Genomic DNA, 57,671 nt, shown 5'->3' on the forward strand with positions numbered 1-57,671 from the left:
GCCTCGCGAGGCTCAGCCTTTTTGGCTGACTCATTCAAAGCCTCTATGGCTTCGTGTATATGGCGATACATCCAGGAGACCGAGCCGTACATCCATTTGTCAAAAGTGCCCTTGTCTCCCCAAGAAGAAGGCGGCGGAAGTATCTCCTGATTGGTGGGGTAGCGGTGCAGATAATCTGCGGGAGTGATAAGTTCGGTCTGGTTCTGGTCGTAGTAAAGTTTTTTTAGCAGAAAATAGATGAAAAGGGGCCCTTCAAACCAGTGGTGGCCAAAAAGCTCAGCGTCATAAGTAGCCACGGAAAGCGGTTTTTTCCAGAACCAGCCCCTTATGTATTCAAAACGGAAGTTTCGTCCTTCCATGAAGTGCTGGGCATGACGGGCAGCCTTTTCGCGGGCCCAGTCCGGATTGTAAGGCTCTTTTTGTAGGGAATAGCGGTTAGTTATGCGGCAATATCTGAAAGGCCCGCCTTTTATGTGAAAGTCAAGGTAATCCGGGTCTCCGGGGTAGCCTTCGTCAGCACTCCAGACCTGTTTGCCGGTTTCCGGGTCTCGGCCGAAAACCGCCACTTTTGAACCTCGCACAAATACCGGGGCGTGGACGCCAAATTCTGATGGGCTATCACCATTTAAAACCGTGTGCGTCTCAGAGAAAAAGTAACGCAGGTCGTATTCTTCAAGGTACTTTTCAATTCCCGGCACATAGGCACACTCAGGAAGCCAGATACCTATGGGCCTGCGCCCAAAGACAGCTTCGTAATCTCGCACCGCAGTCTCTATCTGGGCCCTAACCGCCTCTGGATACATGGTGTAAAAGGGCAAAAATCCGTGGGTGGCGGCGCAGGTTGATATTTCAAGCTTGCCGAGATCCTGAAAGCGCTTAAAAGCCCGGGTTAAGTCTTTATCGTAACGCAGGAATATTTCGCGGCTTTCTTCAAAGCGTCTCAAGTGCATCCAGGCTGCGGCCTCAAAGGCCGGGGCTTCTCGGCGTACCCTTTCTATTTCCGCCCGGGCGAGATTAATCAGGCCCTCGAGGTATTTCAGGAATTCTTCCTGAAGCAGCGGGCAGCGCATCATATTAGTAAGGGTAGGGGAGATGTCCATGGAAAGCTTAAAGTCAACGCCTTCGTTTACCAGATCTTCAAAGACTTTGACCAGGGGAATGTAAGTGTCAACCAGGGCTTCGTGAAACCATTCTTCTGGAAAGCCCAGGGGTTGCCAGATACCTGCAGCTCCATAGACAATGCGTCGCCTGATGTAGGGAAGATGGGCATGGAGGTGAAGTATCAAGTAACCGATTGAGTGCTCAGCCGTGCCCATGCGTGATTCAATAGGCCTTATCGTAGGGTGTTCAATAGAAAGCTCGTGGGTGGCGTAGGATACCGGCGCGTCCCCTGGTGCCAGGCGGGCCGTGTGGGCTATATTTGACGGTTCAGTTAATTCGAGGACTTTTCCGTCTTCCCTTACCGCGATGAGTTGCACCCGATAGGCCTTGTCCGGCTCTACCCAGAGATACCAGTTATCAGCCATTGATAAATCAACGGCAACGTCTTTGTCGGGGTGGTGGTAAAGCTTGCCGAAAAAGTCGTGATAGACCTTTATGTAAGCAGTTACATTTTGGCCCGCAGCAAAGCGGCCAAGCTTTTGGGACAGTTCAGCCTGGTCAAGATGCCAGTAGGTGAAAAGACGCCTTTCATCAATAGGCAGGAGCACAATCTTTTCTCTTTTACGCGGGATAAAGAATTCAGGGGAGGCGGCTATCTCTTTTAGGCGCAAGTTTTTCTTGCGGTCATAGAGCACCAGCCTGGCCTGATAAAAATGGCCGTCTGGCACGGCGTTGATTATCCAGTCTTTAGCCACGCCGATATGGCGTCTTTCTTCCGGGCGAAAAATGGCCCATTTTTCATCGTCAGGTGGGCGGTAAAACACTTCAAGTAAAATGTCTGTGTCTTCCCAGGTTAGTTTGCGGGGAGAAAGTTCCTGTTTTTCTAGCTCCTTCCAGAACTTATCGGGGAATTCCCAGTAGGCTTTGAGATTTACCTGATCAGGCTCAATGACCTGGCGGGTGAGAAAAAGGCCTGTCACTTCAGGCACGGAAAAAGGCGTTTCTTCAAGAATACTAATGGTTTCTGGAGGCAAAAGTTCAAGGCTTAAGACTTTCTTGAGGCTCTTTTGGGTTTCTTTTTCACAAACGTGGAGTTCCACACCTTTTAAAGCCCCAAAAATAAGAAAATAGTCTTTAAAATCAGCTCTTTGCCATTCTTCTTCGGGAAAGTTAGTGGCCGGATCTTCATAACGAAGAATACGTAAATAAAGGGAAGTCTCTTCGCCAAAACGGTGGCCAAGGCCAAGCTCAAGGTCTCTTCTTATGTTTTCCCAGTCAATCTCAGTGATGGTAAGGTGGTGGCGCCTTTCGTTTTCGGAGACAAAAACCACTTTTGGCGTGTAGTGAAAGGGTGAGAGCATTTTTAAGAGAGGCCTTTTTTTGCGCAAGAACCTCGCCTGGTAATCACCCGGGGCAAGAAGTTCTTCGGTTTGGTTCAAAAAATTGACCTTGCGGGAAAAAACGCAAGTATTTCCGGCAAAAACCTCAAGATAAAGGTCCTCTTCGGGGTAGTGGACCTGGCGGTGGATGTCATCTCCCCAGGTGAATTTAACCAGTTTTTGGGCTACTTCTATCTTCATAAGGGCTCTCCCAGAAAATTTTTTCTTTTTTAAGGATAACTGATTTTCGGGCCAAAAGGTGTAAAAATTTTTCTTCCCGTGGCGAAAATTTGCCTGTGGTGCGCGGATGTGTGGGCGCAAAAGGGCAGGGTGGCAAGGCCTTTTGTGCTATATCTTCTAGGCCGAACTGGGCCAGTTTTTCGTAAACTTCCTCTTTGGTAAAACCAATTACCGGCCGCAAAACTGGAATTCGGGGCAAAGAAGAAATTAACGAAAGGGCAGGAAGGGTTTGGCTGGCCTGCTCACCTAAAAGGTCTCCTGTAGCCAGGGCAAGAAAGCCTTCTTTTTGGGCTATTTTTTCGGCGAGAAGAAGCATGAGACTCTTGCAGAAAAGACAGGTTTTTCTTTTAGGGGCCTTTTTGGCCAACTCTTCAAGAAAGGGGCGGTAATTGAGGGTGTAGAAGGAAAGGCTTAAATCGGAAGAAAAATAAGCGAGAGCCCTGGTAGCTTGGGTTACCAGATCGTGTCTTCTGGCTTCTTCGTCGTCAAAAAAGAGCAGGGTTATTTTTTGCCCTCGCCTTGAAAGAAGAAAAGTAGAAAGGAGAGAGTCAGGCCCGCCTGAAAAAAGCACGAGAATTTTTTCGCCTGTCCCCATCGGTAAACCGCCAGGGCCTTTTTGGGGATTGGTCAGAAGAAAGAGCTCATGGTCACGGGCTTCTATAAGCCAGTAAATATGCTCTGGTGGGTGATTGTCCCAGCGGGAAAGTCGCAACTGCGCTTCCTCAGCAAGTATTTGCAGGAGTTCTTTTTTAAGAGCCAGGGCCTTTTCGCGCCGGGCATGGTCTTTGGCCTTGACGTAAACTTCGTAAGTAAAGGGACGGTCGGGCAAAAGAGCTTTGAAGTCAAAGTCAGGTTGTATTTGATAAAAGCGAAAAATTTTGCCTGTCCCCACATGCGAAACAAGGGCCTTCTCTAGCTCGGGCTTGCCTTTTACCAAAAGACGCCCGTAAAAGTCTTCTATGGCCGTAGAAAAGCCCAGTTTTTTGAGACGGGCCTCAAGGGTTTTGCGCCAGGCTTCTAAAAAGGCCTTCTTGGTGCCGGGCTTTTTGGTGCCGATCTCTCCTGAAGGGCTTAGCAGGAAATTTACTTCTTTAGCCACAGGCCGTCCTTTACTTTGGGTTTGTCTTTGACAGGGCCTTTGTAAACGTAAACAAAGGCGTGAACAACTTTTCCGTCTTCTAATTTTACGGGAAGTATTTTTCGTTCGTATTCCTGGCCTTCGTCTTCCACTTCGTCAAGAATGAAAAGGGTTTTCAGGTCTATTTCATAAACTTCACCGTAAACTGTGCCCGGGCCTGGCACTATTCCCGGATACCAGCCAAGGTCATACATGTCGTAGCCAGAAAGACAGGCTTTTCCCAGAAATTTGGCGTCTTTAAGATAACGATGGAGTCTAAAGCCTTTTTTAAGCGTGCCGTAAACGAATACGAGATAACGCATCAGTTTTGGTCATCGGCTTTTTCAGCAGGGTATAGGTGGACATCTCTTTGCGGAAAGGGAATAGTGATGCCTTCCTCAGCAAAGCGCTCATGTATGCGTTTTATCAACGCGTGGGTGGCCGGGCCTTTGTGTCGGGGGTGATCTACCCAGCAGAGAAGCTCAAGATCAATAGAAGAGTCACCGAAATTACGATACCGTATCCGTGGTTCAGGGAATTTTTCCACATAAGGGGCGTCTTTTACCAGGTCAAGCAAAACCTTTTCTACCTTTTCAAGGTCAGAACCATAGGCCACGCCTACCGGAAGCCTTAGGCGGAAGCGGGGTTCAGGGGCACTTTCGTTAATTATTTTGGAATTCGCCATGATGGAGTTGGGGATGGTAATAATAATGTCGTCTCTTGTGCGAATTCGGGTTGAGCGAATACCTACATCTACGACCTCGCCACGCTCACCAGAATCAAGAATAATGTAGTCCCCGACTTTGTAAGTGCGGTCTAGAAAAAGAGATATCCCGCCAAAGAAATTGGCCAAGGTTTCGCGAGCGGCAAGAGCCACCGCCACACCCACAATACCTGCCGAGGCCAGAAGCGGCGTGATGTTAATTTGCCAGAGGCTTAGAAGGACTAGAGTTCCAGTTAGAAAAATGATTACGTAGGCGACGTTTTTAAGAAGAATAAGCATGTCCGCCCCAAGGTGGCCGAAACGCTCGGCAAAGTAACTTTTACGCTTAGTTATCCAGCGGACAAGGCGAAAGGCCGTAATCATCCAGATTAAGACGATTATGCTCTTTATGAGGTTTGTGGCGATAAACTCTATTCGGCCACCAGGATTTATTTCATAAATAGCGTGAAGCGGGCCAAGGAGGACAACGTTTAGGACTACCGGCCAGTGAAAGAACTGCAAAAGTTCATCATCAGTGGAAAAAGAGGTTCTTTTAACTAGGCGTCTTAGAACTTTTTTAAAGGTCAAGTCAACTATTTTGGCAATAACAAGATAAGTAAAAATTATGGCGAGAGGGCCAAGCCAGGCGTGCGAGGTAAGTTTAAACCACCAAACTTTGAGAGATTCAGTCATGTCAAAAACTATATCCGAGAGAAAAAAACGTTACAAGAAAGGGACAGGCGAAATTTTTAAGTTCTTCATAATCTAGACCGAAAAAGGATAAGAGGGACGGGCGAAACATTTTTAGGAGGTTTGGCATGCCTAGAATCCCCCGCTTACTTATCAACAGCCCTAAAGCGGCTTATCATATAATCTCGCGCACGGCTTTACCTGGCTACGAGGTTTTAGGAGAGGAAGAAAAAGATCACCTGCTAAATCTTATCCGCTGGTTGTCACAAGTCTATTTCGTCGAAGTTTACGGCTTCGCTATTATGGGCAATCATTTTCATCTCCTTTGCCGTATGCTTTCTGAAGAACAATTCTCCGACGAAGAGGTAAAAAGTCGCATCAAACTTTATTATCAGGATAAACGCAAAGTATTCTTTTACGAGGAGTTAATCACCAAGTGGCGTGACAAGTTAGCGAGCCTTTCTCGCTATGTCCAGGACATAAAGCAGCGCTTCTCTCGCTGGTATAACAAACGACATGAACGAAAAGGTTACTTCTGGGCGGACAGGTTTAAATCCGTAATCATCGAAACCGGTGAAGCTCTGCTCAACTGCCTGGCTTACATAGAACTAAACCCTGTTAGGGCAGGGATTGTAGAAAAGCCAGAGGATTACCGCTGGTGCTCACTTGGTTACAGGACAAGATCAGGGCCAGACAAGACTTTCTTGTCGCTTAACCTCGGTCTTTCCGCTTATACCAACAAGTCCGAAAGAGAACAATTTGATCTATATAGAAATTTTGTGTATGGAAAAGGCGAAATAGGTGAGCCAGACAATTTTGACAAAGCAAAAAGATTTACTTATCGACTACGTCATTTCACAGAAAGTTTGTTAATTGGTTCAAAACATTTTATAGATGAAACGAAAAACGACTTAAAGAAACTTTTCACTAAAAAGCAAAAAAAATTCATATGTGACGAAATATACTCCCTTTGAAAACAACTAAAAGCAGATTTTTATGCCAAATATTCTAAATTTAAAGATTTCACCGGTTTTATAGTGAGAAAAGACTATTTTGACCTACAAGCTTCATTTTCTACCCTGGTATAAACTAAAAATCTTATCAGAAATCCCATCTGCTACCTAATAATGACAAATTTCCTAAGAGTGCTTGAGAAGAATGCTTGAGAAATTGATCATTTCAAAAATTTTTCGCCTGTCCCTATGTTTGTTTAATCTACGTTGCATCTGTATTCGCCTGTCCCTAAACTCAAAAGGGTTTTGCTTCCCTCTTGAGAGCGTGTTAAAAAGAAAAGCGAAGAAAACCGGGAGGCTTTTATGGCTCAAAAGAAAGTTAAAGTCATTGTTACAGCCGGTTACGGTACTAATTGCGAGAGAGAAACAGCCCATGTGTGTCGTGAGGCCGGTGCAGACACAGTAGATATTGTTCACCTAAGTGAACTTATTTACGGAGAGAAGCGCCTTAATGATTATCATCTCCTTTGCCTTCCTGGTGGTTTTCTCGATGGAGACCACCTCGGGGCCGCTAAGGCTGGAGCGCACCGCTTTCGTTATGCCAGAGTAAAAGGCCAAGAGGAACGCCTTCTTGACCAAATCTTCAACCTTATAGAAAAAGGCGGCCTCATCATAGGTATTTGTAATGGTTTTCAGCTGCTAGTTAAGCTAGGGCTCTTACCTGGTTTTGACGGAGACTACACTCAGAGGCTTGCAAGTCTTACCTACAACGATTCTGGCCGTTTTGAAGATCGCTGGGTTAAACTAATCATTAATCAGGCCTCACCTTGTGTTTTTACCAAAGGTTTAAAAGAAATGTTTTTACCCATAAGACATGGGGAAGGGAAATTCATTGTAAAAGATGACGAAGTTCTCAAAAGGCTTAAAGCCCAGAACCAAATAGTATGCCAATATATTCATCCAGAAACTGGTGATCCAACCATGGAATACCCTTTTAACCCCAACGGCTCAATTTTAGGCATTGCTGGTATTTGCGACGAAACCGGCCGTATTTTTGGGCTGATGCCCCATCCAGAGGCATACAACCACGAAACCAATCACCCTCGCTGGCGTCGTGAAAAAATAAAAGACCCTTTGGGAACTACTATTTTCAAAAACGCCATAAATTACATTCGTGAGTATTAACTATAGATGACTGCCACTCAACCTGAAGAACCTTACAAGCTAGCGTTAACAGCGCTAGAAAAAGTGCGCCGTAAATTAATTTTCGGAGCGGTAAGTTTATTACTGTTGACAGTTAGTTTCTATATAATTTCGCCTCGTATTATTACTCTTCTACAGCGCCACTTAAATCAGGAGCTTGCTTTTTTTGGTGTGTTTGAACCGTTTCTTGCCTTAGTAAAGGTGGCCATTGTTTGCAGTATTTTAGTTTTGCTTCCCTATATTTTATGGCTTATCTGGCTTGTTTTTTGTGAAGTTTTTGGTTTTAGGCGCCGTACAGGTTTTCTATTCATTCTGGTGGGTATGTTTCTCTTTTACGGTGGAGTCTGTTTTTGCTATTTTATTACCTTACCTTACGGCGTAAAATTTTTACTATCCTTCCAGAAAGAAAATATTGTACCCGCTATTTCAGTAGGGCATTTTGTTAACTTTTGTGGTATGTTTTTGCTGGCTTTTGGAACTATTTTTGAGCTTCCTCTTATCATGGTGTTATTGAGCAAGGCAGGAATAATTAATCCTCACACTGTAGGGCGGTTCAGGCGACATGCCATTTTGATAATAGCCATTCTGGCCGCAGTGCTTACCCCCACCCCTGATGCCTTTAACATGGCTCTAATGGCTGTGCCTCTTTACCTTCTTTTTGAGATAGGGCTTATCTGCAGTAAAATAGCGGTAAGAGAAAAAGTACAATAACGAAGTAAGACCCATCCCATTCATAAATTAAGCGTAAATTATCATCTATTTTAATCTATACAATCTAGATATGAGTTCAGCATGAATCTATCACTAGAGTAATTTAAAGTTTTTTATCTACGATTGCTTCGCTTCGCTCGTAATGACTCAATTGTCGCCTATTTAGTGACACAATTAATATAAGGCTTATTGATGAAAAGGCATCTTCAGAAGAGCTTTTTAAAGTATTACAAGAAACGATAACCCCCTTACTTAAGAAAGTAATAACACATCTCAAAAACTTAAGAAAAACTTTAGAATTGGGTTAAATAAGACAGGGCCCGGTGTCCCGGGCCTTTTCATTAAACTACCTTAAAAACACCAGCCCGTCTTTCGTCAGCTGCACCCTCAAAGTGGTCATCAACCAAGTGAACTCCACCAAAATATAAGTCTTTTTCTGGCCAGACGTTTACCGGGCAAGAAAGCTCAGCCAGAATTTCTTCAGATACGCCCGGTTCAACTTGAAGTACTTCGCCATCATAGTGCAATCGCGGGTCAGAAACAGCCTTTTCTGGTGACAAATGAAAATAGGCCAGGTTAACGATAACCTCAAAGATGGCCGAACGAATGCGTTTACTTCCGCCACTTCCAAGGGCTATTCCCCGGCCATCCAGAAAACAAATACTTGGGGCCATCATGGAAGATATGCGTAGTCCTGGCGGATCAGCAAAAAAACCGCGAGGGTGAAGGTCATCTTCACCCATAATGTTATTTAGCACAATGCCTGTTCCAGGAGCAAGAAAACCTGAGGCCTCGCCAAAAGTCATGGTAAGAGAAGCCAGGTTTCCGGCCCTATCAGCTACGCTCATGTGAGTGGTGCCACGGGTGGCCAGAGGCCGTTTTAACAGTTCAATGGCGCGATTAGGATCCTCTTTTACTATTTTTTCTCTAAAATCGTGAACCAGAATCAAAGTTTCAGCCAAGGCTTTTATGTGTTCTTTGCTTAAGAAATCTCCTCCTTCAAATAGTTCTTCAAATATTTTGAGAGACAAACTAACCATAGGTCCGCCAAACGATGGTGGTGGATTGGTGATAAGCTTTCCTTTTTTGAATTCGAACTCAAGGGGTTTGCGCCTGATTACCTGGTAGCTTTTGAGATCTTCCAAGGTCAGAAGACCTCCTTCTTCAGCCATCATGTTCGCAATTTTTTGAGCGATCTCACCCTGATAAAACTCTTCAAGGCTTTCAGGTAAATTTTCTAAAAAGTTTGCCAGGGCAGGATTTTTAATGATTTCGCCAGGCTCAGGGGGCCTACCCTGGGGAAAAAATATACTTTTCATATCTTCGGTAGCGGTAAAAATTGGTGTAAGAAGCTTAAAACAATAGGCCTGAAAAGAATCTATCTCAAAGCCTTCTCGAGCAAAGCGTACGGCGGGAGCTACTACTTCTTTTAAAGGTAAGGAACCAAGATCCTGATGCAAACTTACCAGTCCTTTTAAAGTTCCTGGTACAGCCACAGAGGCAAGCCCTATGTGAAAGTCCTGTGAAGAACCAATAAAATTTATAGTAACGGTTCTAAAATCAAGGTTTTCTGGTTTTTGCTTAAGCCCTTTTCCAGGAGTATCAACAAAAAAGTCATAAATCAGAATATTTTTATCCTGGGCCTGGTAAACCGTAGCAAAGCCACCTCCGCCGAGGCTTGTTAGGCCGGCCTCGGTCACCCCTGAGGCAAAAGCCGCCGCACAAATGGCATCAAAGGCGTTCCCTCCGGCCTTTAAGATCTCACATGCTGCTAAGGCTGTATAACGGTTTCCACAGGCAATGGCTCCTTTCATTCCCAGAACTCCTTTTGCATAACCGAAATGATTTCGGGAAAGTTAGCGCCCTTTTCAAAAAGCGCAAGCATTTTAAAAGAAGCAGGTTTTTCTTCAAGGATGGTCTCAATGTGGGTAAGATACTTGGTCGTCTTTAACCTTTCAGCCAAAGGGATAAGTTCTTCTAAAAGTTCATGGGCAATGGCAACAAAACTTGTCTTGCGAAGAGTAACGGGATCAACCATCTGGCCGAAAAGTCCATGCCGGGCAGCCTGCCATTTACCAAAGGCAATAGCCTCTTGAGGGAGGCCTGGTGGGTTTTCTCCATCGAGAAACTTCGCGGCAAGTGCCTGTATAAAAGTTACTATAGCCAAAAGATCCTTTAAACGGCCGGGAACATCACAGGCTCTTATTTCTATAGTGCCAAGGGTTGGCTGAATTCTTATATCCCACCAAAGATCTCTAAATCCTTCTACAATTTTTAGTTCCGTCAAAATATTTATAACAGTTTCAAATTCCTTCCAGGAAGAAAAACCCCGCGGAAGCCCGGCTAGAGGCAAGACCTCAAAAAGTTTGGTACGGTAAGAATGAAATCCCGTAGCCCTTCCTCTGTAAAAAGGAGAAGAGGTGCTTAAGGCCAAAAATAGTGGTAAATAAGGCCGCAGGGCATTATAGACCCTTAGCGCCTCTTCGGCTCCGGGCATACCGATATGAACATGGAACCCTTGGGCTATAAAGCGTCTTCCTACCAGCTCTAATTCTTCAAAAATACGCTTATAACGTTCGTCTTCCCATATGGGTTGTTCTCCGGGCTTAGCTTCTGGGTGAAGGCTTGACGCAAAAATTAAGGCTTTTTCTTGAGCGGCTAAGTTTTCTAGTGTCTTTATAGACTTTTCCAAAAAAGTTTCAGCTTCTTCAATTGATTGGCAAACAGGAGTAACTAATTCCAGCATGGATTGATAGGCTTCAGGCTTAAGCCATTGTTTCAACCACGAAGGAGCCCTTTCAATTAGAAGAGGACCTTTGGGTGTTAACTTGCGCTTTTCAGACGAAAGTACTTGAAGTTCTAGCTCAATGCCAAGTGTTAATGGTTTACTTGTTTTAAAAGGTATTATTTTACGAATCTTTTTTCTCCACAAGCCTTTTTAAGGCCAATTTAGCCACCTGGGCCAGGAATTTGGCTCCAATAGGGAGAACCTGTTCATCAAAATTAAACTTGGGACTGTGAGCCGGGGCCTTCTCAAATCCCTTTTTCATAGCACCAAACCTTACAAAACAGCCTGGTACCTTTTGGAGATAAAAAGAAAAGTCTTCCCCGCCAAGGCTTGGGTGTGGCTGCTTTAAGACTCCTACAGATCCCACCACAAGTTTTGCAGCCTCCCTAGCAATATTTGTTTCTTCTGGAGAGTTTATCACCGGTGGATAACCTTCTTTAATCTTTAGTTTAACATGAGCTCGATGCAAGTCTCCTACTCCTCTGGCAATACGTTTAAGACCATCAATAATGCGTTTTCTTACATCGGGATGTGTGGAACGGATAGTCCCTTCAAGATAAGCTCGCTCAGCAATTACATTGTGCGCTGTGCCTCCTTCAAACTTTCCCACAGTGATAACACAAGGGTAAGCAGGGTTAACCTCTCGCGAGATAATGGTCTGAATGTTCACTACCAGAAGTGAACCTACCACTACAGCGTCAATGGCTTCATGGGGCCAGGCCGCATGCCCACCCTTTCCCTCAATATTTATGGTAAAAGTATCTGTAAAAGCACAAATGAGCCCTTCGTTTATGGCTATTTCTCCCACCTTGAAATGTCTGTCAATATGACCACCAAAAATAGCTGAAACACCATTAAGGGCCCCGGCTTTTATCATTTCAAGGGCCCCGGCACCGTTTTCTTCAGCTGGCTGAAAAATAAAGCGAACCCTTCCTGACAATGGTTCAGCTTTAAGAAGACGAGCGGCCCCAAGGAGCATGGCTACGTGACCATCATGGCCACAGGCATGCATAACCCCTGGAACTTTTGACGCAAAGGGAAGCCCAGTTTCTTCCTTAAGGGGCAAGGCGTCCATATCGGCTCTTAAGGCTACACAAGGACCTTCATGGCCAATTTCAGCAATAATCCCGGTTTTAGCTACTCCTGTGCGGTGGGGGATACCAAGGTTATTTAATTCTTCTGAAATTAAAGAGGCGGTACGGTGTTCCTGGTAAGATAACTCAGGCCACTCATGAATACGCCGCCTTATTTCTACCAGCCAATCAAAAAAATTTTTTTCGTCTTTTGATTGCATATAATTTCATAATTTTGTCATCAAACTTAACTTTTGCAAGAACCCTGCGGGCTCTCCTCAATGGTTTCACTTCCTGAACTACCAAATAAAAAATTGGGGATTATGGGGCTAGATTAGCGAAAAGTCGCTAAAAGTTTTTCAAAAAACTTGACTTTATTAGAAAATTTTATTAGTTTTTAAATAAAAATAATTCTAAACAATAGGAGGACAATATGGCTCAAAGATTAGAAGTTTATAAGTGCAATCTTTGTGGGAACATTGTAACAGTTTTGCATTCAGGGCAGGGAGTTTTGGTTTGTTGTAACGAACCTATGGAATTAATGAAAGAGAATACTACTGACGCCTCTCAGGAAAAGCATGTTCCGGTTATTGAAAAAATAGAAGGTGGCTACAAAGTAAAAGTGGGAAGTGCGCCTCATCCCATGGACGAGAAGCACTATATTGAGTGGATAGAGCTTATTGCCGGTACCAAATCTTACATTCAGTTTTTAACTCCAGGGGACGCTCCCGAAGCTGAATTTAAAGTTGAGGCTGACCAGGTAGCCGCCAGAGCTTATTGCAATTTACACGGCCTCTGGAAGGCTAACTTATAGAAGAGACCTTTGCTCTTTTTTTAAAGAGACTGCTTCGCCCTTGTGGACTAAGAGTGACTAAATGGCAGATGGCCGATGACCGATGGCTGGTGGTTCAAGAGATTGCGTCGTCGCCTTCGGCTCCTCTCTGTTACAAAGTGAAAAGTCGAAGCAATCTTTATCTCGAGCGCGGCAAAGGGATCCAAGATCGCCGCGGCGACTACGGCGCCTCGCGATGACCGTTATATATAACACTAAGAAAATTAGTTAGACCAGGAGGGAATTATGCCACCTTTTGAAATTAAAAAAGACATTTACTGGGTCGGTGCTATTGACTGGAATGTCAGGGACTTTCATGGATATTCAACTAAAAGAGGTTCTACTTATAACGCTTATTTGGTAGTTGACGAAAAAGTCACCCTTTTTGATGCGGTTAAAAAGCCTTTTACTAACGATTTAATTCACAAGTTAATCAAAGTTTTAGGAGATCTCGAAAAGATTGATTACATCGTAGTTAACCACGTGGAAATGGACCATTCAGGTGCTCTTCCAGAACTTATAAAAAGAGCCAAACCTGAAAAGGTCTTTTGTTCTCCAATGGGCTATAAGGCCCTTAAAGAGCATTTTCATGAGGAAGACTGGCCCCTTGTAGAAGTCAAAACCGGTGATTCCATCTCTATTGGTAAGAGAACCGTCCAATTCATTGAAACTCGCATGATTCACTGGCCTGACAGCATGATTTCTTACATACCTGAAGAGAAAATCCTTATTGCTCAGGATGCTTTTGGCCAGCATTACGCCACCAGTGAGCGTTTTGACGACGAAGTTAAATATGACGAACTTATGCAGGAAGCAGCCAAGTATTACGCCAATATCGTGCTTCCCTTTTCACCTCAGGTGGAAAAACTTTTAAAAACCGTCGAAGAAATGAAACTTGAAATAGAGCTAATTCTCCCTGACCACGGAGTCATCTGGCGTTCCCACATCAAGGACATTATTGACGCTTACAAGCGCTGGAGCACTTATCAGGCCAGGAATTACGCTCTTGTTGTTTACGCCACCATGTGGCACAGCACTGAAAAGATGGCCATGGCCATAGCCAATGGCCTTATGAGTGAGGGGATTTCCGTTAAGGTAATGAACGCCAGCATTGACCATCGTAGTGATATAATGACCCAAGTGCTTGAAGCTAAGGCCCTAGTTTTCGGTTCTTCTACCTTGAACAATAATATGCTTCCCCAGATGGCCGATGTGCTTACTTACATAAAAGGCCTGAGACCACGCAAAAAAATAGGAGCAGCTTTTGGTTCCTTTGGTTGGAGTGGGGAAGCTGTTAAACACATCAACAAATTCTTAGAAGAAATGCAGGCCGAGATTGTTCATCCTGGTTATAGGGCCAAATTTGTTCCTACTCACGAGCAGCTCAAAGAGTGCGTTGAAATAGGCAAAACCATTGCCAAAGCCATTAAGGAAAAACAGAATGCCTAACACCCCTCACCGGAATCTCAAAAGGGAGGTCCTCTCTTTACTACAAGAGAAGGATCTCCCCACGTTGAAAAAAGAAATATTGTGTTTTACGCCTAAAAAGGTCGTAAATGTCCTTATAGGGGCTTTATGTCATCGTGTAGAAGAAGTCCGCTGGAAAGCTATTGCCTGTATTGGCCCGGTGGTAGCCGCTATAGCTGAAGAAAATATGGAGTCTGCGCGGGTAATTATTCGTCGCTTTATGTGGATGTTAAACGAAGAGTCAGGGGGTATGGCCTGGGGAGTTCCTGAAGCCATGGCCGAGGCCTTAGCCAATCATCGCCAACTGGCCGAAGAATATACTTCTATACTAATCTCTTATATTTGGCTTGAAGGAAACCTCTTAGAATATCCTCCGGCCCAAAGGGGCGTTATTTGGGGGATAGGGAGGCTTGCTCAAGTGTTTTCAGATTTGGTAGCAAAATTTAACGGGCCAACCTACGCCTTACATTTGCTTGACTCTGAGGACCTTTGGGTAAAAACATTGGCCTGCTGGGCCTATATTCAAATGCAAGAAATAATTCCCCGTAACCTAAAAGAAGAAATTTGTCAAAAACTTGCCAACTTTTCTTCTCAAAACTTTGTAATACTTCTTTACGACGGAAAGGCCTTAGTAAAGGCCAACTCAGAAGACCTTAGATCTCGGTTAACAGCTTTATTAAATTGAAACTCTTTTGCAAGAAGGGCTTGACTAAATATCAGTTTTCCTGTTAAAAAATTTTTAGCCCCAGAAGCCACCTTTAAAAATAAGTTCCTGTAAAGCGCCTTCCTTGCGCGCTCAATATAAATGAAAGGAGGTTTTATTATGCTAAAGAAGCCTAAATTTGTCACCTCTTTGGAAAATGTCCCTGTATTTTCGGAAAACAAAGAAGCTTTAGAAGTAGCCAATAAATATCCGATCAAATGCACTGAGTATTATTTAAAACTCATTAACTTCGAAGATCCTAAGGATCCTCTTGCCAGGCTAGTTCTCCCAAGCATTGAAGAACTAGAGGAATGGGAGTGGGGCTCTCTTGATCCTTCAAATGAGGCCTCTTACACGGTTATGCCAGGCCTACAACATAAGTATGATTCTACAGTCCTAGTTTTGGCAAGTAATGTATGCGCAGGCCTTTGTCGCTATTGTTTTAGAAAACGGCTTTTTATGGATGGTGGTAGGCCAGAACGCTTGGAAGACATCGATGAAGCGGTCAAATACATTGCCAGCCACAAAGAGATCACTAACGTAATTCTTTCTGGTGGCGATGCTTTTATGCTTTCTAATCGCCGCTTAAAAGAAATGCTTTCAAAGATAAGGCCTATAGAGCATGTAGGTATTATTCGTATCGGAACCAAAGTACCAGCCTTTTATCCCCAGCGAATCATAGAAGACCCTGAGCTACTTGAAATTATAAAAACATATTCCACCCCTGAAAAAAGACTTTACATCATGGTCCATTTTGACCATCCTAAAGAACTGACCGCAGAAGCTATTAAAGCTTGTGATTTATTAATGAAGGCGGGAGCAGTAGTCCTTAACCAAACCCCTATTATCAGGGGAGTGAATGATGATCCTGAAGTAATGGCTGAGCTCTTTCGTAAACTTTCTTTTGTCGGTATTGCTCCTTATTACATTTTCCAGTGCCGCCCCACCACTGGGAACAAACCATATGCGGTACCCATAGAAGAAGGCTACCAAATCTTTGAGAAGGCTAGAGGTCTTGTCTCAGGCGTGGCCAAAAGGGCCCGTTTCACCATGTCCCACGCCTTAGGCAAGCTAGAAATTTTGGCCCTTACTGATGAAGAAGTGATTTTTAAGTTCCATCGGGCAGCGGATAATAGGAATACAGGAAAAATTCTCATTTATAAACGTAATCCTGATGCCTATTGGCTTGACGACTATACAGAAATGGTATCTTCTCATTATCTTATAAGTGAAACAACCTCCTGTCCTTATCTTTATTATATTTAATTTAGTTTTTTATGAAGGCGAAAAAGAGCCAGGGATTTTTGGTTGACTTACATGTCCACACGGATGTCTCTCCGTGTGGACACCAAAGTTTAAAGGAATGTCTTTTAACTGCTTCTCAAGTAGGACTTAAAGTTTTAGCTATAACTGACCATTTTTCTGTAAAAGCTGCTAGTATTTATTCGAGCATTAACTTCAATGGTAAGTTAACTCCTGTTTTTGGTATGGAGTACTCAGCCCCAGAAGGGGACTTTTTGCTTTTTGTTCCCGGGAAAATACCTTTTTTCAAGCGAGGTCTTAGGGCTTATGAAGTGCTTGCCGAGATAAAAAGAAGGGGAGGGCTGACCATTTGGGCTCACCCCTTTCGCTGGGGGAATGTTCCAGATGAAACTCTGTTGGAGGAAGGGTTAGTTGATGCTATTGAAGTTTTAAATGGCCGTAATTCTCCTCAAGAAAACTTTATGGCCTGGGAGCTTGCCGAAGCTTTTGACCTTCCCAAGGTAGCAGGAAGTGACGCTCATACCACTGAAGAGTTAGGTATTATAGCCAATTTAAGCCCTGAACCCATAAAAGATTTAATGGATTTAATGCGCGTAATAAGAAAAGGGTTGCTTGAACCGATAATTCTTTCGCCTTCTTTAAAAAGAATTTATAAACACCTAGAAATTAAGGACTGTAAATAAGGCCTTCTATGGTATCTCTTATTTCTTCTGGTGGTATCCACCTTATACCCATTTTATCTGCTAGGTTAAGAATACCGCGATCAGCAGAAAGTAATAACCCATCAAGTTCAAGAGCTAAAAGAATTAATTCTATGTCTTCTTTGGAATCAACAATACCTTCTCGTAAGGCCTCGCGGTATTTACGTCTGAGGGCATTTAATATTTCGTCAGGACTTTTGTGCGCAGAGGCCCTTACTGCCTCTTCAGCCACCCTTAAACCTTTATTAATACGCTGCCTAATATCATCTATTAGTTCGTAAAGTAAAAAAGCAGGTATCTGAATTTCATATTTTTTAGGTGATTTAACTCGAAATACTGCTCTAGCTTTAGGGGGAATTTTTGGGTTTTTGAGCATTTTTTTTAGTTCATCGTAAACCGAAGAAGGCATATAAACTTTGACATTGGGAGCTTTGGCCACTAATTCTAAAAAATTGGCGAAAGCCTCATTGGGAGAATTTCCGAATTCGCGATAAACATCAGGATTGGTAAAAACACTGGTGTCAGGAATTAATCTTTCTCTTTCAACTTCTAATTCAAAAGCCATAAAAAGCCCTCAAATTCAATGAACCTGGTAATTGAATACCACAGCTTTAGGATTTTTAAAGCAAATTTGGGAGAAAAATTTTGGATTTAAATAGAAATTCAGAAAAGGGGAGGGCGCCAAAAGGCGCCCGAAAAATCATACTTTAAAGCCTTCGGCTATTTGTTTAAGTTCTTCTGCTTTTTGCCTTATTTTTTCAATCTCTTGATCAAGGGTCTCTACGTTGACTTTGGCTTCGGATACTTTTTGGTAAGTAGTTTCGGCTTCCTCTTTTACTTCTTTTAAGGATTCTGACTGTTCAACTATTTTTGAAGCCACGTCGTCCATTACGGCGGTATGCTCTTCAACGGCTGATGCTATGGAAGAAGTGCTTTCATTAATAGATTTGATAGCCTCAGTAATTTCATCCACTGCTTTTCTGGCTGTGTGACTCTCAACCTGAATAGCTTCAAGCTTTTTAGTTATTTCTTCAGTAGCTTTAGCCGTTTGATTGGCTAACTCTTTTACTTCACTAGCTACAACCGCAAAGCCTTTTCCGGCTTCTCCTGCTCTAGCCGCTTCAATCGTGGCGTTTAGGGCTAAAAGGTTGGTTTGATTGGCAATTTGGGTAATCATTTCCGCAATAGAAGATACTGACTTAGCCATTTCGTCAAGCTTTAACATACGCTCTCGCGTATCTTCGGCCTTTATTACTGCTTCGTTAGTCATTTCTGAAGTTTTAGTAGTATTTTCGCTTATTTCTTTTACAGCAAGAGTAATTTGATTAATTAGTTCTTGTTCTTCATTTACACTTTGAATCATCTTTTCATTTGTTCTCAACAAAGACTGTGTCTCCTTTGTAGCTTCACTCATGTAATCTAAGGCTATTTTAGACGAAGTGGACACTTTAGCACTTTGAGCTACAAAATGTGAGCTATCTTTAATTTGAGCAATGATGTTTTTTAAATTGTTACATAAATTTCTAATAGCCTGAGCTATATTTTCAAATTCTACAACATAAAGTTTCTTAATTGAAACCGATAGATTGCCTTTTTGAATTTTATCAATGTTGGACAATAGATAATTTACATCAGAGCGAATTTTCCTACCAAAAAATGTTATAGCAGAAAGTAGTACTAGAATAATAAAAATTCCTGAGGCTAAAGTTTTCCACAGGGCCACATAGTATAAATCCTTAAAATCTTTTTCATAGAAGCCAGTAGCTACCACCCAGTTCCAGGGTTTAAAATCTTTAGCAAAGGTAAGTTTTGATTCTATTAAGTTAGCGTTATCCTCATATTGCCAGTAATAACGGGTAAAGCCTTCACCTTTTTCTTGAGCTACTTTGGCTATTTCATAAAAAAGTCTATTCCCTTTACGGTCTTTAACATCTGTAATATCTTTTCCATCAAGATTTGGTTTATAGGGATGCATTATCATTATTACCTTATCGGGATTATCGTTAGTTACAAAAAAGTAATCCTTCATCTGTTTTCCGTATCGTAATCTAGCTAAAGTTTCTTTGGCTAGTTTTTGGGCTTCTTCCCGGCTCAACTCTCCAGAAAGTTCTTTTTGGTGAAAAAACTCAAGAATGGAGTAGGCCTCTCTTACTAAGTCCTGAATACGCATGCGATAAGCAGCATCAAGCATGCGATAATTTTGATAAGACTGCCAGCCGATTAAAAAGGAAATCATAATAACTACTAAAACAACCTGAATCACAAAAAACCTGTTGATACTTAGACTTTTCATAAATAAACCCCCAAATTCAAAATTTTGAAGACAAAGTAGCACCACTGCACATTTCTTTGTTTCGGACAAGCTGACCAAGTACTTTAAAAGTACATATTTTTATAAATTATAAAGAAAAATATTAAGGGAAAGATCAGAAAAATTTAAGAAAGGTTCAGTTCTTTCATTTTTCGCCAGAGAGTGGTTCGGGAAATTCCTAATATTTTAGCAGCTTCTTTTTGATTAAAACCGGTGAGATAGAGGATACTTCTTATATATTGTTTTTCGTATTCTTTTAATGGTAGAAATTTAATGTCTGGCTGAGTCTTGCCTATTAATTTTAAGTCTGGAGGGAGTTCGCTAATCTCTAATGTCTTTTTATCACATAAAGCTACAGCTTGTTCAATGATGTTTTCCAATTCTCGAACATTTCCAGGAAAAGAATAATTTAATAATACTTTTATGAAATCAGGAGAAACTTTTTGGACGTCTTTCTTGAATTTTTGATTATATTTATCCAAAAAATGGAGAACTAGAGCTGGAATATCTTCTTTGCGTTCCCGTAAAGGAGGAACTTTTATATTCACCACATTTAAACGGAAAAAAAGGTCTTCTCTAAATTGGCCACTTTCGACCATTTTGCGTAAATCGCGGTTAGTTGCTGCAATAATACGCACATCAATAGCTACCGGTTTTGTGCCACCTAAACGATAAAATTGGCGCTCTTGAAGAACCCTTAATAATTTGACTTGAAGAGAAGAAGGACACTCTCCAACTTCATCTAAAAAAAGAGTTCCTTCATTAGCGGCCTCCAGGAGTCCAATGCGTTTACTTACTGCCCCTGTGAAAGCTTCTTTTTCGTGGCCGAAAAGTTCATTGGCAGCCAGATCCTCACTAAGAGCTCCGCAATTAAAGGCTACAAAAGGGTTATCCTTGCGAGGACTTAAATAGTGGATAGCTCGAGCAATAAGTTCTTTTCCTGTACCCGATTCGCCTTCAATTAATACATTGCAATCTAAAGGAGCAATTTTTAAAATTTTGTTAAATAGATTTTTCATTGCCGAGCTTTCCCCAATGAGCCCGGCAAAGTAACGACGTTGCTTTATTTTTAATCTTTCTTCACAAATCTCTAATCCTTCACTTTCTCTAAGGGCCTTTTTAATCAAGGCACGTAAGTCTTTTAAGTTAAACGGTTTAGGCAAGTAATAATAAGCTCCTTTTTTGGTTGCTTCTACTGCTCCTGGAATAGAAGCATACCCGGTAATCAAAATCACTGGTAAAGCAGAACAAATTTTGTGAAGCTCATCAAGGAGTATTAAGCCATCAATATCTGGTAAACGGATATCACTTATTACCAGATTACAAAAATTTTCTTCGATAAATCTCAAGGCAGGTAAACCTTTAGTGAAAGTGTGAACTTCGTAATCATCTTTGGAGAGAGCAGTTTTAAGACGCTTACAAGTTATCGGATCATCATCTATAATTACCAAACGTGGGGGATTTTCTTTAGACATCTAAGATGCCCCTCCCGTGTTTTCGTAAATAGGCAGCAAAATTCTAAAAGTGGTACCTTTTCCTTCTTCACTTTCCACTTCAATTTGCCCCTTATGTTTTTGAATAATACTATAAGAAACCGAAAGCCCCAAGCCAGTTCCTTTTTCTTTAGTGGTAAAAAAAGGTTCAAAAATTTTTTTTCTAATTTCTTCAGGAATACCTGGTCCTGTATCTGAAATTTCTATAACAGCTTGATTGTCTTTTTTCTTAACTCTAATTTCAAGTTTACCACCTTTGCCCATAGCCTGTATGGCATTTGTTATAATATTAATTAACACTTGTTGTAATTGGTTAAAATTTCCTCTAACATTCACTTCTTCATCTGGCAATATTATATTTCTTTTTATACCTTTTAGATTAATTTCACTTGTTACTAATTTAAGGCTTTCTTTGACCAGATTTCTTAGGTCAATTTTCTCAAGTTTGCTTTCTTTTTTGTTGCGAGCAAATTCTAATAAATGAGCTACTATTTCTCTAGCTCTTTCAGCTTCTTTATATATATCTTGTAACATTTCCTGTATTTCTTCTTGATCTAGTTCTTTAAAACTATCAATAATAACCTCTACCGTTAAGAAAATATTGTTTAAAGGATTATTAATTTCGTGAGCAATTCCTGATATAGTAGTTCCGATGGCTGCCATTTTTTCTGCTTGGATTACTTCCTGTTGCTTATCATTTAAGGATTTTATCATTTCATTAATAGCTTTTCTTAATTGTTCATACTCTTTATATTTTATAAACCCTTTTTCATGTTCTGGAATATAATTAGTTTGAGCTCCAGGTATTTTATGGGCATAATACGCCAAATATTCTATAGGTTTAATTATCCATGTAGCGAGAATATATGCTCCTATGGGAGCAACTATTAAAACTATAAAAATTATCAATACAGGAATTAATGAATATTTTTTAATATCATAATTTAATTTTTGAGTCGCTTTGTTTCTTAGTTGGTTAAAAATTACTACAATTTTATGGCCTTTTTTTCTGATTTCTTTAGCCTGTATTGGATTAATCTTTTCTTGTTCTAAAATATTTTCTAGAGTTGATTTGTAATCATCTATTATTTTTTTTAGCTCATTAATTTCGGCTTTGGTATCAAGGTTTTTTATGAAATCACTATTTTTTTGTAATTCTAATTCTAATTTTTCAATATAATCCATTGTATATAGAAGATCTTGTTTATTATGATACAATAAATAGTTTTTTTCATATCTGCGAACTTCTAATATTTGCCTGTCAATATTTTCAAGTTGAATCCATAAATATACTTTTTGGTCTAGCTTTTTAATACATATATAGGTAGCAGTTACTATAAATAATAATATTATAGTATAACAAGCGACAGCAATATATATTACCTTTTTTAAGGTTATATATTTATTTTTCAAAAAATATTTCTCCTATTAAGAACTTTCTAATTGTTCAATTGCTTTCATAACAGATTTTTTTAAATCATCTAGACGAAAAGGTTTTGGAATAAAGTCAAAAACACCTTCTTGTACTGCTCTACGAGCACTTTGGGCATCAGCATAACCGGTAATAATAATAATTTTGGCTTGAGGATTTAAAGCCTTGGCTTTTTCAAAAATCTCAAATCCATCGATATCCATCTTAAGATCTGTTACTACCACATCAAAAGGTTCTTTTTCTAAGGCCTCTAAGGCTTCTTTTCCGCTTGTATATATTAAAACTTCATAACCCATTTTTTCAAAAATTAGTTTAAGTCGTTTAACTACGATAGGTTCGTCATCAATTACCATAATTCTATATTTATGAAATGACATTTTGCCCCCTAATATTATATTTCCCTGATATAAACCCTTTAAAAGCTCTTTCTATGGATGAATCGTCTTCCATAAAGACATCAAGTTGTCTGGTAAAACCAATTAGTCGGCCAATCATTTCAAGAAGTCTTTCTATCTCTTCCAATGGTAAATTGGATAGTCTAGCGACTAACAAATCTCCTTTAGTAATAACGTTAAAATCATAATAACTAAGAATTTTTTCTATTAAACGAATACGGCGACTTCTTTTAGATAGGTCTGTTGCTCCTCCAAGAAAGCGGAAATAAATATGATTTTCTCGTACATTGGGGGAGCTATAAGTATCTAAAATATTAAAGTGATAACCAAAGCGAAGATTTAGGTTTAAATAATAAGTTGAAATGGCAGCTAAATTTTCTCCTGCATAACGTGGAGTTATATCAGGAGTTTTTATCATGCTGGAAATAAAATCTTTAATATCCATTTGAACAGCTTCAGTTTGCCATATTCCTGGTGTAAGCATACCTCTAAGAACAGCTTTAAAAGGAAGGCAGTTTACATCTTCTATTGTAACTTCATCTTTAGATTGGGCTTCATCTATTAACCCACCATCTAAATCAATAACTAATATGCCAGCCGGGATAGCTAGTTTAAGTTTTTTTGTTATATGTTTATCAAGTAAAGTTTTAGTATCTTTTCCTATATTAATAAGTTCTTGGACAGCCTTTTCATGACAAAAGCGCAGTATATCATGAAAGGTTTTACAAGCTTCAGGACGAAAATCTTTTATCAAGGGATCAACTAAGTTTAAGGGAGCCACTAGATGCAAAATTTTACGTAAGAGACGAAACTCTTTAGTATGTGCCAAGTCTAATTGAGAAGCGGCTTGAAATTTTAGGAGTTCTTCTACTCGGTCACGATAAATATAATTATCATCAGCATCAACGGTAATTACTTCTCCAGGTTTTACCAGTTCGGTAATATTGCCCATCCCTACAATAGCAGGAACACGAAATTCTCTACAAAGAGTAGCCATATGACTAGTGGGAGAACCTATATCTGTTAAAATAGCAGCAGCTTTAGGCATAATTCGTACAAAATGAGAAGAATCTCGCCGGGCCACTAAAACGGCACCTTCTGGGAATTTATCTAAATCCTCTAAGTTGTATGCAATAAAAACAGGTCCCGAAGCTATGCCTCCCTGAGCTATTAGTCCCTTTTTTTCGGCAATTATTTGGTATTTTTGTTTTATCTCTGGAAGGGGTTTTACTTCTATAACTTTATTAAGAAGTTGTAATGGGCGACTTTGTAAGATGTAAAGCGATCCTTTGTCATCTATAGTCCACTCTATATCTTGTGGCCGTTTAAAATAGCGTTCTAGTGACAATCCCGCTTTGGCTAGAACCTTGATTTCCTCATCAACAAGACATGGTTTCCTTTTAATATCTTCGGGTAAATAGGTCTCCACAATTTCTTCTTTCTGGGGAACAAAATAGTGAGTTTTTTCAAATATTTTTTTTTGCAAAATATGATTAGGGTCTTTTCGTGATACTATAAAATGATCCACAGGAAGAGAGCCCTCAACTATGGCTATTCCTAACCCCCAGTTAGCAGTAATTAAAATGGTTTCTAATTTAGGGTCCTGAGGATTAACCGTAAATATTACACCACTAGTACGTGCTTCTATGAGTTCTAAAAACCCTACAGCCATAGCCATATCAAGAAGATGACTGCCAAATCGTTTCGCATATTCAAGGGCCTTGGTACCAAAAAGACTAGCAATTACTTGTTTATAAGCTTGACTAAGGGCGGGAAGGGCAGGGGAGACATTGATTATTGTTTTAAATAGCCCAGCAAAAGATAATTCCTGGTCTTCTTCTTGAGCACTAGAACGAACAACCAACGGACGATCGCCACAAATTTCTTTATATCGTAATAGGGCGTCAGATAAATTTTTTTCTAACGATGGACTAAGTCTACCTTCAAGAATAGCTTTTTGAATCTTTTTTCTTTGTTCTTCTAATGTTATATCCCTGTTCTCAAGAGCTTTTTTAAAATTTTTAATTTCTTTTTCCAGATTATTAAAACTTATATATTCATAAAAGGCCGAAGAAGTAAGAATAAAACCATTGGGTATAGAAAAACCTAAACGACGTTTGATTTCAGCTAGGTGGGCCATTTTCCCGCCTACAAAATCTATAGCTTCTGGCCCAACTTCGTCTAACCACATTATTAGGGACACATTTTTTATATTCCCCTCTATCAAATTTTCTATTTGGGCATTTATTTGGTCAAATTTCTGATAAAGAATATCGTATTTGTTTTGACATAAAACATTTAAATTATGTATAGAACGAAAAACTGCTTCAGAAAGATCCCGGGACACTTGACGAATATAGGCCATGTCGAATATGTAATCTCCACTCAACTTGTCACCCATGTCAGCTATGAGCTCTAAGGCTTTGGTATTAGAATCAATTACTGCTCTAAATCTGGCAAAGACAGCGCGTAAAGAAATTCGCTCTTGATCACTTTGCTTTCTTCTAAGAACAGCGCCTAATTTTTTAATTATGCCCATTAATGTTTAGAACTCCCTTTGCCTCCAAATATCATGCCTACCCCTATCCCTGCCATTATAGCAATCACAATGGCTATAATTCCGTAAAGAGCTGGTCTCTTAAAAGCCAGTTCAGTAATTTTCTTTAAAAGGCCTACTTTTTGAACTTTGATAATATTTGTATTGCTTTCAACAATTTGACCATCTTTTACAGCATATACCGTAACTTTATAATTATCAGGTGGAGCTTGAAAAGGCCAGTAGGCTTTTAAAACAAAATCTGAACCATCTTTTCCGTTTTTAACTTTTATACTATTAAACTTTTGACGATAAAGGTTTAAATGTTCTTTAAATTTAATGAATTCTCTTGTCCATTTTTCCCTTTCGTTTTCAGGAACTCCTTCTATTTTTACCCCATAAAATAAAGCATTGTAGCCGATAGCATACTTTTTTTGTTCTTCTTTATTTAAAATCTTATCAATAGGTTTATTAGAGAAAACCATATAAACTATAGGTACAGGTTCAAAGGCAATTTCGCCAACATTCATCCAAAATAAACCTTTTACTTTACCTTTCCGTCTTAATACCAACTTTTCGGATTTGTCTTTAATAACAATTATATAATCTGCAGGATAATCTGTATGACCAGAAATTTCGAAATCTTTTCCGTTATAAAAAAAATGGATGGGAATATAGTTAGGAGTAACTTTAAAAGAAAGTGCGGCTTCAGCTTTTGGGAAAACAATTAATAAGAACAGACCAATGATAAAGATAGAAATCAGTAGTTTATTTCTCTTCATCATTAATGTCCTCCTTTGTAAGAGAGTAAAATATCTGGTTTCATTACTATGCTGAGTAACATTTTTATTGTTATAGCTAACACTATAATAGAAAGAAGAATTTTTAATTGATCTCCTTTTAGACGTCGTCCAATCCTAGCTCCGATTTGAGCTCCAAAAGTAGAACCTAATAGTAAAAGGATGGCTAAAATAAAATCTACAGTATGGTTAGTATAAGCTTGTAGGAAGGTAACCTCGGTGCAGGTAAACATTATCTGGAAAAGACTGGTTCCTACTACAACATGCATGGGCATACGAAGAAAATAAAGCATCACCGGCACCATGAGAAAACCTCCACCTACACCCATGATAGCGGCAAGGATTCCTACAAACATACCCAAGGCAATGGGAACTATAACTGAGTGAGAGACTCCAGACTTTTCAAAATAAACCTGGAAGGGGAGCCTACTTAGAAGAGAAGTCTTTTTAGTTTCTTCTAAAAATTCCCCAGAAGAAATGGCTGTAGCTCCTGGATTATTTTTTTGTTTGCTTTTGCGGAGAGCCATCAAACTTTCTACGAACATAAATCCGCCAACCAGGCCTAACATGACTACATAAGTAATCTTGATAAGGAAATTAGCGTTTCCCATAGCTTTTAATACTTTGATAATATGGACCCCTAGGGCACCCCCTGTAAAACCACCAATCAAAAGCAATAATCCCATCTTAAAATCAACGTTACCTAGACGCCAGTGAGCGATTACCCCAGAGGAAGAAGCAGCTACAATTTGGTTGGCATCAGTGGCAGCGGCCACGGTAGGTGGTATGCCAATCATAATGAGAAGAGGTGTCATTAAGAAACCGCCTCCAACACCAAATAATCCTGAGAGCAAACCGACCATCAAACCTAAGCCAACAATCAAAAAAATATTCACGCTAGTTAAAGCAATAGGTAAATAAAGATGCATAACTTTTCCTCCTTTCGTTTATTCCTCATAGTATGATTCAATATCTCTTTGTGATTCCGGGTCATTAGGTTTAGGGACAACAAGATACTGAAGATGAGAATAGGGCCAGTCTGGTTGGTTAATTAGCTTTTTTTCTATTTTTTCTAGCCACTTTTCTATATCTTTTATTTCTTCTCGATTTTCAATGGCGACTAATATTTGGACGGTATCTTTACGTTTCAACAAATCTAGGAGGGCGCTTTCCAAGTCTTTATCTTCGGAAAGGTATATTTTTAGTTCTATTTCCTCGGTTTCGGCCTTACTTCGTAATTTGGCCAAAAGCTTGGTCACTTCAGGAGAAGGATCTCCATCCATATCTAACAGAACGTAAACCTGACCGCCTTCTCGTTTGGCTAGCTGTAGGGCACAAAAACCTCCCCAAAGAATCACGGAAGATTCAAGCAAAACCAAAACTATGTCTTTGACCATTTTTATAGTTTCTCCTGTAAAATTTATATTATTGGGAAATAGCAATAACTATTCCAGAAAAATAGAGACGATATAATGAGGAGTTATAAACAATTAAAAAGCGGCCTGGATCTTGATGTTTAAAATTGAAATATTTGAGATCTTGCGAAGAAAATACAAAAAAACAATAAAAGGCTTTATTATCAACAATTTTTTGTTTTTATATCTATTTTGATTAATTGTTTTGAGATGTTCACTTTTGAAACCAAGCCAGGAAGAAGTTCTTAAAATATGATCAAAATTGTTTCAGAGTCGAAAAATTTATTTAACCTTGCTTAGTGCTTCGCGACATGGGCGAAGCAGTCTCTTGTTACTGTGAGCCCATATGGGCGACAGTCTTTATTCGCAAATAACAACACCGATAAAATGTCCCGCCTAAAACATAAATTTTTCCAGAAGGACTCAAGAGCTCACGAATAAAAGCTCATGCCTAATACAAAATGTCCGATAATGAACATTATGTAAAATATAATTAGCCGCGTCGCCTTCGTTCCTATTAATAGTTTTTGACAGAAAGTCTCGGTAAAGCTAAAACAACTTTTAGCCGAGAAGATTTTCTGGAGGCTTTATGGGCAAAGGTTCGGTTTTAGTAGTTGGTGGCGGAATTGCTGGGGTTCAAGCCGCTCTTGATCTGGCTGCCAGTGGTTTTTTCGTATACTTGGTGGAGAAAAAACCCGCTATCGGCGGCACCATGTCTCAACTCGATAAAACTTTTCCTACTAACGATTGTTCAATGTGTATCCTTTCTCCCAAGCTCGTGGAACTCTCCCGTAACCAAAACGTAAAACTGCTCACACTTTCCGAGGTTGTTTCATGTAAAGGCCAACCCGGGGATTTTACCGTAAAGATTAGGCGTTACCCCAGATATATAGATGAAGAAAAATGCATGGCCTGTGGTGAATGTGCCAAGAAGTGCCCTAAAAAAGTTCCCCACCAGTTTGACCAGGGACTTTCCTATCGTAAAGCTATTTATCTCATGTATCCCCAGGCTGTGCCTTTGAAATACGCCATTGATCCCGAAAACTGTATCCGTCTAAAGAAGCCGGGCAGATGTGGCTTTTGTGCTGAAGTGTGTCCATCTGGAGCTATAAATTTTGAACAAAAAATAGAAGACTTAGAAATCAATGTTGGAGTTATACTTTTAGCTACAGGTTTTGAAACGTTTGATTCGCATAAACTATATCTCCTGGGTTACGGAAATTTACCCCAGGTGATGACCTCTCTTGAATTTGAAAGAATCCTTTCGGCCTCAGGCCCTACAGGCGGCCAATTAGTTAGGCTTTATGACAGCAAGTCTATAAGAAAGATAGCCTGGCTTCAGTGTGTGGGTTCAAGAGATATAAACAGGGCCAAAACCCCCTACTGTTCTTCCATCTGTTGCATGTACGCCCTTAAACAGGCAGTCATAGCCAAGGAGCATGCTCACGGGCCACTTGAAACAGTTATTTTTTACATGGACATGCGCACCATGGGCAAAGGTTTTGAGGCTTACCTTGAAAGAGCAAAGGAAGAAGGCGTCCGTCTGGTGCGTTCACGTATTCATAGCATTTACCCTTCAGAAGATAAAATTATTTTGCGCTACTTAGATGGCGATAAGTTTAAAGAAGAAGATTTTGATCTTGTAGTTCTTTCGGTAGGAGTTAAGCCTAATTCTTCCTTACCTAATTTAGCGGAAATAACCAGCTCCTCTTTAGATGAGTTTGGTTTTCTAAAAACTGAATCTTTAGAAAGTAAGCCTGGTGTATTCGCTTTTGGCACGGCCATTGGCCCAAAAGATATTCCTGAAACGGTTACCGAGGCCATGGCGGCGGCGGCTAAGGCCGAAGAGTTTTTGGCCCCCGCCAGAAACACGGAAACCAGGAAAAAAGCCTATCTCCCTGAAAGGTTTGTCTTCCCAGAAGAGCCGCGCATAGGGGTTTTTGTCTGTCATTGTGGGTTTAATATTGCTGGCGTGGTAAAGGTGAAAGAAGTTGCCTCTTTTGCCGCTAATCTTCCAGATGTTTATTACGCTGGAGACCACACTTTTACTTGTGCCGAAAACACCATTAATAAAATTATTCAGATTATAAAAGAAAAGAACCTGAACCGTATAGTGGTAGCCGCCTGTACCCCACGAACTCACGAGCCCATTTTTCAGGACACTTTGAAAACGGCGGGCTTAAATCCCAACCTTTTTGAGATGGCCAATATTCGCGACCAGGACTCCTGGGTCCATCCCGATGATCCAGAGAGGGCTACCGAAAAGGCTAAAGAGCTGGTGCTTATGGCCGTAAACAGAGTGAGGCTTAAAAAGCCGGTTTCGGCTGGCTCTATAAAGGTTAGAAGAAAAGCTTTGGTAGTTGGCGGCGGATTAGCCGGGCTTCAAGCCGCTCTCTCTTTAGCTGATCAGGGTTTTGAGACTCATATTGTTGACAAGCAGGAAGAACTTGGCGGTTTTGCCCGAAAAATTTATCGCCCTCTTAAAGGGAAATTTTTACCCGAATTGGCTTTAGAACTAGCGGAAAAGGCCCAAAAACATCCTTTAATTAAGGTGCACTTACAGACAAAGGTAAAAGATACCTCGGGTTCGGTAGGGGATTTTAAGACCCAGCTTTCAAATGGAGAAAATATAGAACATGGCGTTGTTATCCTGGCCACCGGGGCCAGGCCCCACCTGCCCAAAGAGCCCCATTCTTTCGGCTATGGAGTCTCTCCTAAAGTCAAGCTTAACCTTGAACTTGATGAACTTATCCAAAAGAATCCTGAAAAGATAAAAAAAATAAAAGAAATAGTATTTATCCAGTGTGTGGGCTCTCGTACCCCTGAAAATCCGTACTGTAGCCGGGTGTGCTGTACCCGCACTATGGAACAGATTTTGGCTTTAAAGGACATAAACCCTAAATTAAAAATTTATGTGCTTTACCGGGATATCAGAACATACGGTTTTAAAGAACTCCTTTACCTTAAAGCCAGAAAAAAGGGAGCCCTTTTTATTCGTTATGAACCGGAAAGCCTCCCAGAAATTAAACTAAAAGATAATATTTTAGTCAAAATTTATGATTATACCGTTAAAAAAGAAATTGAATTAAAACCTGATTTACTTATTCTGGCAGTAGGAATTGAGCCAAACAAAGAAAGCAGGGAGCTCGCCAAGCTTTACAAATGTGCTTTAACGCAGGAAGGCTTTATGCTTGAGGCCCACCAAAAATTACGTCCGGTAGATTTTGCTACTGAAGGCATATTTATGGCCGGTCTCTGCCATTATCCCAAGCCTGCCGAAGAGAGTATGACGCAGGGGCTGGCCGCCGCCGCTAGAGCGGCCAATATTCTTTCTTGCGATGAACTCCCTCTTGAAGCGCAAGTAGCTGAAAGCGACCCGCGCAAATGTTCCGCCTGTGGTCAGTGCGAAAAAATCTGTCCGTATCAGGCGGTAAAACTTGAGGAGACTAAACTTTTTGGCCTGGTCTCCCGGGTTAATCGCTCTCTTTGTAAAGGATGCGGCAATTGTGTTTCTTCGTGCCGTTCAGGGGCTATAAAACTTAAAAATGTGGATGAAGAGATTTTAATATCCAGTGTTGAAGGTGTTTGTGGAAGATTGTGGTATTAAGGGGATAAAATGTCTGGTTTCGAACCCAAGATTGTAGCTTTTCTCTGCAACTGGTGCAGTTACGCCGGGGCGGATTTGGCCGGAGTTTCCCGCAGGGCCTATCCCCCGTCTCTAAGAATTATTCGGGTGCCGTGTTCTAGCAGGGTTACACCAGCCATGATACTTTCAGCCTTAAAGTCCGGGGCAGACGGGGTTTTGGTGTCAGGTTGTCACCCTGGGGATTGTCATTATCTTACGGGAAATCTTTTTGCCCGCAGGCGGTTTTTTATGTTACGCAAACTTTTGGAATTCGTTGGTATTGAACCTGAAAGAGTTGAGTTTGTCTGGGTTTCTGCCTCTGAAGGAAACGTGTTTGCCGAGCTAGTTAAAGAAATGACGGAAAGTTTGCGTCGTTTAGGTCCGAACCTTAAATTCAGAAAGACTTTGAGGAAGGAGATTCTTTGAAGGAATTAACGGAAAAAATACGCGATAAAACGCAAGAAATTCTGGCTAAAGGCCTGGTGGAAGGAATTCTCGCCTACGTAGAAAGCTCTGTGCCTTTCAAATCAAGGCCTGACTTTATTACCACTCCGGAAAAAGTTTCTGAAATTATATGGCCAGAGTTTGCGGCTCTGAATCTCCTTTCCCTTTGGCCTAAAATTAAAGGCAAACGCATAGCCCTCTTGGCTAATGGTTGTACAGCAAGGTCCCTTTCTGTACTCGTAAAAGAAGGGCAAATAAAAAGAGACGATGTTTATGTCATCGGTGTCCCCTGCCCTGGTTTTCTGGATCTCCAAAAACTTCCCTATCCTTTAAATGAAGTAAAAAATCTCAGCCGAAAGGGCACAAAAATTATTATTGAGACGGGCACACACTCAATAGAGATGCCCCTTGAAGAGGTCTTAAGAGAAAATTGTTTGTCATGTGAACACCCCTCCCCTACTCTTTACGACGAAATGCTACCCGGCAAGGCCCTTTCTGTTTCAAATGAGCCTTACCGACAGGTTGAAGAAATTGAAGGCCTTTCTGTTGAAGAGCGGGCTAATTGGTTTTTTGAAAAAATAGCCGGGCCCTGCATTCGCTGTTACGCCTGCCGTAACGCCTGCCCGCTTTGTTATTGCCCACTTTGTTTTGTAGATGATTCACGGCCCCAGTGGGTAGGAAAGACGCGTGATCCAATAGACAATGCCCTTTATCATATTGTGCGGGCCTATCATCTGGCCGGCCGCTGTGTAGATTGTGGAGCCTGTGAGGCCGCCTGCCCGTTGGGCCTCCCCTTGCGACTACTTACGAAAAAGTTAGAAAAAGAGGCTCTAATGGCTTTTGGTTACAAGGCTGGTCTTGACCTGGATAGCCCGCTTCTTTTTGAAACCTATAGCGAAAATGATCCCGAGGATTTTATGCTGCACCATCGGCTCAGGTCCCGTAAAAGGGAGGAGGCATGATCTGGTCTCTGCCTAAAAAGGCTTTATCTCTGTGGCTGGATTTTTTATCCGAAAAAGGTGCTCTTTTTGTTCCTGAAAACCAGGGTTTTGAGCCTTATCAGGGTAAGGTTTTTTTAGAAGGTAAACCAAGGCTTTCTATTAAGAGTTTTTTTCTTCCCTGGCGTGAACCGATTCTTTTTTTTGAATCTATCCCGGGAGCTATTCCTGAAAAAATAAGCCCTGAGACTAAAGGTATTATTTTTGGAGTTTTGCCCTGTGACGCCAAAGGGATAACACTTATAGAAAAAGTCTTTAAAGATGACCCCTTTTTTAAGGATAGACGAAGGCATTTTTCCCTTATCGGGTTTATTCGGGAAAAGTCCGAAGGTTGTTTTTGCGACGCCATGGGGGTTGACCCGTTTAAAGGAGAAGGGCTTGATTTGTTGGTTTTACCTGGTGAAGACTCATTTCTGGTCCAAGTAATAAAAAAACGAGCTCTGGAATTATTGCCCCCTCAGGCCAGGGAGGCCTCACCGGAAGAGATAGAACTTTTCCAAAAAACACAAGTTGACTTCAAAAAGAGAGCTTATGTCTCGCCTCTGTGGGAAAAACTTAAAAAAACAGAAGTTATGCCCCTTTATGAAGCTTCTTTTTGGGAGGAACTTTCTTTTCCCTGTCTTAATTGCGGAATATGTACCTTTATTTGCCCGACCTGTTATTGTTTTGATGTGCAGGACGAAGTGATAGGGAAGGAAGGCATAAGAATAAGACTACCAGATGCCTGCATGTTTCCTCTTTACAGCCAGCATGCCTCAGGGCACAATCCACGTCGCGAGCCTTTAGCTCGTTTTAGAAACAGGTTCATGCACAAATTTAAGTACTTTCTTGACGAATATGGCGAACCACTTTGTGTAGGCTGTGGACGCTGTAATGAGGCCTGTCCCGCTGGTATTAATCTTTGGGATGTTTTAAAGGCCATGGGAGAGGTGGCTTAATGTATTCCTTACCCGCCAGGATTGAAAAAATCGTAGTGGAAACTGAAGACGGCCTTATAAAAAGCTTTTATCTTAAGCCCATTGAAGGGGCTCTTCCCTTACCGCGTCCTGGCCAATTTGCTATGCTTTCCGTTCCGGGCAAAGGGGAATGTCCCATAGGGATTGCCTCAGCCCCCCATGAAGAATACTGGCTATTCAGTATATTTCGCACAGGTCTTGTAACGGACGCCCTTCACCGCTTACCTGAAGGCACAATTATTGGTCTTAGGGGCCCGTTGGGAAATGGTTACCCGTTAGAAAAATTTAGAGAAAAAAATATTGTCCTCATTGCCGGGGGTTTTGCGATAACCACTTTACGGGCCACTTTAGTTTATCTTTTGAAACATCGCCAAGACTATGGCGAAGTAACCATGATTTATGGGGCGAGAAACCCCGGGCTACTCCTTTACAAAAATGAACTTAATGAATGGCAAAAGCGGGAGGATCTAAATTTATATTTAACTGTGGATGTCGAAGCCCCTGGTTGGGAAGGTCTGGTGGGTTTTGTGCCCCAAATTACCGAAAAAGTTGCCCCTCAAGGAGAAAACGCCGTAGCCCTGGTGTGTGGTCCGCCGGTGATGATAAAATTTACCCTGCCGATACTTGAAAAACTTGGCTTTTCTCCTGAAAATATCTATCTATCCCTTGAAAACCGTATGCGTTGCGGTCTTGGCCTTTGCAGGCACTGTAACGTGGGGCCAGCCTTGGTATGTAAGGATGGCCCGGTATTTTCTCTCTCAGAGCTTAAGCGCTTGCCGCCTGAATACTAATTTCTGGCGGTTTCTGGAAATACTTGGCTGTTTCTTTGTCTATTTTAAGAATATGTTCACAGAGCCAATAACTTAAGAAGGCGAATAAATCTAGCACATGTCTTCTTTCATTCTGGCCCTGGTGATAATCTTCTAACACCCCGCGGAATTCCTGAACTTTATCTATAAAATAACGGTGCTGTTTGAAATGACGCTCTTTTAAATCTTCTGGAAAACCAGGGGTTGTTTTCATTAGGTGTTCTTCAGTGCCAAAGTGGTCAACGGTATATTGGGTTAAAAAATTAAGGACGCTGTCTATTTCTTCTTTTGATGGGTTTTTATTTCTTAAAAGAACATGCAGGCGATTAAGGGTTTCTATTAACTGCTGATGTTGCGCGTCTATTTGGGAGACACCGGTTAAGAACTCGTCTTGCCATTTGATAAAAGACATAAGCCCTCCTTTGTAAGGAATTCTATATAGCTTTTCGGCCAAAAAATTTTTATCCTTTAAAGATGAAGCCAAAATTGTTGTTCCGTGGAAATAAAGCCGAAGCCAAAAGATATTCCTTAGTTTTGCTGGCTAGAGGAATTGAACACGAAATAGTTCCCGGCGGAAAGTGGGAAATTTATGTTGGAGAGGAAGCCTTTTTAAAGGCCAAAGAAGAAATAAGACTTTATGAACAGGAAAATAAAACCTTAATTCAAAATCAAGCCCATAATTATTACAGTGCAGAAGCTATCTTCTGGACAATGGCTTTTTTAGGGGTTTTAAATGCCTTATTACTTTTTGTTGAACCGAAAGAAAAACTATTGATCATAGGTGCTGCAGATAACGTTAAATTTTCTCAAGGTGAATGGTGGAGAGTTTTTACGTCTCTTACCCTTCATCAGGATTTTGGACACTTAATGGGAAATCTGGTATTTACCGGGCTTTTTATGTTTTTTTTGAGGCCTTTTTTATCTCTAGGTCTTTCATGGTTAATGATAATTTTAAGTGGAGCGATTGGAAACAGCTGGAATTTAGCTTTGCACACAGAGAGACATATTTCTATAGGCTTTTCAACGGCTTCTTTTGGATGCTTAGGGATTATAAGTGTTTTTTTAGCCTTTCAAAAAAAATCCAAGCGGTTACTTTTGGCTGTAGGCTTTGCCCTAGCTTTTTTAGGCTTTTTGGGCTCAGGAGGTACAAACGTAGATTTAGGAGCCCATTTTTTAGGGCTTTTAGCAGGAGTTTATTTAGGGGTGCTCTGGAATCTATTTTTGGACAAAAGTTGTAATTATAAATTTTCGTTAATAGGCTTGGTGGCTGGATTTAGTCTTTTAGTCCTTGCCTGGATTTGGGCCTTTTTAAACTATAGCGCTTAGTTGCCGAAATAAAATAAAGAATTTAGGCAAAAAGGGGGCTGGTTATGAAAGAAGCCCTGTTAAATGAAAAGATGACCGTAGAAAGATCTATGAGCCAGCCGTTTTTTCGTGATTTCATGTTTTTTAAACGGGAAAAACTAATTTCTTTAGTGTTATTAGCTTCTATAGCTGGTTTTTTCTTTTGTGTTACCGAAGTTTTTTTGGGATTTTTTGGCAAAAGCGTATGTACTTCAAGTGCTTGTTACGTAGTTGAAGAATTTTCTCAGCTTTCACGGCAAACTTTAGCTGCTTTGGCTGCTATTTATTTTGCTATAGTTTTCTTTTTAGCCAGGGCCTTTTTGAAAGGAGATCGTCTAGTAGTCCCCTTCCTTTGTGTTACTGCATCTGTAGCCCTTGCTGGAGAGATGGTCCTCCTTTCGCGCCAGGCCTGGGATTATCATCTGCATTGTCCTTTCTGCGTAACCGTAGGAATTTTTATATTACTCACTGCTCTCCCATCCCTTTTGCGGTTTTTAAGAATCAGCGTTATTTTGGCCGTTATTGCCGTAAGCTGGGCCTTTGCCCTAACTCCTCTTTCCATTGCTCCGCTCTCAGAGGCCTCGGTTAAAAGAATTTATCGTGGAGAACCTTCAGAAAAATATATTTTAATCTATTCAGAAAATTGTCCTCATTGTCATAAAGTACTTAATTTTTGCGAGAAATTAGAAAATTTAGACTTGTTTCTTTGTCCTAAAGATAAAGCTTTGGCCTTTATGCGCAGCTTAGACATAAAGGGAGTCCCAGTTATGATTGTGGACCGCAATGGTGAAAAAAAGATACTGGTAGGCGATAATCTAATACTGGCCTATTTAAAACGAGAAGAAAGTAAAGAAAAATCTTCTGTTTTGCTTCCTGAAGGTTCTACGTTGCCGCTGAATTTACCTTTGCCTGGAGGGATTTGTACTGAAGATAAAAAATGCGATTAATTTTTGGAGCTTTGTAAAAGTTAAGAGTACTATGCACGAGGTGACTTAGATTTTAATGAAGTATTTTTTACTATTACAGAGGCGATACAGTCGTCGCCGTGATCTAACGGAATTGTTTCGCTTCGCTAGCCGTTAATAAAAAATTAGTTTTTACCGATATCTAAACTAGACTTCTGAAATGAGGGTAAATTATGAAAAAAATAATTTTTTTACTTTTGTTAATCGTTATTCCTATCGTTTCAGGACTCTATGTCAGATTTGATGATTTAAGTATCTGGCATAAATATCAAAAATATTTTTATTATGAAAATCGCCCTCTCTTCACTAGCTACGACGCTTTTTTCTTTGCTCGTTGGGGAAAAGAATACTTAGAAGGAAAATTCCAGACCAAAGAAAGAGATCCTTTAAGATTCGTTCCTGATAACTATATTACAGAAAACGTCACTTATCCTTCCCCTATCCCTATGGAAAGCTGGTTAGGAGCCAACCTTGCTAGAATAAAAAACACTCATATTGAAAATGTCGCCCTATGGTTAACCCCTATTCTTTCCGTGTTATTTGTAATCCCTCTTATTCTCTATTTTTGGAAGATAGATTTACCTATTGCAGGCTTTAGCGGAGCTTTACGAAAAACTGATCTATATATTAATTATTCTTATATTTTCAAATCCTGTTTTTGTTTTTCACGGGATTTTTAATTTATTAGGCTTGGTAAAAACTTATTTAATAAATTATTTCAAACCAGCTGTAGGTGCTGGATTCCCAAATGTTCTTATGTCAATTAGCGAAGCTAAACATTTTGAATTAATACAAATTGCACACATTTCAGCTGGCAATATTTTGGTTTTTATATTAGGCTTTGCTGGAGTAGTTTTATTATTTATTAAGCGCTTTAAAGAAACATTTCTTCTCATTCCAATCTTTTTAATAGGAATTATGGCCTTAAAAGGCGGAAATCGCTTTGCCATGTATCTTTCGCCATTTATAGGCATGGGAATAGGTTATTTCTTGGATGAATTGATTACTTATATTTCTTTCAAAAGAAAACTAAATACTTTTTATCATTATGCTATAAGTTTAATAGTTATTTTTTTGGTTGTGACTGTTTTTCTTTTCAGCAATAAAGAATCTTTTTCTTTCGTGGCCAAACCTAAAATCACTCCTTCTCTTGAGGAAAACTTCATAAAACTGCAAGATTTAACTCCTCTTAATAGCTGGATCTGGACATGGTGGGATTACGGAACAGCTATTCAATATTTAGCGGCCAGAGCTGTCTTTCATGATGGACAGAGCCAAGGATCTCCCAAAACCTATTTTGTAGCTACTTCTTTTTCCTCTCCTGATCCTCAAATCGCTAGAAACATAATCTTAGGAATTTCAAATATAGGAGCCGAAGGTATTAAAGAACTTTCAGAAAATGGCAAAACCCCTGAAGAGATAAAAAAATTAATATTTTCGGGAGCATTTTCTAAACCAGTTAATAATCCTATTTACTGGGCCTTTACCGAGGACTTGATAGGCAAATTTGCCTGGATAAATTTTTTCGGCACTTGGGACTTCCAAACAAAAAGAGGGAAAAAAGCGCCCATTGTTCCACTAGTTTGTAAAAAATCAAGCGCAGAGAAACTCAATTGTGGAAACATAATTATAAACTTAAAAGAAGGGAAAATTGAACAACAGCAAAAAGCATTTCCTTTACGAAAAATAATTATTAAGGATGGCCCCAAAATAATAGAAAGAGATTATCATCATCAAGGTTTTTACTTCGAAATAGTTAACAAAAACAAAGTGAGCCATTTCTTTCTTATGGAAGAACAGCCATATAAATCCATGTTTAATCAAATGTTTATTTTAAGAAATTATGACAAGAGATATTTCGAATTGGTTTATGATAATTTCCCAACAATGGTACTTTTTAAAGTGAAATAAATTAATAAAGTCATTGAATAAGCGACAATTGCGGTCTTGCTAGTGAAGCTCTCTGAGACTGCTTCGGCCTCTAACGAGGCCCCGCAGTAACAGTGAAGGTTACTTCGCCTTGGCGATTATGCCAGCAATGATACTTTATTACTAAAAAACGCTCGGTTTAATAAATAAGATCTAAGTTCTAACTTAATTTCCAGTTAAAATTTTCCCCAAAAACTCTGGTAAAATTAAGATTCAATGTATATGTTTTTGCTAAACAAAAAAACAGGAGGATTTCCCGTGCGCTATTTGAAAGGGAAAGAGATAAGAAAGCTTTTTTTAGATTACTTTGCCAAACATGGCCACGAAATAGTCCCCAGTTCGCCGCTGGTGCCGGCAGATGACCCTACCCTTCTTTTTACCAACGCCGGAATGGTGCAATTTAAAAAGGTATTTCTTGGCCAGGAAGAAAGGCCATATAAACGGGCGGCCTCCTGCCAAAAATGTGTACGCGCTGGTGGAAAACACAATGACCTTGAAAATGTCGGCTATACCGCCAGGCATCACACTTTTTTTGAAATGCTCGGGAACTTCTCTTTTGGTGACTACTTTAAAGAAGAAGCCATCTATTACGCCTGGGATTTTTTGACCAAAGTGCTTGAGCTTCCCAAAGAGCGCTTATACGTTACGGTCTATAAAGATGACGATGAGGCCTTTTCCCTCTGGCAAAAGATTGCTGGCCTTCCAGCGGAACGCATTGTGCGCTTGGGAGAAAAAGACAATTTCTGGGCCATGGGAGATACTGGCCCCTGCGGCCCGTGTTCAGAGATAATCTTCGACCAGGGGCCTGAAGTTGGTTGTGGCCGCCCTGACTGCCAGGTGGGATGCGATTGTGACCGCTACCTTGAACTCTGGAATCTCGTTTTCATGCAATACGAGCGTGACGAAAAAGGGAATCTCTCTCCACTCCCTCGCCCCTGTATTGATACCGGCATGGGTCTTGAGCGCATCACCGCCACTATTCAGGGAGTTAAAACCAATTTTGACTGCGACCTCTTTGCCGGCCTTATGGCCAAGATTTCAGACTTAACAGGCTTTATCTACGGTGAAGACAAGAAGCGTGATGTGGCCTTTCGCGTAATTGCTGACCATTCTCGCGCGGCGGCCTTTCTCATTGCCGACGGCGTCCTTCCTTCTAACGAAGGCCGTGGCTACGTGCTTAGGCGTATTATCCGACGCGCCGTGCGTTTCGGGAGGACCCTTGGCCTTGAAAAGCCCTTTCTTTACGACACGGCAAGCGTAGTAGTTGAAGAAATGAGCGATGTCTATCCTGAGCTTTTGCGAGCTGCTCAAACCATTGAAAAAATACTGGTGCTTGAGGAAGAACGTTTTAGGGAAACTCTTGAAAGGGGTTTAGCTTTGCTTGAGGAAGAACTAAAGAAACTTTCTCAGGCCGGGCAAAAAGTTATTCCCGGAGCATTTATCTTCAAGCTTTACGATACTTATGGTTTCCCTTACGACATAGTGCGAGACATTGCCCTTGAACGCGGTTTTGAGCTTGACATGCTTGGTTTTGAAAAAGAGATGGCCAAGCAGCGCGAAAGGAGCCGCAAGGCCTGGAAAGGCGAGATGGCCAAAGCTCCACAGGTGTTTATTAAACTCCTTGAAAAGGGCCTGGGCAAAGAGTTTGTAGGCTATGAGACTACCGAGGCCGAAGCGGAAATTCTCGCCATGGTTAAAGACGGCCAGGAGGTAGAAGAAATCTCGGCAGGTGAAAAGGCCGAGGCCGTTTTTTCTGAGACACCTTTTTACGGTGAGGCCGGCGGTCAGGTAGGAGATACCGGGCTTGTAATCGGCCCGGAAGGCCAGGCTGAAGTTACCGACACTTATCGCCTGGGGGAACTATTTATCCACAAGCTTAAGGTAAAAACAGGTAAACTAAAGAAGGGCGAAAAAGTAAAGCTTTCGGTATTTTCTTCACGAAGAGCCGCTATTGCCAGGCACCACACCGCTACTCATCTTTTGCACGCGGCCTTACGCCGCCTACTGGGAGACCATGTGCACCAGGCAGGTTCTCTCGTTGCTCCAGAGCGTTTGCGTTTTGACTTTACTCACTTTGAGCCTCTAACCCAGGAAGAAATTTTTGCCCTGGAAGATCTAATTAACGCCCGCGTAAGAGATAATTTGCCTGTAGAAGTCAAACTCATGAGCTATCAGGAGGCCGTAAAACAGGGAGCCATGGCTCTCTTTGGCGAAAAATATGAAGATAAGGTGCGGGTAATTCGCATAGGTTCTTTTTCCATGGAACTTTGCGGAGGCACCCATGTTCACCGCACCGGCGACCTTGGCTTTTTCAAAATCGTCTCTGAGAGTAGTGTTTCGGCAGGGGTAAGACGTATTGAAGCGGTAGTAGGAGAGCCAGCGGTAAACTTTGTCCATGACTTAGAGAAAGAAAAGGCAACTCTTGCGGCCAAACTAAAAGTCGCGCCAGCTGAACTCCACAAAAGGATTGATACCCTTCTAAAACAGCTAAAAGAAGCTCAGGAAGAAATAGAGTCTTTAAAACGACAGTTAGCTAGAGGAAGTCTGGAAGAGCTCCTCTCACAGGTAAAAGAAATAAACGGCGTGAAACTTTTAGCGGCCGAGGTAACGGCCAAGGACGCCAAGACCATGCGCGAGATGGGAGATTTCTTGCGTAACAAACTGGGTTCCGGAGTAATAGTGCTTGGAGCAGCGGCTAATGGCAAGGCTCAGCTTCTGGCCATGGTTACCAAAGACCTCAAAGATAAAGTACATGCCGGAAAAATTATTGCGGAACTGGCGCAAGTGGTAGGAGGCCGCGGCGGCGGCCGTCCTGACATGGCCCAAGGTGGTGGGCCCAAGGGAGAAGCTTTAAAAGAGGCCCTTATCAAGGCCGAAGAAGTTGTGGCTAAAATGCTAGGATAAGTAGGGGGCTTGTTTTAGCCCCCTACTTATTTAAAGAGCTGGTAAAACAACAGGTTTTATGACAAACATATTTTGAGGATCGTTGGGGTTTACTGTAATTTCTACCCAGCTTGTTTCTTTGCCACCAAAAGTTTCTACCCTTGAAAAATTGGGAACTATAGTCCAATTACTTTCAAAAAACATGGGCTTATCAAACTGAAAAAAGTGAGTATCACCGTGAACAAGCAAAACCTGCCCTGGAAAAGATATAGTTTCTTCTTTTAAAACATTGAAAAAGTCTGTAAAACCATTTTTTTCGTTTAAATTTTTTAGAAATTTTTTATATCCCTTAATCGTGGGTACATAAGGATAATAAATATCGGCTTGAATAGCCACTATGACAGCTTTTAGATTTTTTTTCTTAGCAATAGCAAAAGATTCTTTTAGCCATTTTATGTTAGCTTTGTTCCTTTCTCGATATTCATCAGTGGCTTTTTCACAATCTTTCCAAGTTCTTTTTGACTTTTTAAAACATAGTTTATCACTCGAAACTAAATTATTATTACTTCCTACAACATGTAAAGACACTAACATTACATTGTGATATATTAATCTAGAATTTTCACTGAATTTATCCCCTAACTTTCCTTGTCTATCTACTGGTAAATGATTTTTTCCTTGAGTATAAGGTTTGTTAAAAAAGATTCTTCTTATATAAGAAAGTCTTTCTAAAGGATCATAGCTTCCGTTACTTACACGGTGACAGTCTGTCCACTCATTATCACCGACAGAATAAATAACCGGAGCATTAATTTTGTTAAAATAATCAATGAGTTTTTTGCCTATCACTTCGTCAGAACAAACTGAGCTTCCATCTTTGGTATCTCCCGTAAAAATGACTAAATCAATATCAGATTGATTTATAGAATTTATGGTAATCGTTTTTATTTTACCTTTATCAATGATTTCATTAGGAAGAACAGCAATTTTAAAGGATTTATCAGACCATACGTAATCTTTAGCGGCAAATGAAATCTTAACCAAGTATAATAATAAAAAACAAATTAACAGAAAAATGAGATTCTTGACCCTCATATTAGCCTCCTTATATACTTTTGCCCCGAGTCAACTGACTCGGAGCTCTTTGCTTATTCTCCTAGATTGATTTGATAAATAGCTGTAGTACCGCTCTCTTCAAAAGAAACAATTAGAAGAGGCTTTCCGTTTGGAGATTCTTCGGCTGGTACAAAGGTGAGGCCTTCTGGGGCTACATTACCTTTATTAAACTCTGGAAGGTAATAAACAAACTGTGGGTTTTGTGGGTTGGTAATGTCGTAAACCATAATAGAACATTGCCTCTCAAGGCCGATAAAGGCGTAGAACTTGTCACCAATTTTACCCACCACCACGCCTTCTGGTTCCACTCCTTTGTTTCCACTGCGGCCGTCCATTTCTCCTTCATCGTGGTTGAAAAGTTCGGGCTCTTTTTGAGCTACAATTCTACTGAATTCATCGCCACTATCCCAAACCAAATCACCATTTGCATCCCAGATGCTAAAGCTTCTTCCTCCAAAAGCATAGAGTTCTTCATATTCACCATCATTGTCAAGATCACCTAGATCAGTCATTACTTTTAGGTCATTATCTTCTTCATAGCTTGAAGCAATGGAGGGATCGAGATTGAGTTTACTTATTTTCTTCTCATCAGAGTAGCCGTCGTAATCTCTTCCGTCTCCTTCGTTGGCAGTAATAAAAAATAATGTTCCATTTACTTCGTAAGTCGCGATTCCATCTGGCTGGTAAAGACCATATAAACCGGCAAAGTTTTTCATCTCGATCTTTCCATTTTCTTCAATATCAATAGTGTAATGGCCTGGGGTATAATCCTTACGTCCTAAAGATTTTACTAATGAGATAGAATTACTGTTTAGATCAATTTTAGCCACAGCGTTATTTTCCTGAAGGGTAACGAAGGCGTAGTCACCTGCTACGGCAATATATTCTGGTTCAAGGTCTTTAGCCTGGTCATTGGTTGGGGTGCCACCCAGGCGCACAGGGGTACCATCTTTAGCTGGCGTTAAAGTTATACCTCCGAAATCAAGCTCAGTATAAGCGTAATCATTTGTTAGGTTTATTATACCCACTGTACCTTCTGGATCGTAATTATAGGCATCGTTTGGTTCTCCTTCATTAGCCACTAGCACTTTGGTACCATCAGGTGTAAAGGTAATCATATCAGGAAGGTAACCCACGGTGACTTCGCGCTTAAAATTACCCTCGGTATCAAAAAAGATCACTTTACCCTTTAGTTGTTTAGAATCATCAGTGCTATCCACTACCTCCTCGGCTACGGCTACCAAGCCATTTTTAACTGCTACGGAATTTATGCCATCTCCATAGTTGGCTAAGTCTATGCTTTTTATAAGATTAGGGGCAGTTACATTCGAAAGATCATAAATATCAAGAGAATTTTCATCTCCATTAGTGATGAAAAGCCTTTTACTTTGGGGATCATAGACGTTTATTTCGCTGCTAGCTTTGCTTCCAGAGATGAGGCTTAGGAGCTTCATCGTGTTTGGAGTAAAACGCTGAACAGGCATTTCCTCGCGGGGAAGTTTTTCAAGCTTTTTTCCTTCACTGCTGAGCTTTTCTATCATTTCAATAAAAGTCTCAGCGTAACCGAAATAAGTATCTGTTCCGCCTCTTTCTTCAAGTACTTTGCCAAAGGTTAAATAACCGTCTTTTCCAGCAGCAATGTAGCTATTAGTTACAACTTTGTAGGTTTGGTCGGGATTTATAGGACTCCATTCATGGGTTTCACGGTTCATTATTTCAAGGTCATAAACACGCTGATTTTTGGGTTGGGACATGTCTATTTTGTATCTAATGCCGTAAGCGTAAGGGAAGGAGCCTGTTGAACCACCATTATCTTCAAAGTTGGCTAGCGCATCTTCAAGCACTTGTTTGATTTCGGCTCCGGTAAGCTCTAAAGTAAAAAGCGTATTGCTAAAGGGTAACAGGGTATAGACTTCGCCTATGGTTATGGGGCCTTGGTCTATATAAGTTCTTACGCCGCCTGCGTTCTGAATAGCGAGGTCTGCGTCTTTTACCTTTTCGTAAAAAGACTTGGCCACCAAAGGTGCTATTTCACTACCATGTTCTGGCAAGTAGCTAACTCCATCCCACTTGTCACCGGGAATACGGTTATGACCTAAAAACTCAGCGGCTTCTCCTATTTCTTTGTTTTTAAGTTCTTCTACTTGAGAAATGTATTCACTCAATGCTTCAAGAGCCGTTTCGTCAGGGGCCACTACTTCTAGTTTGCCACCACTTTGGGCTATAAGGTCGAGTATGTGGGCTCTAGTAGCTTCGTCCACTTCTACCTTCTTTCCTTCAGCGTCCTTTTGTTTAAAGATATCTCCTAACAAAATGGTGGTAACACCAGAACAATCCGTAACATGGCCGTTTTTGTCAAACTCAACGTGTAATTTTCCTACGGCGTAGGCGTATTGCCAGGCAGAAGCTACGCAAACTTTCGTTCCATCTGCTTTTTCTATAATTTGAGGATACTGATTATATTGAGAGGAAAGACCGTATTCACTATAATCCCCAAGAAGGGAATGAGAATCTCCATCGATGACTACATCAACTCCATCTACTTCTTGAGCCAGGAGCAAGTCGTTTTCCATGCCAAAGTGACTTAAAATGATAATTTTATTCACACCTTGGTTTTCTAATTCCTGGACATACTGCCTGGCCGTTTCAATTTCTTCAAGAAAATCGATGTCTTCTCCAGGATTTGAAGAATCTTTAGTTTTTTGACTATAGCCGATGCCTATTATGCCTATTTTTTCACCCTGACGTTCAATTATGCGGTAAGGCTCCCAGTAGCCTTTGAGAATACTACCTTCTTGAGGAATAATATTGGCGCTGACTACTGGAGCGTTAAGTTTATCAAGGAAAGACTTAAGACCCTCGTTTCCGTTGTCAAATTCATGATTACCAAGTATCACGGCATCCCAATTAATGAAGTTTAGTAGTTTGGCAGTGGCTTCTCCTTTAAAAAGTACATAATAGAGTGTACCAACAATCATATCACCAGCATTAAGCACTATGGGATTAGGCTCGGTTTCGGTAAGAGACTTAATTTTGCTTATTACTCTAGGCATCCCTCCCATCTGCACATAAGTTTTTGTCCCATCGAAATAAAGACTTTTTTCCTCTTCGGGAAGATGAGAGTGAATGTCGTTAAGATGAATGACTGTTAGTTCAAAATTTTCGTTTTCAGCAGTGTTGTTGTCAGAACCAGAGTCGCTAATGCTCAAAAAATCGTTTAGGTTACAACCACCTAACACAAAAAGATTAAGAACCAATAGATAAAGAAATAAAGGTCTAACCAATCTTTTAATTTTGACTGACATTTAGTCCCCCCTCCTACATATTTTTTTGAGCTAGTTTAATGAAAGCGGGCCAAATAGTTGTTAAAGATTTTTTACGAATAGATGACAAAATTTACAGGCTAATAATTTTTTGCTTTTTAAAGTGACTTAAGTAACAATACTTTTGATGGAAGTATCAGATAAAAATAGGCTAAAAAAAGCCGTCCTTCTATGGAACCCTTCGGCGGGGAAAAACTTAAAAGAAGGGTTACTCCTATATGCCCTGGCCAAACAGGCTGGGCTTGCCCAGGCACCAGTTAAAAATTATCAGGAAATAGAAGAAGCTCTCCTAAACTATAGCCGTGAAGGCAAAAGGCATTTCATAGTTAGTGGGGGAGACGGCACTATTTCGGCTTTTATAACTGCTTATCTTAGACATTTGCCCGATCAAGAGATTGCCTTAACGGTGCTTCCGGGTGGCACCAACAATCTTATTGCCTGGGACGTAAGCCGTCCCTTTAGGCAAGTAAAAATTTTTATGAATTTTTTGAAAGCTAAGAAACCTCTCATTTTAAAGCGCCGGGCCTTAAAAGTTATTCCAGGCAATTACTATGGTCTCTTTTGCGCGGCGGGACTCCTGGCGGAAGGGACTTTTTTTTATAATGTCTTGCGAAAAAAAGAAGGGATTAGAGGGCTTAAAAACATTTTTAAGGTCGTTAGAAAGACTTTTAAAAAAGGCCTCAAACGTGAGATTCCCTTGATTGTAGAGACAAACAGCCTGGTCTATTTTCCCGAAACCGCCATGCTTACCACTCTCAATAAACTTTTCATACCTCTTAAGCCTTTTAAAAAAGTAAGTAATTGCCCTAAAATTAAAATAGGCCTATTTCCGCGGAAAATTGTTCCCTTTAAAACCCTTTGTGAAGAGGAAGTGCGCCTTCACACGCCAGGCATCGCCCTTGATGGTGAAGAGATAGAAAGCCCGGCTAATCTCTTTAAAATAAACGTGACGAAAGAAATAACTTTTTTAAAGTGGTAAAGATATGAAAAGAGTTTTCCATTTTTTGGCCATTATCATCGTTTTGCCAACCTGGCTTTTAGTCTGGCTGGAAAAAAAGTTTAATCTTGGTATTCGCATGTACGTGCTATGGGCCCAGTTTTGGGCCCTTGTCCCCGGAATAGTAGGATCATTTTGTCGCCGCGCATACTACTCTTTGATTTTTCCCGACGTCTCTCTTGATTGCGAGATAGGCTTTGGCACCTTTTTTAGCCAGCCCTGGGGAGTTATTGAAAAAGGCGTTTACATTGGACCTTACTGTATTCTTGGAAATGTTATCCTGCGCGAGGGAAGCCTTATTGCCTCACGCGTAAGTATTCCCAGCGGCAAAAGACAGCACCGTCGCTCAAAAGACGGAAAAATTCTTCCGGCGGATCTATCTCACTTCGAGAAGGTAGAAATAGGCCCGCACGCCTGGATTGGAGAAGGGGCCATTGTAATGGCCTCGGTAGGCGAGAAGGCTACAGTGGCTGCGGGTGCCGTAGTCACTAGAAGGGTCCCGCCAGGGTGCGTGGTAGCTGGCAATCCCGCACGTATTTTAAGGAGAGAAAGTTATTGAATTCTTTGAAAGGTTTTATTATTTTCGCCAGCAATGTCAGAGATTCTAAAAGTAAAAAACCTGGTTAAAACTTTTGGAGGCCTAACCGCGGTAAAAAACCTTTCTTTTAGTATCAAAAAAGGGCTTATCACCGCTCTTATCGGCCCCAACGGTTCGGGAAAAACCACTACTTTTAACATGATTTCCGGGCACTTAAGGCCTACTAGTGGGGAAATTTATTTTGAAAATACCCGCATTGATAATTTACCTCCGTATAAAATCGCCCGCCTGGGGATTGCGCGGACCTTTCAAAATCTTGAAATTTTCAGTCATTTAACCACTCTAGAAAATGTCCTTTTAGCGATAAATAGCCGTTTAAAAGTTTTTTTATGGGAAACAGTTGTAAGAGCTCCGTCTTTTTTCCATAAAGAAAGGCTAGCCAGGCAAAAAGCCCTGGAATACTTAAAAATGTTTAACCTGGAGAGCTGGGCGGAAACACCGGCGGCGAGCCTTCCCTTTGGGCTTCAGCGCTATCTGGAAATAGCACGAGCGCTCGCCACCCACCCTACCCTTCTTCTTTTAGACGAAGCCGCCTCCGGCCTTGACGCCAGAGAAAAAGATCTGCTTAAAGAAAGAATAATAGCCCTAAAACAAGAGGGCATCACTATACTGCTAGTGGAACACGACATGAACCTGGTTATGGATCTAGCTGACGAAGTAATTGTGCTTGATATGGGTAGAAAGATTGCCCAGGGAACCCCAAGAGAAATTCAACGTAACCCTGAAGTTATTGCCGTTTATCTGGGAGAGGGATAATGCTTACGGTACGGAACTTGGTTACCTGTTATGGCCCAATTAAGGCTCTGAAAAATATATCTCTTCACGTATCAAAGGGAGAAATTGTCTGCCTCATTGGTGCTAACGGTGCCGGCAAAACCACTCTTATGCTTTCTATCATGGGCATTGTCAAACCCTCTTCAGGGGAGATTCTCTTTGAAGATAAACCTATTCACAAATTGCCAACCCCGAGTATTGTAGCTCGCGGCATAAGCCTTGTGCCTGAAGGCCGCCAGATCTTTTATCCTTTAACCGTTGAAGAAAATTTAGAACTCGGCGCTTATCACCGCTACAAAAAAGAACCTAAAGAAAGTATTCGTCTGGACCTTGAAAAAGTCTATGAGCTTTTTCCCCGTTTAAAAGAAAGACGAAAGCAACTGGCGGGCACGCTTTCTGGAGGAGAACAACAGATGCTCGCCATAGGCCGGGCCTTTATGGCTAGACCTAAGCTCTTAATGCTTGATGAGCCCTCACTCGGGCTTGCTCCGCTTCTGGTAGATAGCATTTTAAAGACCATAAAAAGTCTCAACGAAGAAGGGCTTACTATCTTGCTGGTGGAACAAAACGCTCGCCGCGCCCTTGATTTGGCGCACCGCGGTTACGTGCTAGAAACAGGTAAAATCGTCCTGCAGGGAAAAACCGAAGACCTTATCGCCGATGAAGACATTAGGCGGGCCTATCTTGGCAAAGATTACCGAGAATTTACTGATTAGGAGACAGCCATGAAACCTGATAATGCCGTTGAATATTTGTCTCAGGAAGGCTGGCGTCAATGGCATCTTGAATTACTGCAAAGTACTATTAATCGTGTTTATCACCGCGTGCCTTTTTATCGCAAGTTGATGGATATGCACAATATCTCTCCTGATGACATAAAAAGCCTTGAAGACATGAAAAAACTTCCCTTTACCACCAGAGAACACCTGGAAGAAAACTATCCCTATGATTTGTTTGCCGTGCCTTTGCGAGACATCGTGAGGCTTCATACTTTCCCCGGCCCGCGTACGCCTATTGTAAAGGGCTTCACTTTAAGAGATCTCTCGGCGGTGAGGCGTCTTACCGCTAGGTTTCTAGCCACAAGTGGAGTAACTTCTGAAGATATTGTTTTGATTTGTCTTGATCCGGGAATGTCCGTATGGATTTCAGAGATCAAAGAAGGCGCTGAGGAACTCGGGGCTTCGGTTATCCCGCCTGATCCCCAAAGCGTAAAAAATCGCCTAAAAGTGATGAGAGATTTTAGGGCTTCCGTGCTCATAACTACACCTTCATACGCCCTTTATCTGACAGGTATTATGCAACAAGAAGGTATAGCTCCTCCTAAAAGTCTTCGTCTCATCGTATTTGTAGGGGAAGGAATTGAAGATGAAGAAAGAATGCGTCTGGAACAGGTCCTGGGAGTTTCGACTCGGTTAGGTTACGGAGTAACTGAGGCAGTCGGCCCAGGCATGGGTTATGAATGTGACGAGAAAAACGGATACCACCTGGCCACTGATTACTTCATTCCCGAAATAATTGATCCAGAAACAGGAGAAGATGTGCCCCCAGGAGAGATAGGTGAGCTTGTGATCACCACCGTAGCGGTAAAGGCTAATCCTCTTATTAGATTTCGCACCGGAGACATGACGCGCTTTATCCCAGAGCCCTGCCCTTGTGGGCGCACTACCCCGCGCATTTCGCCGATACAGGCCCAAGCAGATGGTCGGGTTTCCGTGCGGGGGATAAAAATTTCTCTAGCTTATATAGAAAATCTTTTGGAGGAAGCCTATGGCCACGTGCCAGAATATGTTCTTTGTATCCAAAAGAAAAATTATCTGGAAAGGCTTTCCCTTTGGGTGGCCATAAATGAGAAACTCTTTGAACCAAGCATCCTCGGGCTTCACGAAGTAGCGGCCAAATTTGAAAGGCTTTTTGCCGAGACTTTTGGCCTAAACTGTCGTTTAAAACTGGTGGAAAAGGACCATCTTAAAGAAGTATCTAAGGGGAAAAAGATAGTTTATTTATAGCTATTCAAGCTCGTAAGACCAGACGGGGAGAATTTCTCTCTTCTTAAGCTCTTCCTCTATAGATGGAGGAAAATCGTGGGCAACAAATATTTTAAAAACAGGCTTCTTTTCCTGCTCAGCGATAGCTTTACAGAGCTTTTCAAAACGGGATATTTCTTTTTTAGAAGGTCTAACCTTTGCTTCCCCTAAGATAAGGATCTTCTCACCATTGCGCCTGGCGAGACCATAAACATTTACCCGCCGGTCTTTCTTTCCTATCTTTATGTATTTTCGCAAAAGCCGCCCTTCTACTTTTAAGCCGTGCTCGGCCAGAATAGACGGCAGCGCCTTGTAAGCTCGGTTTTCCAGGGTATAGCCAACTGTATCAGAAAGGCCTTCCACCCGCTCTTCTAGGCGGTCAAGCCTTTTAATGACCCTGCAATGTTTTCTCAGTTTCCTTCTGGGCTTCAGCTAACTCATTTAGCTTTTTCTCGGTTTCTTTCTGGGCTTCAGCTAGCTCCTGAACCGTAATTTCTAGTTTGGTAAGGCGTTCTTCACTTCTTTTCTGGGCCTCGGCTAGTTTGTTTATAGCCTGCCACACTTTGCGAAAATTTTCTTCAGTTCGCTCGGCAAAGGCCTCAAAGCGTTTTTCAAAAACTTCGAAATCTTTCTTGGTGAGCCTTTCTCCGAGTTCTTTATCAACCAAATAAAAATATTCTCTATTCTTTTAAGGATTCTTTTAAGGGAGTCCTTAGCTCTGGTGGTAGTTTTTCCAGAATTTCAATAAGTTTTAATTCTGTTGGCATGTTTTTTAGGCAATTCTTATAAAATTTTTAAAAATTATATCACCCAGCTTTTGAAACGTAAATCTCTTGTTCTCTAAAGCGGTATTAAAAAAATTAACCGTTTCTCCCCAAAATGCGCATTATGTCATTATAAAACACCACCGCCATAAGAAGAAGGAGAAGAGCTAGCCCCACTCTCATGGCCAATTCTTTGACTTTGTCAGGTATGGGGCGTCTTATGACGGCTTCAATGGCGTACATAAAAAGATGCCCGCCGTCTAACATAGGGATAGGCAATAGGTTAAGTACGCCCAAATTTACCGAAAGAATGGCCATAAAAGACATAAGGGCCCAAACCCCGGCCTGAGCTTGTTCACCAGCTAGTTGAGCAATAAAAATGGGCCCACCAAGGGTAGATAAGGGTAGCACCCGTTCTATGAGTTTTAAGATTGATATTAAAGTGAGTTTGATGAGAGCGACAACCATTAGCAGGCCTTCTACCAAAGCTTTATGTGGCGCTACTTTCTGATAAATAGCTTTCCCGGCGGAGACAATGCCGATCATGGGGGTTCTTATTGTCTCACCAAAGAGGTTTTTGGCCTCTCTTATTTCAGGTTTTACTACCAGGGTTATCTCTTGCTCTCCTCTTTTGATAGTAAGTTTTAGGGGTTTAGCAGTTGCTATTTTGATTATTTCACTCAATTCTTCCCATGTTTTAATGGGCTTTCCGTCAATAGCCACGATTAAATCACCTGGTTTTAAACCTGCTTGCGCTGCTGGACTATTAGGAAGCACTTGACCCACTTCCGGAATATAAACTGGTTTTCCCTGAAAGGTAAAAACTAAAACAAAAAATATCCAGGCCAGAACAAAATTAGCTATAGGACCGGCCAGAACTATCAGGGCCCGGTCTTTCAAAGGTTTATGAGAAAACGAATATTTGATTTCTTCAGGGGATAATTCGTCGGCAGGACTTTCTCCTAAAAGCTTTACATAACCGCCAAGAGGAATAGCCGATAAACGATATTCAGTACCGTTTCTAACCCAGGCAAAAATTTTAGGCCCAAAACCAAGGGAGAAAACGAGGACCCTTACACCTAACATACGGGCCATGAGGAAATGGCCAAACTCATGAAAAAAAATCAAAACTCCTAAAACTATGATAACAGCTATGGCGGTATGCATTAATCTTTCTCCAGTTCATCAATTATTTGATGAGCAATAATTCTAGCAAATATATCGGCATTTATGACCTCATCTATAGACGATGGTTCTTTAATATCTGCCCGGACAAGAGTTTCTCTTATCACCTCAGGAATTAAGTCAAAACGAAGCCTTCCTTCTAAAAAAACTTCAACGGCGACTTCGTTAGCGGCGTTTAACACCGCCGGAGCCGTGCCTCCCAGGCGCAGGGCCTCATAAGCCAGGGCCAGACAGGGAAATTTCTCAAGGTCAGGGACTTCAAAGGTAAGCGGTGAGGCTTTAACCAAATCAAGCTTCGGAAAGGGCAGAGGTAGCCTTTCAGGATAAGAAAGGGCGTAAGCAATGGGCACACGCATGTCCGGTACGCCAAGCTGGGCTATAACTGAGCCGTCAACAAACTCCACCAGAGAATGGACAATGCTTTGGGGATGAATAACCACATCTATTTTTTCAGGCGGGACATTAAAGAGAAAGTGGGCCTCTATGACCTCAAGACCTTTATTCATAAGAGTAGCTGAATCTATGGTAATTTTAGGCCCCATCCGCCAGTTCGGATGTTTTAAGGCCTCCTCAGGCGTTATCTTGTTAAAAGTCTCTTTTGGCCTTTCCCGAAACGGTCCACCAGAGGCGGTGAGAATAATTTTATTGACTTCTTGAGCACGTCCGGCCTGTAAGGCCTGAAAAATTGCCGAATGTTCGCTGTCAACAGGGATAATTTGGCTACCGGTTTCTCGGGCCTTTTCTATGAGGAGCTTTCCAGCCATTACCAGGGACTCTTTGTTGGCCAGGGCCAGAGTCTTTCCTGCCTCCACCGCGGCAAAGGTGGGGAGAAGCCCAGCTGAACCCACCAACGCCGAAACTACGCTTTCCACTTCGGGGTGTCTGGCACAGGCGATAATCCCTTCTTTTCCGTGGAGAAGCTTTACGCCTTTGGGCAAAAGGGGTTTTAATTTTTCCGCCAGGTATTCATTTTTGCAGGCCACCTGCAAAGGCTTGAATTTCTCAGCCTGTTTAGCCAGGAGTTCAATGTTTTCTCCAGCCGTTAGAGCTACGACCTTAAAACGGTCAGGAAAGGCCTCTACCACCTCAAGGGTGCTTCGCCCTATTGAACCAGTTGAACCCAAAATCGCTATCTTTTTAGCCATGATACCAGATAATTAACCAGTAAAATAGCGGTGCGGCAAAGATTAAAGCGTCAACCCGGTCTAAAATACCACCGTGCCCGGGAAGAAGGCTCCCGGAGTCTTTTACGCCAAAACCCCGTTTAATGATAGATTCCATGAGGTCTCCCATCTGCCCAACTATTGAGGCCAAAAAGGCAAGGGGCAGAATAAAAGCTAATGACGCCAGCCCGAAAACAAAGTTTAACCCCGTGGCTAAAATTACCCCCAAAAGAGTGCCGCCAATAGCCCCTTCCCAGGTCTTTTTCGGGCTTATTACGGGAGAAAGCTTATGTTTTCCTAAGGTTCTTCCGGTGTAATACGCACCGGTATCCGTGCCAAAAATAGTGGCTATGAGCACGAGAAACCAGAAACGACCCTCTGGCAAGGTTAAAACCAGGTAAAGATGAGAAAAACCGAGAAAGACATAGGCGTAACCGGCTAGAGAAAAGAGAAAATCTTTCTGGTCTTCAGGCCTTTTATAATGTTTAAGAAAATAGAGCAAAATAAGAAAGAAACCCAGCCAGAGGCCCGGGGCAAACACCTTATAAAAGTAAATGGCTAGAAAGCTGCCCACTAAAGCCAGGCCACCTAGGATAAAGACTTTAGTATTAAACTTGGCCATCCCGGTAAATTCATGCCAGGCAATCAAGGTCGCGGCTGTAGCCAAAAAAGCTAAAAACCATAGCGGAGCCTTCAAAATAGCCGATACTAATAAAGGAAGCAGGACTATGGCGGTAAGTATGCGGGACTTATTCATGGACTTGTTCGCTTATTTTGCCAAAACGGCGTTCCCGGGCCTGATAATCTTTAAGGGCTTCAATGAATTCTTTTTCACGAAAATCAGGCCAAAGAGTAGGCGTGAAATAAAATTCAGTGTAGGCACACTGGTAAAGCAAAAAGTTTGAAATACGTTTTTCGCCGCTGGTGCGAATGAGAAGATCAGGATCAGGAAGATCTGCCGTGTATAAAAAACGGCCAAATAATTCTTCGTCAATTTCTTGAGGTTTTAAGTCTCCTTTAAGGCAGGCCTCGGCTATAAGTCTCGCGGCTCTCGCAATTTCTGCTCTACCACCATAACTTAAGGCCAGATTCAAGATAAGCCCCTGATTATTTTTCGTCTTTTTGATAGCCTTATCAAGTAATTCTAACACTTGCCGGGGAAGAAGTTCTATCTCGCCAATGGCCCTTATTTGCACGTCTTTTTCATGCAGTTCGTCAACCTCTTTTTGGAGGTATTCAGAAAGAAGCTTCATTAAAAAAGATACTTCTTCTTTAGGGCGTTGCCAGTTTTCTTTGGAAAAGGCGTAGAGGGTGAGCACCTTTACCCCTACTTTACGGGCCGCTTCCACCACCGCCCGCACGGACTTCATGCCCTCCCGGTGCCCCATGATACGAGGCAGATGACGGGCTTTGGCCCACCTGCCGTTGCCATCCATAATTATGGCCACGTGGGCCGGTATTTTTTTAGGATCAAGGCCTTGAATCATTAAATGGTCATTATGTCCTTTTCTTTTTGTTCCAGGAGCTTTTCTATTTTTCCGATGAATTCGTCGGTTATTTTTTGCACCTGTTCCTGGGCGCGGAAAAAGTCGTCTTCAGAAATCTCGCCTTCTTTCTTAAGTTCTTTTAAGTCGTCCATTACGTCGCGTCTAATGTTCCGCACCGCTACTCGGGCTTCTTCGGCAATTTTGCGAACCATCTTAACTAGCTCTTTGCGCCGTTCTTCAGTAAGAGGTGGCACGGCAATGCGGATGACTTTGCCGTCGTTTACGGGATTTAGCCCTAGTTCAGCCCGCTGGATGGCCTTCTCAATGGCCCCAATAGCTGATACATCCCAGGGCTGAACTAAAATCAGATGGGCATCAGCCACACTTATAGTGGCCATCTGATTAAGGGGCATAAGTGTTCCGTAGTAATCTACTTTTACTCCGTCAAGTAAGGCCACAGAAGCGCGGCCGGTTCTTATACGGGCGATTTCGTTTTTAAAAGTCTCAACAGACTTGGCCATACGCCGTTTGGCGTCTTCTAACAAATCTTTTATCATGCTCCACCTCCCACCAGCGTTCCCACTTTTTGCCCTAAAACGGCTTTAAGTATGTTGCCTGGTTCCTGCATGTTAAAAACCATTAGGGGCAGGTTATTGTCTCTGGCAAGGGTTATAGCCGTTAAATCCATAACCCGTAAGTTTTTTTCAAGGACTTCCTCATAAGTCAAAAAGTTAAACTTTTTGGCTGAAGGGTCTTTGACCGGGTCAGCGCTGTAAACGCCGTCAACCTTGGTGGCCTTAAAAACTATCTCGGCTTTGATCTCAAGGGCCCTTAATATGGCCGCGGTATCCGTGGTAAAATACGGGTTACCAGTGCCGGCGGCAAACACCACAAAGTAGCCTTCCTCAAGGTAAGATAGTGCCTTCTCACGTACAAAAGGCTCTACCACGCTTCTTATTTCATATGCAGAAAGCACTTTGGTGGGCACTCCGTGTTTTTGAAGCCCCTCAGCCAGGGCAATGGCATTTAATACCGTGGCCAGCATTCCCATCTGGTCGGCCCGCACCCGGTCAAACCCCTGAGCCACGCCAGCGAGCCCCCTGAATATGTTCCCACCACCTATGACTATACCTGTTTCAACTTTTAGGCGACGAAGGGCTGCTATTTCTTTAGAAATGAAGGTTAAAACCGAAGGGTCAATACCGTAGGCGGCAGGGCCCATAAGGGCCTCGCCGCTTAACTTAAGGAGGACGCGTCTGTATCGCGGAACCTCCTCAGCCATTATTCTTCTCCTACTTGAAATCTGGCAAAGCGCTTAATCTGAACGCGCTCACCAGTCTTTGACATGAGTTCGTTAAGTATGTCCTGAATGGTTAAGTCCGGGTTTTTAACAAAGGGCTGCTCTAAAAGGATTACCTCTTTGTAGAATTTTTCAAGTTTACCCTGGACGATTTTTTCAATCACGTGTTCGGGCTTGCCACTTTCTTTGGCCTGAGCAATATAAATTTCTTTTTCACGATTGAGGATATCTTCAGGGATATCTTCTCTGGCTACGCAAATGGGATTTGCCGCGGCAATGTGCATGGCGATATCGTAGGCAAACTGCTGAAATTCTTCGGTTCTGGCCACGAAATCCGTCTCGCAGTTTACTTCTACCATAGCGCCAAGCTTCTTGTTGGCGTGGATGTAAGCAGCCACCACGCCTTCGTTAGTGGCCTTATCCGCCCGCTTGGCCGCTACGGCCAGTCCCTTCTGGCGCAAAAGGTCAACGGCCTTTTCCATATCTCCACCGGCCTCTTCCAGGGCCTTTTTGCAGTCCATAAAACCGGCGGCGGTTTTTTCTCTAAGTTTTTTAATCATGTCCATGGTAATTTCTGCCATTGCTCTCCTCCTTAAGTACTATCGCGATATTTTATTGCTGGGTGGTTTCTTCCTGAATGGCTGTTTCAGATTCGGCTTCGGCTAAAGCCTCGCTTACTATTTCCTCAGCTAATTTTTCTGTGTCTTCGGCACCTTCCTGAGCTTCTTCAAGCATTTCTGCTTCTATTTCTTTGTCAGTCTCTGCCTGGAGTTTTTCCTCCCAGAGGGCCTTTCCTTCCAAGCAGGCATCAGCCAACCGGCTGGTGATAAGCTTAATGGCACGAATGGCATCGTCGTTTCCAGGAATGATATAGTCAATAAGATCCGGGTCGCAGTTGGTGTCCACAATAGCCACAATGGGGATACCGAGTTTTCTCGCTTCAAGCACGGCAATGTGTTCTTTTTTAGGGTCAACGATGTAGATGGCCTGGGGCAGGTCTTCCATATCTTTGATACCGCCCAGGTTTCTTTCAAGCTTCTGCTTTAACCTTTCAAGCTTTAAGCGTTCTTTTTTGGGAAAGCGCTCAATTGTTCCGTCTTCAAACCATTCTTCAAGCTGCTTTAGCTTTTCAATGCTTCGGCGAATGGTGCGGAAGTTGGTAAGCGTGCCACCGAGCCAGCGGTGATTTACGTAAAACATGCCACAGCGTTCAGCTTCTTCCTTGATGGTGTCCTGGGCCTGCCTTTTGGTGCCCACAAAAAGAACTTTGCCACCGTTAGCCACGGTATCAACGAGAAAATCGTAGGCTACGTCAAAGAGTTTAACCGTTTGTTGAAGATCAATAATGTGGATACCGTTTCTTTCTCCGAAGATAAAGGGCTTCATCTTCGGATTCCAGCGGCGGGTCTGGTGCCCAAAGTGGACACCGGCTTCTAAAAGCTGTTTCATAGTGAGACGAGACATAAAACGACCTCCTTTTGGGTTTTTCCTCCGCCCTGTTTAAGCGGCTAATCCGCACACACGGACACCCAGCCGCCCGTCTCACAGGGCGTGAGTTTTTCCGCTATTTAACACTGAAGTTTTGATTTCGGCAACCACTTTTAGTTGAGACTTTTGCAAAATATTTCATTTAAGAGACTGCTTCGCTCCGCTCGCAGTGACAGGGAAGGGAACGGCTCAT

General features: G+C 41.7%; 52 protein-coding genes (1 of these 52 running past the window's edge). 23 read left to right on the plus strand and 29 right to left on the minus strand.

The annotated features are described in order from the left end of the window. The 4 genes in view from THEIN_RS11805 to THEIN_RS10455 are tightly spaced (each overlapping or abutting the next) and all read right to left on the minus strand, a layout consistent with a single transcriptional unit that may run on beyond the window. A protein-coding gene (locus THEIN_RS11805; protein ID WP_013908634.1) for a 1,4-alpha-glucan branching protein domain-containing protein crosses the window boundary here: on the minus strand, positions 1–2,681 show its 5' portion. Its footprint begins 265 nt before the window's first position; only the first 2,681 of its 2,946 coding nucleotides appear in the window; the start codon lies at positions 2,679–2,681; the stop codon falls past the left edge of the window. After that, on the minus strand, positions 2,650–3,819 hold the full coding sequence (locus tag THEIN_RS10445) for a tRNA sulfurtransferase (protein WP_013908635.1): 1,170 nt from the start codon (positions 3,817–3,819) through the stop codon (positions 2,650–2,652). The genes THEIN_RS11805 and THEIN_RS10445 overlap by 32 nt, the downstream gene beginning before the upstream one ends. Then, on the minus strand, positions 3,804–4,160 hold the full coding sequence (locus tag THEIN_RS10450; RefSeq protein ID WP_013908636.1) for a gamma-glutamylcyclotransferase family protein: 357 nt from the start codon (positions 4,158–4,160) through the stop codon (positions 3,804–3,806). The genes THEIN_RS10445 and THEIN_RS10450 overlap by 16 nt, the downstream gene beginning before the upstream one ends. Next, a complete protein-coding gene (locus tag THEIN_RS10455) occupies positions 4,160–5,233 on the minus strand; it encodes a mechanosensitive ion channel family protein (protein WP_013908637.1) in 1,074 nt (357 codons plus the stop codon). Before THEIN_RS10455 ends, THEIN_RS10450 begins: the two co-directional genes overlap by 1 nt. 125 nt (positions 5,234–5,358) lie before the next feature. Here THEIN_RS10455 and THEIN_RS11810 point away from each other — a divergent pair, with 125 nt between their 5' ends. The 3 genes from THEIN_RS11810 (at position 5,359) to tatC (ending at position 8,097) form a co-directional block, all read left to right on the plus strand. Beyond that, positions 5,359–6,204, plus strand: a complete 846-nt coding sequence (locus THEIN_RS11810) for a transposase (RefSeq protein WP_013908638.1) — start codon at positions 5,359–5,361, stop codon at positions 6,202–6,204. 342 nt (positions 6,205–6,546) lie between these two features. Beyond that, complete coding sequence (locus THEIN_RS10465) at positions 6,547–7,368, plus strand: phosphoribosylformylglycinamidine synthase subunit PurQ (protein WP_013908639.1); 822 nt, start codon at positions 6,547–6,549, stop codon at positions 7,366–7,368. Positions 7,369–7,374: 6 nt separating this feature from the next. Beyond that, on the plus strand, positions 7,375–8,097 hold the full coding sequence (tatC, locus tag THEIN_RS10470; protein WP_013908640.1) for a twin-arginine translocase subunit TatC: 723 nt from the start codon (positions 7,375–7,377) through the stop codon (positions 8,095–8,097). Positions 8,098–8,438: 341 nt separating this feature from the next. Here the strand turns inward: tatC and THEIN_RS10475 are convergent, their stop codons facing one another. From THEIN_RS10475 to THEIN_RS10485, 3 genes are read right to left on the minus strand one after another with little or no spacing between them, the layout of a single operon-like run. Further along, positions 8,439–9,911 carry a gamma-glutamyltransferase family protein gene (locus THEIN_RS10475; protein ID WP_013908641.1) on the minus strand — a complete coding sequence of 491 codons (1,473 nt, stop codon included), beginning with the start codon at positions 9,909–9,911 and terminating at the stop codon, positions 8,439–8,441. Beyond that, positions 9,908–11,029, minus strand: coding sequence for a carboxylate-amine ligase (locus tag THEIN_RS10480; RefSeq protein ID WP_013908642.1), 1,122 nt, complete (start codon positions 11,027–11,029; stop codon positions 9,908–9,910). Before THEIN_RS10480 ends, THEIN_RS10475 begins: the two co-directional genes overlap by 4 nt. Further along, complete coding sequence (locus THEIN_RS10485; RefSeq protein WP_013908643.1) at positions 11,007–12,179, minus strand: M20 metallopeptidase family protein; 1,173 nt, start codon at positions 12,177–12,179, stop codon at positions 11,007–11,009. The genes THEIN_RS10480 and THEIN_RS10485 overlap by 23 nt, the downstream gene beginning before the upstream one ends. A 212-nt stretch (positions 12,180–12,391) precedes the next feature. On the opposite strand from THEIN_RS10485, the gene THEIN_RS10490 reads away from it, so the two are divergent. The 5 genes from THEIN_RS10490 (at position 12,392) to THEIN_RS11820 (ending at position 16,906) form a co-directional block, all read left to right on the plus strand. After that, a complete protein-coding gene (locus tag THEIN_RS10490) occupies positions 12,392–12,772 on the plus strand; it encodes a desulfoferrodoxin (RefSeq protein ID WP_013908644.1) in 381 nt (126 codons plus the stop codon). 264 nt (positions 12,773–13,036) lie between these two features. Further along, entirely contained in the window at positions 13,037–14,239 is a 1,203-nt protein-coding gene (locus tag THEIN_RS10495; protein ID WP_013908645.1) for an FprA family A-type flavoprotein, read from the plus strand. Next, positions 14,232–14,942, plus strand: coding sequence for a DVU0298 family protein (locus THEIN_RS11815; RefSeq protein WP_013908646.1), 711 nt, complete (start codon positions 14,232–14,234; stop codon positions 14,940–14,942). Before THEIN_RS10495 ends, THEIN_RS11815 begins: the two co-directional genes overlap by 8 nt. 138 nt (positions 14,943–15,080) lie before the next feature. Beyond that, a complete protein-coding gene (locus THEIN_RS10505; RefSeq protein ID WP_013908647.1) occupies positions 15,081–16,226 on the plus strand; it encodes a KamA family radical SAM protein in 1,146 nt (381 codons plus the stop codon). Positions 16,227–16,237: 11 nt separating this feature from the next. Further along, positions 16,238–16,906: a PHP domain-containing protein gene (locus THEIN_RS11820; protein ID WP_083817698.1), complete on the plus strand. Its 669-nt coding sequence runs from the start codon at positions 16,238–16,240 to the stop codon at positions 16,904–16,906. Here THEIN_RS11820 and THEIN_RS10515 read toward each other — a convergent pair. The 9 genes from THEIN_RS10515 to THEIN_RS10555 form a co-directional block, all read right to left on the minus strand. After that, positions 16,890–17,489: an RNA ligase partner protein gene (locus tag THEIN_RS10515; protein ID WP_013908649.1), complete on the minus strand. Its 600-nt coding sequence runs from the start codon at positions 17,487–17,489 to the stop codon at positions 16,890–16,892. The genes THEIN_RS11820 and THEIN_RS10515 overlap by 17 nt on opposite strands. 135 nt (positions 17,490–17,624) lie before the next feature. Then, complete coding sequence (locus THEIN_RS10520; protein WP_013908650.1) at positions 17,625–19,217, minus strand: methyl-accepting chemotaxis protein; 1,593 nt, start codon at positions 19,215–19,217, stop codon at positions 17,625–17,627. A gap of 143 nt (positions 19,218–19,360) precedes the next feature. Continuing rightward, entirely contained in the window at positions 19,361–20,710 is a 1,350-nt protein-coding gene (locus tag THEIN_RS10525; RefSeq protein ID WP_013908651.1) for a sigma-54-dependent transcriptional regulator, read from the minus strand. Continuing rightward, on the minus strand, positions 20,711–22,141 hold the full coding sequence (locus THEIN_RS11825; protein ID WP_013908652.1) for a sensor histidine kinase: 1,431 nt from the start codon (positions 22,139–22,141) through the stop codon (positions 20,711–20,713). It lies immediately after the preceding gene. A 15-nt stretch (positions 22,142–22,156) separates the two neighbouring features. Continuing rightward, positions 22,157–22,537, minus strand: a complete 381-nt coding sequence (locus THEIN_RS10535; protein ID WP_013908653.1) for a response regulator — start codon at positions 22,535–22,537, stop codon at positions 22,157–22,159. Next, positions 22,524–25,094: a PEP/pyruvate-binding domain-containing protein gene (locus THEIN_RS10540; RefSeq protein ID WP_013908654.1), complete on the minus strand. Its 2,571-nt coding sequence runs from the start codon at positions 25,092–25,094 to the stop codon at positions 22,524–22,526. The genes THEIN_RS10535 and THEIN_RS10540 overlap by 14 nt, the downstream gene beginning before the upstream one ends. Beyond that, positions 25,094–25,876, minus strand: a complete 783-nt coding sequence (locus tag THEIN_RS10545; RefSeq protein WP_013908655.1) for a TIGR02186 family protein — start codon at positions 25,874–25,876, stop codon at positions 25,094–25,096. The genes THEIN_RS10540 and THEIN_RS10545 overlap by 1 nt, the downstream gene beginning before the upstream one ends. Then, on the minus strand, positions 25,876–26,820 hold the full coding sequence (locus THEIN_RS10550) for a sulfite exporter TauE/SafE family protein (protein WP_013908656.1): 945 nt from the start codon (positions 26,818–26,820) through the stop codon (positions 25,876–25,878). The genes THEIN_RS10545 and THEIN_RS10550 overlap by 1 nt, the downstream gene beginning before the upstream one ends. 18 nt (positions 26,821–26,838) lie before the next feature. Further along, entirely contained in the window at positions 26,839–27,288 is a 450-nt protein-coding gene (locus tag THEIN_RS10555; protein WP_013908657.1) for a phospholipase D-like domain-containing protein, read from the minus strand. Positions 27,289–27,895: 607 nt separating this feature from the next. Here THEIN_RS10555 and THEIN_RS10560 point away from each other — a divergent pair. Genes THEIN_RS10560 through THEIN_RS10580 form a run of 5 tightly spaced genes read left to right on the plus strand, consistent with a single transcriptional unit; the run spans position 27,896 to position 34,120 of the window. Further along, entirely contained in the window at positions 27,896–30,913 is a 3,018-nt protein-coding gene (locus tag THEIN_RS10560) for an FAD-dependent oxidoreductase (RefSeq protein ID WP_013908658.1), read from the plus strand. A gap of 9 nt (positions 30,914–30,922) precedes the next feature. Continuing rightward, positions 30,923–31,357, plus strand: a complete 435-nt coding sequence (locus THEIN_RS10565) for a hydrogenase iron-sulfur subunit (RefSeq protein WP_013908659.1) — start codon at positions 30,923–30,925, stop codon at positions 31,355–31,357. Beyond that, positions 31,354–32,337, plus strand: a complete 984-nt coding sequence (locus THEIN_RS10570; protein ID WP_013908660.1) for a 4Fe-4S dicluster domain-containing protein — start codon at positions 31,354–31,356, stop codon at positions 32,335–32,337. The genes THEIN_RS10565 and THEIN_RS10570 overlap by 4 nt, the downstream gene beginning before the upstream one ends. Further along, positions 32,334–33,311 carry a 4Fe-4S dicluster domain-containing protein gene (locus THEIN_RS10575; protein WP_013908661.1) on the plus strand — a complete coding sequence of 326 codons (978 nt, stop codon included), beginning with the start codon at positions 32,334–32,336 and terminating at the stop codon, positions 33,309–33,311. Before THEIN_RS10570 ends, THEIN_RS10575 begins: the two co-directional genes overlap by 4 nt. Next, positions 33,311–34,120, plus strand: coding sequence for an FAD/NAD(P)-binding protein (locus THEIN_RS10580; protein ID WP_013908662.1), 810 nt, complete (start codon positions 33,311–33,313; stop codon positions 34,118–34,120). The genes THEIN_RS10575 and THEIN_RS10580 overlap by 1 nt, the downstream gene beginning before the upstream one ends. Here THEIN_RS10580 and THEIN_RS10585 read toward each other — a convergent pair. Then, complete coding sequence (locus THEIN_RS10585) at positions 34,095–34,550, minus strand: bacteriohemerythrin (RefSeq protein WP_013908663.1); 456 nt, start codon at positions 34,548–34,550, stop codon at positions 34,095–34,097. The genes THEIN_RS10580 and THEIN_RS10585 overlap by 26 nt on opposite strands. 62 nt (positions 34,551–34,612) lie before the next feature. On the opposite strand from THEIN_RS10585, the gene THEIN_RS11830 reads away from it, so the two are divergent. The 5 genes from THEIN_RS11830 (at position 34,613) to alaS (ending at position 41,280) form a co-directional block, all read left to right on the plus strand. Then, complete coding sequence (locus THEIN_RS11830; protein ID WP_013908664.1) at positions 34,613–35,464, plus strand: rhomboid family intramembrane serine protease; 852 nt, start codon at positions 34,613–34,615, stop codon at positions 35,462–35,464. A gap of 44 nt (positions 35,465–35,508) precedes the next feature. After that, positions 35,509–36,429, plus strand: coding sequence for a vitamin K epoxide reductase family protein (locus THEIN_RS10595; protein WP_013908665.1), 921 nt, complete (start codon positions 35,509–35,511; stop codon positions 36,427–36,429). 191 nt (positions 36,430–36,620) lie between these two features. After that, positions 36,621–37,127: an STT3 domain-containing protein gene (locus THEIN_RS10600; protein WP_013908666.1), complete on the plus strand. Its 507-nt coding sequence runs from the start codon at positions 36,621–36,623 to the stop codon at positions 37,125–37,127. Between the two features lie 10 nt (positions 37,128–37,137). Next, positions 37,138–38,358 carry a hypothetical protein gene (locus tag THEIN_RS10605; RefSeq protein WP_148236962.1) on the plus strand — a complete coding sequence of 407 codons (1,221 nt, stop codon included), beginning with the start codon at positions 37,138–37,140 and terminating at the stop codon, positions 38,356–38,358. A gap of 240 nt (positions 38,359–38,598) precedes the next feature. After that, positions 38,599–41,280: an alanine--tRNA ligase gene (gene alaS / locus THEIN_RS10610; RefSeq protein ID WP_425358414.1), complete on the plus strand. Its 2,682-nt coding sequence runs from the start codon at positions 38,599–38,601 to the stop codon at positions 41,278–41,280. A 30-nt stretch (positions 41,281–41,310) separates the two neighbouring features. Here the strand turns inward: alaS and THEIN_RS10615 are convergent, their stop codons facing one another. Together THEIN_RS10615 and nadN are read right to left on the minus strand one after the other, a co-directional pair. Then, on the minus strand, positions 41,311–42,354 hold the full coding sequence (locus tag THEIN_RS10615) for a metallophosphoesterase family protein (RefSeq protein ID WP_013908668.1): 1,044 nt from the start codon (positions 42,352–42,354) through the stop codon (positions 41,311–41,313). A gap of 53 nt (positions 42,355–42,407) precedes the next feature. Continuing rightward, a complete protein-coding gene (gene nadN / locus THEIN_RS11835; RefSeq protein WP_013908669.1) occupies positions 42,408–45,680 on the minus strand; it encodes an NAD nucleotidase in 3,273 nt (1,090 codons plus the stop codon). Positions 45,681–45,825: 145 nt separating this feature from the next. On the opposite strand from nadN, the gene THEIN_RS10625 reads away from it, so the two are divergent. From THEIN_RS10625 to THEIN_RS10645, 5 genes are read left to right on the plus strand one after another with little or no spacing between them, the layout of a single operon-like run. Continuing rightward, positions 45,826–46,677 (plus strand): diacylglycerol kinase family protein, encoded by an 852-nt coding sequence (locus THEIN_RS10625; RefSeq protein WP_013908670.1) that lies wholly within the window; start codon positions 45,826–45,828, stop codon positions 46,675–46,677. Between the two features lie 4 nt (positions 46,678–46,681). Beyond that, positions 46,682–47,254, plus strand: a complete 573-nt coding sequence (locus THEIN_RS10630; protein WP_013908671.1) for an acyltransferase — start codon at positions 46,682–46,684, stop codon at positions 47,252–47,254. Positions 47,255–47,287: 33 nt separating this feature from the next. After that, entirely contained in the window at positions 47,288–48,049 is a 762-nt protein-coding gene (locus THEIN_RS10635; RefSeq protein WP_013908672.1) for an ABC transporter ATP-binding protein, read from the plus strand. After that, the gene (locus THEIN_RS10640; protein ID WP_013908673.1) at positions 48,049–48,783 is read left to right on the plus strand and encodes an ABC transporter ATP-binding protein; all 735 of its coding nucleotides are present in this window, start codon (positions 48,049–48,051) and stop codon (positions 48,781–48,783) included. Before THEIN_RS10635 ends, THEIN_RS10640 begins: the two co-directional genes overlap by 1 nt. A gap of 9 nt (positions 48,784–48,792) precedes the next feature. Next, the gene (locus tag THEIN_RS10645) at positions 48,793–50,073 is read left to right on the plus strand and encodes a phenylacetate--CoA ligase family protein (RefSeq protein ID WP_013908674.1); all 1,281 of its coding nucleotides are present in this window, start codon (positions 48,793–48,795) and stop codon (positions 50,071–50,073) included. On the opposite strand, the gene THEIN_RS10650 is transcribed toward THEIN_RS10645, so the two are convergent. From THEIN_RS10650 to rpsB, 10 genes are all read right to left on the minus strand, one after another. Continuing rightward, a complete protein-coding gene (locus THEIN_RS10650; protein WP_041434722.1) occupies positions 50,074–50,454 on the minus strand; it encodes a hypothetical protein in 381 nt (126 codons plus the stop codon). Positions 50,455–50,479: 25 nt separating this feature from the next. Further along, complete coding sequence (locus THEIN_RS10655; RefSeq protein WP_041434724.1) at positions 50,480–50,758, minus strand: hypothetical protein; 279 nt, start codon at positions 50,756–50,758, stop codon at positions 50,480–50,482. A gap of 193 nt (positions 50,759–50,951) precedes the next feature. Continuing rightward, complete coding sequence (gene rseP, locus THEIN_RS10660; RefSeq protein ID WP_013908675.1) at positions 50,952–52,022, minus strand: RIP metalloprotease RseP; 1,071 nt, start codon at positions 52,020–52,022, stop codon at positions 50,952–50,954. Next, positions 52,022–53,185, minus strand: a complete 1,164-nt coding sequence (locus tag THEIN_RS10665; RefSeq protein WP_013908676.1) for a 1-deoxy-D-xylulose-5-phosphate reductoisomerase — start codon at positions 53,183–53,185, stop codon at positions 52,022–52,024. The genes rseP and THEIN_RS10665 overlap by 1 nt, the downstream gene beginning before the upstream one ends. Next, positions 53,178–53,960: a phosphatidate cytidylyltransferase gene (locus THEIN_RS11840; protein WP_013908677.1), complete on the minus strand. Its 783-nt coding sequence runs from the start codon at positions 53,958–53,960 to the stop codon at positions 53,178–53,180. The genes THEIN_RS10665 and THEIN_RS11840 overlap by 8 nt, the downstream gene beginning before the upstream one ends. After that, entirely contained in the window at positions 53,953–54,690 is a 738-nt protein-coding gene (locus THEIN_RS10675) for an undecaprenyl pyrophosphate synthase (protein WP_013908678.1), read from the minus strand. The genes THEIN_RS11840 and THEIN_RS10675 overlap by 8 nt, the downstream gene beginning before the upstream one ends. Continuing rightward, a complete protein-coding gene (gene frr / locus THEIN_RS10680; RefSeq protein WP_013908679.1) occupies positions 54,690–55,247 on the minus strand; it encodes a ribosome recycling factor in 558 nt (185 codons plus the stop codon). The genes THEIN_RS10675 and frr overlap by 1 nt, the downstream gene beginning before the upstream one ends. Further along, positions 55,244–55,972 (minus strand): UMP kinase, encoded by a 729-nt coding sequence (pyrH, locus tag THEIN_RS10685; RefSeq protein ID WP_013908680.1) that lies wholly within the window; start codon positions 55,970–55,972, stop codon positions 55,244–55,246. The genes frr and pyrH overlap by 4 nt, the downstream gene beginning before the upstream one ends. Beyond that, the gene (gene tsf / locus THEIN_RS10690; RefSeq protein WP_013908681.1) at positions 55,972–56,571 is read right to left on the minus strand and encodes a translation elongation factor Ts; all 600 of its coding nucleotides are present in this window, start codon (positions 56,569–56,571) and stop codon (positions 55,972–55,974) included. The genes pyrH and tsf overlap by 1 nt, the downstream gene beginning before the upstream one ends. A 31-nt stretch (positions 56,572–56,602) precedes the next feature. Next, complete coding sequence (gene rpsB, locus THEIN_RS10695) at positions 56,603–57,454, minus strand: 30S ribosomal protein S2 (RefSeq protein ID WP_013908682.1); 852 nt, start codon at positions 57,452–57,454, stop codon at positions 56,603–56,605. Positions 57,455–57,671 lie beyond the last annotated feature (217 nt).

Source organism: Thermodesulfatator indicus DSM 15286 (assembly GCF_000217795.1).
Taxonomy (GTDB): domain Bacteria; phylum Desulfobacterota; class Thermodesulfobacteria; order Thermodesulfobacteriales; family Thermodesulfatatoraceae; genus Thermodesulfatator; species Thermodesulfatator indicus.

Coding starts and splice junctions, on each gene's coding strand:
- THEIN_RS10675 (WP_013908678.1), bottom strand. CDS start 54,690: ATGATTCAAGGCCTTGATCCTAAAAAAATACCGGCCCACGTGGCCATA.
- THEIN_RS10640 (WP_013908673.1), top strand. CDS start 48,049: ATGCTTACGGTACGGAACTTGGTTACCTGTTATGGCCCAATTAAGGCT.
- THEIN_RS10515 (WP_013908649.1), bottom strand. CDS start 17,489: ATGGCTTTTGAATTAGAAGTTGAAAGAGAAAGATTAATTCCTGACACC.
- THEIN_RS10490 (WP_013908644.1), top strand. CDS start 12,392: ATGGCTCAAAGATTAGAAGTTTATAAGTGCAATCTTTGTGGGAACATT.
- THEIN_RS10475 (WP_013908641.1), bottom strand. CDS start 9,911: ATGAAAGGAGCCATTGCCTGTGGAAACCGTTATACAGCCTTAGCAGCA.
- frr (WP_013908679.1), bottom strand. CDS start 55,247: ATGATAAAAGATTTGTTAGAAGACGCCAAACGGCGTATGGCCAAGTCT.
- THEIN_RS10455 (WP_013908637.1), bottom strand. CDS start 5,233: ATGACTGAATCTCTCAAAGTTTGGTGGTTTAAACTTACCTCGCACGCC.
- tsf (WP_013908681.1), bottom strand. CDS start 56,571: ATGGCAGAAATTACCATGGACATGATTAAAAAACTTAGAGAAAAAACC.
- THEIN_RS11830 (WP_013908664.1), top strand. CDS start 34,613: ATGAAGCCAAAATTGTTGTTCCGTGGAAATAAAGCCGAAGCCAAAAGA.
- THEIN_RS10525 (WP_013908651.1), bottom strand. CDS start 20,710: ATGTCTAAAGAAAATCCCCCACGTTTGGTAATTATAGATGATGATCCG.
- THEIN_RS10550 (WP_013908656.1), bottom strand. CDS start 26,820: ATGCATCTTTATTTACCTATTGCTTTAACTAGCGTGAATATTTTTTTG.
- THEIN_RS10495 (WP_013908645.1), top strand. CDS start 13,037: ATGCCACCTTTTGAAATTAAAAAAGACATTTACTGGGTCGGTGCTATT.
- THEIN_RS10625 (WP_013908670.1), top strand. CDS start 45,826: ATGGAAGTATCAGATAAAAATAGGCTAAAAAAAGCCGTCCTTCTATGG.
- THEIN_RS10540 (WP_013908654.1), bottom strand. CDS start 25,094: ATGGGCATAATTAAAAAATTAGGCGCTGTTCTTAGAAGAAAGCAAAGT.
- THEIN_RS10450 (WP_013908636.1), bottom strand. CDS start 4,160: ATGCGTTATCTCGTATTCGTTTACGGCACGCTTAAAAAAGGCTTTAGA.
- THEIN_RS11840 (WP_013908677.1), bottom strand. CDS start 53,960: ATGAATAAGTCCCGCATACTTACCGCCATAGTCCTGCTTCCTTTATTA.
- THEIN_RS10485 (WP_013908643.1), bottom strand. CDS start 12,179: ATGCAATCAAAAGACGAAAAAAATTTTTTTGATTGGCTGGTAGAAATA.
- nadN (WP_013908669.1), bottom strand. CDS start 45,680: ATGTCAGTCAAAATTAAAAGATTGGTTAGACCTTTATTTCTTTATCTA.
- THEIN_RS11815 (WP_013908646.1), top strand. CDS start 14,232: ATGCCTAACACCCCTCACCGGAATCTCAAAAGGGAGGTCCTCTCTTTA.
- THEIN_RS10665 (WP_013908676.1), bottom strand. CDS start 53,185: ATGGCTAAAAAGATAGCGATTTTGGGTTCAACTGGTTCAATAGGGCGA.
- THEIN_RS10600 (WP_013908666.1), top strand. CDS start 36,621: ATGAAAAAAATAATTTTTTTACTTTTGTTAATCGTTATTCCTATCGTT.
- THEIN_RS10565 (WP_013908659.1), top strand. CDS start 30,923: ATGTCTGGTTTCGAACCCAAGATTGTAGCTTTTCTCTGCAACTGGTGC.
- THEIN_RS10615 (WP_013908668.1), bottom strand. CDS start 42,354: ATGAGGGTCAAGAATCTCATTTTTCTGTTAATTTGTTTTTTATTATTA.
- THEIN_RS10585 (WP_013908663.1), bottom strand. CDS start 34,550: ATGTCTTTTATCAAATGGCAAGACGAGTTCTTAACCGGTGTCTCCCAA.
- THEIN_RS10520 (WP_013908650.1), bottom strand. CDS start 19,217: ATGAAAAGTCTAAGTATCAACAGGTTTTTTGTGATTCAGGTTGTTTTA.
- THEIN_RS10575 (WP_013908661.1), top strand. CDS start 32,334: ATGATCTGGTCTCTGCCTAAAAAGGCTTTATCTCTGTGGCTGGATTTT.
- alaS (WP_425358414.1), top strand. CDS start 38,599: ATGTTTTTGCTAAACAAAAAAACAGGAGGATTTCCCGTGCGCTATTTG.
- rseP (WP_013908675.1), bottom strand. CDS start 52,022: ATGCATACCGCCATAGCTGTTATCATAGTTTTAGGAGTTTTGATTTTT.
- THEIN_RS10645 (WP_013908674.1), top strand. CDS start 48,793: ATGAAACCTGATAATGCCGTTGAATATTTGTCTCAGGAAGGCTGGCGT.
- THEIN_RS10545 (WP_013908655.1), bottom strand. CDS start 25,876: ATGATGAAGAGAAATAAACTACTGATTTCTATCTTTATCATTGGTCTG.
- THEIN_RS10505 (WP_013908647.1), top strand. CDS start 15,081: ATGCTAAAGAAGCCTAAATTTGTCACCTCTTTGGAAAATGTCCCTGTA.
- tatC (WP_013908640.1), top strand. CDS start 7,375: ATGACTGCCACTCAACCTGAAGAACCTTACAAGCTAGCGTTAACAGCG.
- THEIN_RS10630 (WP_013908671.1), top strand. CDS start 46,682: ATGAAAAGAGTTTTCCATTTTTTGGCCATTATCATCGTTTTGCCAACC.
- rpsB (WP_013908682.1), bottom strand. CDS start 57,454: ATGTCTCGTCTCACTATGAAACAGCTTTTAGAAGCCGGTGTCCACTTT.
- THEIN_RS10580 (WP_013908662.1), top strand. CDS start 33,311: ATGTATTCCTTACCCGCCAGGATTGAAAAAATCGTAGTGGAAACTGAA.
- THEIN_RS10635 (WP_013908672.1), top strand. CDS start 47,288: ATGTCAGAGATTCTAAAAGTAAAAAACCTGGTTAAAACTTTTGGAGGC.
- pyrH (WP_013908680.1), bottom strand. CDS start 55,972: ATGGCTGAGGAGGTTCCGCGATACAGACGCGTCCTCCTTAAGTTAAGC.
- THEIN_RS10595 (WP_013908665.1), top strand. CDS start 35,509: ATGAAAGAAGCCCTGTTAAATGAAAAGATGACCGTAGAAAGATCTATG.
- THEIN_RS11820 (WP_083817698.1), top strand. CDS start 16,238: ATGAAGGCGAAAAAGAGCCAGGGATTTTTGGTTGACTTACATGTCCAC.
- THEIN_RS10560 (WP_013908658.1), top strand. CDS start 27,896: ATGGGCAAAGGTTCGGTTTTAGTAGTTGGTGGCGGAATTGCTGGGGTT.
- THEIN_RS11810 (WP_013908638.1), top strand. CDS start 5,359: ATGCCTAGAATCCCCCGCTTACTTATCAACAGCCCTAAAGCGGCTTAT.
- THEIN_RS10555 (WP_013908657.1), bottom strand. CDS start 27,288: ATGGTCAAAGACATAGTTTTGGTTTTGCTTGAATCTTCCGTGATTCTT.
- THEIN_RS10465 (WP_013908639.1), top strand. CDS start 6,547: ATGGCTCAAAAGAAAGTTAAAGTCATTGTTACAGCCGGTTACGGTACT.
- THEIN_RS10535 (WP_013908653.1), bottom strand. CDS start 22,537: ATGTCATTTCATAAATATAGAATTATGGTAATTGATGACGAACCTATC.